Genomic DNA, 57671 nt, shown 5'->3' with positions numbered 1-57671 from the left:
GGCCGCAAGCTGAACGAACGGTTCCGCAGCGAGGACAAGGTCGAACGCGTGCGTCTGGACCAGAAGGACCAGCAGTTCCTGTACGAGACCGACGGCCGGCTGGTTTTCATGGACAGCGAAACCTTCGAGCAGACCGAGCTTGATGCCGATCTGCTGGGTGAGCGCCGGCCCTTCCTTCAGGACGGGATGACCGCAACCATCGAATATTACGGCGACGAGGCGCTGTCGGTGTCGATCCCGCAGAAGGTCACCTGCAAGGTCACCGAGACCGAGCCGGTGGTGAAGGGCCAGACGGCGGCGAACAGCTACAAGCCTGCCATCCTCGACAACGGCGTGCGCATCATGATCCCGCCTTTCGTCGGCGAAGGTGAAGACATCGTCGTTAACACCGAGATGTTCGAATACAGCGAACGGGCCTGAGGCTCTCGGACCGTGTCCGATCCGGACATCGCGGGCGCGGGAGGATCGCCCTGCCCCCGCATTTTCGGAGAAAGCCCATGCGCGATGCGACCAATCTGATCGGACGCACGCTCATCGCGCTGCTGTTTCTGGGCGGCGCGGTGCAGAAACTCGCCGATCCGGACCCCGCCGCACGGATGATCGACGGGATCGGCTTGCCCGGTGCTTTGATCTGGCCGGTGGCGGTCTTTGACGCCATCGCCGCGCTGGCCTTGGTCCTGGGACCGCGCGTCGGGATCTGGGCGATCGTGATGGCGGTCTATTGCATGGCGACCAGCTGGTTTCACTGGCAGCTGCGGGCCGACCCGTGGCAGGTCACCATCTTTGTCAAGAATTGGGCCATCGCGGGCGGTCTGCTGATCCTGGCGGCCCAAGGTCCGGGTCGGTGGGTGATCTGGCGCTAGGACGGACCGTGCGGCTCTTGGCCAGACGCGATCTGGGGCGCGAACAGGTCAAGCTGGGCCGGTTCATCATGCGCGATGTCCAAAAAACCCGATAACGTGACGCCAAGCAGCCGTGCCCCGCGCGGGTCGGGCAGCACCTGCCGGATCAGCGCGCGGGCCTGATCCAGCAACTCGGCCTCAGAGCCGACCGGGCGCGGCAGGCTGCGCGCCCGTGTGATTTGCTGAAAATCCGAGAACTTGACCTTGGCGGTCACCGTCCGCCCCTGCAGGCGGTGGCGGTTGACGTGGTCCCACACCTTGCGTGCCAGGGGCGCGAGCGCGTCATCGGCCGCCTCGAGCGTCATCAGGTCCGTGAAATAGGTGTTCTCGGCGCCGACGGATTTGCGAATCCGTTCAGGCCGGACCTGCCGGTGGTCGATCCCGCGTGAGATATTCCAGTAATATCGCCCCGCCTTGCCAAAGCGACGGGTCAGAAAATCCAGATCCTGCGCGCGCAGGTCGGCGCCCGTTTCGATCCCCATCGCGTTCATCTTTGACGCGGTCGCCGGGCCGATGCCGTGAAACTTGCCGACGGGCAGGTGCAGCACGAAATCGGGGCCGCGTTCAGGCGGAATGACGCAAAGCCCGTCGGGCTTGTTCTGGTCCGAGGCCAGCTTGGCCAGAAACTTGTTATAGCTGACCCCCGCGCTGGCGGTCAGGCTGGTGGCCTGCAGGATTCGCGCGCGGATCTCTTTGGCGACCTGGGTCGCGGTCTGTCCGGGCCACAGATGGTCGGTCACGTCCAGATAGGCCTCGTCCAGCGAAAGCGGCTCGATCAACGGCGTATAGTCGGCGAAGATGTCACGGATCTGGGCGCTGACCTCGCGATAGACATCGAAGCGGTGCTTGACGAAGATCAGGTCCGGGCACAGACGTTTTGCCGTGACAGACGGCATGGCGGATCGCACCCCGAACACCCGCGCCTCATAGCTGGCGGCCGCGACCACGCCGCGCAAGCTGGATCCGCCGACCGCGACGGGCTTGCCGCGCAGTTCGGGGTGATCGCGCTGCTCGACCGAGGCATAGAACGCGTCCATGTCGATATGGATGATCTTGCGCAGCGGTGGCTGCGCGTCGGGGGCCATGTCGGCCCCACGGCTCATGCGGCGAAGACGCGGGCCGGGCCAGCCTCCATGCCGTCATCCAGCCGGTCAAAGCGGACATGGGCAAGGCCCCGCCCGCCCGACTGGGTGAACAAGGTGCCGACCGCACGCCCGTCGCGGGTGATCTGGGTGCCGACCGGTGCCTCGCCCTCGACCCGCAGCGTGGTCAGACCCTTGCGCAGCTCGGCCTTGTGCTTCATCCGCGCGGTGACTTCCTGCCCGACATAGCATCCCTTGCGGAAATCGACGCCGTGAAGACGCTCGAAACCGACCTCCAGGATGAACGTCTCGTTCGGGATCAGTTCGATCAGCGTCTCGGGGATGCAGTGCTCGACCCGAATCGCATCCCAGTCGCTGCCGTCATCGCCCGTCTGGCCATAATGTCGCCAGCCAAGGACATCGTGCCGCGGATCGGCGATGGCGCCGTCAGGGACCGGACCGGTCCCTCGGGCGACGGTCATGTCCGTAGGTTGCAAGTCCACCTTGGATCTCAGTTTGTACATCGACAAACGCCGGATCAGGTCGTCAGCCAGCCCCGCATCGACATCCAGCAGCAGCGCATCGTCGTCCGGGACGATCAGGAAATCCGCCAGATACTTGCCCTGCGGTGTCAGCATCGCGGCCCAGCACGGCGCCCGCGTCACGTCGTTCGTGACCAGCCCCTGCAGGAATTCGACGCGATCCTCACCCGTAACGCGAATGATCTTGCGGTTCATAGCTCGTCTCCGAATTGCAGTGCCACAAGCCGGGCATAGGCCCCGGCCTTTGCCATCAACTGGTCATGGCTGCCCTGCTCGACAACCCGTCCCGCCTCGATCACCACGATCTTGTCCGCATTTCGGATGGTCGACAGCCGGTGCGCGATGACCAGCGTGGTCCGTCCCGCCGACAACCTGTCCAGCGCGTCCTGAACCAGCCGCTCGCTGGCGGTGTCCAGCGCGCTGGTCGCCTCGTCCAGCAGCAGGATCGGCGCATCGCGCAGAACCGCCCGGGCAATCGCGATGCGCTGGCGCTGACCACCCGACAACGATGAACCGCGCGGGCCGGCGGGACTGTCCAGGCCGCGCCCCATGGGATCGACGAAATCGGTGACGTGGGCCGCCTGCAGCGCGGCGGTCAGGGCCTGGTCATCCGCGTCGGGTCGGCCCATCAGGATATTGTCGCGCAGAGATTCGTCGAACAGCGCCGATTCCTGCGCCACGGCCGAAAACTGGTCACGCAACACGCCCAGATCATAGTCCGCCACCGGTATCCCCCCCAGCGACACGCTGCCGCTGTCGGGGTCGACCATCCGGGTCAGAAGGTTGAAGACGGTGGACTTGCCCGCCCCCGACGGCCCCACCAGCGCGGTGGTGCGCCCGGCCTCGGCCGTGAAGTCCAGACCGCGCAGCACCGGCTGCCCGTCATAGGACAGCCATACGTCGCGCAGCGCCACTGACATGTCGGGCGGCGGCTCGCGCCGCGCCCCCGACACGATGGCTGAACGGGTGTCGAACACCTCGTAGATCCGTTCAAGGCTGGCGGCGGCGGTCTGCCACGTGCCGGCCAGTCCGCCAAGCCGGCGCATCGGCTGAAAGGCCAGCGCCAGGGCGGTGAAGAACGACATGAAGTCCCCGACACTGCGTTCGCCTTGCATCACCTCTCGGCCGCCAAGGGCCAGCACGGCGACGAAGCCGATGCCGGTGACGATATCGGTCATTGCCGGGATCACGCTGCTGGTCGCGGCGACCTTGACCTGCGAGTTGCGGAATCGTTCGACGATGCGCTGGAAGCGAAGGGTCTGATCGGCCTCGGCCCGGTTCAGCCGGATCGAGGTGATGCCGTGCATGATCTCATCCAGCCGGGTGGCGCGGGCGCTGGCGGTGGCGCGGTTCTGACGCATCTTGCGCCGGATATAGCGTTGCACAAGCGCAGCCGGGGCGATCAGCAGCGGCGCGCCAACCATCGCCCCCAGCGTCCAGACCGGATCCACCGTCAACGCCACCCCGAACAGCATCACCAGAGAGATCGCGTCCCGCGTGGCCCCGGTCAGCAACGTGGACCAGACACCCTGAACGGCCATCGTGTCGCCCTGGATCCGCTCGATCAAGGCGCCCGGCGCATTGTCGCGAAAGAACCTCCCGTCAAGCGTCAGGATATGGGCCAGCAGATCGGTCTGCATCCTGGTCGAGATATCCAGCGAAATCCGCGTCAGCAGCGACTTGCTGGCGACCAGCGTCACCGCGCGCAGCAGGAAGATGCCGAAGATTGACCCGCCGACCCACCAGATCGCGCCCGGTTCTTTGCCGACGAAGACAAGGTCGAACAGCGGCTTCAGCATCCACGAGATCAGCGCAAGCGTCGATCCTTCCAGCGTCATCAGCAGAAAGGCCAAGGCCATCGGCCAACGATGCGGGCGCAGATAATCCGCCCAAAGCCGGCGAAACAGGGAAGTTGTCGGGACGGACTGGATCACGGGCTGCGCGGACCTTCCTGCACCGGTTGTCGTGTTCCGCCCAGCCATAGCCCGGTCCGCCGGTCACGGGCAAGGCGACAGGTGAGGCGCGGCGTGTTGACAAGTGGTGTGGAGCCGAGGATCGCATATCGGGATGCGCCTGATGATAGGACATCGCCAATCGCAGATCGCTGTTCGATGGCGTTCCCCCGCGTCACGGCTTGTGCCGCGGCGGCACCACCTGCAAGCTCCGAGAAACGCAATCCGGGGAGAGAGTCCATGCTGCCACCGATCCTGCAAGATCTGCGGATTCCCGTTGTCGGCTCGCCGATGTTCATCGTCTCGGGGCCGGAACTGGTCATCGCCCAATGCAAGGCGGGGATCGTGGGAAGCTTTCCGGCGCTGAACGCCCGCGAGAAGGACGGCGAACCACCGCTGCTGGATGCGTGGCTGACCCGGATTTCCGAAGAACTGGACCGGCACAACCAGGCGAACCCGGACCGCCCTGCCGCGCCCTTCGCCGTCAATCAGATCGTGCATCGCAGCAATGCAAGGCTGGAACGCGACATCGAGATCTGTCACCGCCACAAGGTGCCGATCTGGATCACTTCGCTGGGGGCCCGCCCCGAGGTGAACGCGGCGGCGCATGATTGCGGCGGCATCGCGCTTCACGACATCATCAACAACGTCTTCGCCAGAAAAGCCATCGACAAGGGCGCCGACGGCCTGATTGCGGTTGCCGCCGGTGCCGGCGGCCATGCGGGGCCGCAATCGCCCTTCGCGCTGATCCAGGAGATCCGCGAATGGTTCGACGGTCCCTTGCTGCTGTCCGGATCGATCGCGACAGGCCGGGCGGTGCTGGCAGCGCGCGCGATGGGCGCGGATCTGGCCTATATCGGCAGCCCCTTCATCGCCACGGACGAGGCGAACGCGCAGCCAGACTACAAGCAGATGATCTGCGACAGCGGCGCGATGGATATCGTGACCTCGTCGCTGTTCACGGGCGTGTCCGGGAACTACCTCGCGCCGTCGATCCGCAATGCGGGATTGGACCCGGACAACCTGGATCAGGCTGATGCAAGCGCGATGAATTTCGGGCAGGGATCGTCGAAGGCGAAGGCCTGGAGCCAGATCTGGGGTGCTGGCCAGGGCATCGGCGCGATCCACGACATCGTTCCGGCGGCGGATCTGGTCGACCGGCTGGCCCGCGAATACGCCGAAGCCAAGTCGGAAATGGCGCGATTGTGACCTTTGCGAAGCGGGCCCGGCATCCCATATAGGGCTGCGACAGGACCCGATCCGTGGAGGGCGACTTGGCTTATCAGAAGACGAAGGACGCGATCGACCGGCTCTCGCCGGAGCAGTATCGCGTGACGCAGGAAAATGGCACCGAACGTGCCTTCACCGGCGAATACGACCATCATTTTGAACCGGGCATCTATGTCGATGTGGTGTCCGGAGAACCACTGTTCATCAGCGCGGCCAAATACAATTCGGGCTGCGGCTGGCCCGCCTTCACCAAGCCCATCGACGAGAACGTCACCGAACATCGCGACGTCTCGTTCGGGATGGTGCGGACCGAGGTGCGGTCTCGCCACGGCGACAGCCATCTGGGCCATGTGTTCCCGGACGGACCCGCCGAACAGGGCGGTCTGCGCTATTGCATCAACTCGGCCTCGCTGCGCTTCGTTCCGAAGGATCGGATGGCGGCGGAAGGCTATGGCGACTATCTGGATCAGATCGAGGAGGCTTGACATGACCGAACGCGCTGTTCTGGCGGGGGGCTGTTTCTGGGGCATGCAGGATCTGATCCGGCGCATGCCCGGCGTGATCTCGACCCGGGTGGGTTACACCGGCGGCGATGTTCCCAATGCCACCTATCGCAACCACGGCACCCACGCCGAGGGGATCGAGATCGTCTTCGACCCGTCGATCATCAGCTATCGCCAGCTGTTGGAATTGTTCTTCCAAATCCACGACCCGACCACGCCGAACCGGCAGGGGAATGATATCGGGCCCAGCTATCGGTCCGCGATCTATTACCTCGATGACCGGCAGCGGCAGGTGGCACGCGATACGATCGAGGATGTCGAAGCTTCGGGGCTTTGGCCCGGCCGGGTGGTGACCGAACTGGCCCCGGTGGGCGACTTTTGGGAAGCCGAGCCAGAACATCAGGACTATCTGGAACGGTTTCCGAACGGCTATACCTGCCACTTCCCGCGCCCGAACTGGGTGCTGCCCAGACGGAGTGCCGCCGAATAGGCGGCGCGAGCTGCAGGGGGCAACGACCCGCAGGGTCGTTTCATCCGGATCAGAAGGCCAAGGCGCCGCGAAGCAAGCTTCGCGGCGTTTCCTGCGTCCCGCGATGGCGCCGCCGTCAAACGCGGCACCTGCGGCGAATGGCGCACGCGGCGGCGCAGACCCGAACCGCGGCGTTGCAGTCGCGGCATCAAGCGGGTCGGTCGTTCCCTTCATCATCCGGCGGTGAAACACCGAAGACCGCACAATACAGCGCCGGCACGAAGATCAGCGTGATCAGCGTGCCGGCGATGATCCCGCCCATCATCGCGAAGGCCATCGGTCCCCAGAACACCTGCCGCGAAATCGGGATCAGCGCCAGCGAGGCGGCAGCCGCGGTCAGCAGGATCGGTCGTGCGCGGCTGTCCGACGCTTCGAACACGGCCTGCCATCTGGAACGGCCCTTGCCCAGAAGCTCCTGGATTTCGTGCACCAGGATGACCGAGTTGCGGATCAGGATCCCCACCAGCGCCAGGATCCCCAGTATCGCGACGAATCCCATCGGCACCCCGAAGGGAACCAGAACCGCGACAACCCCGATCAGTCCCATGGGCGCCGCAGCAAAGACGATCAGGGACAGGCGCAGGCTTTGCATCTGCGCCATGACCAGCACCGCCATGATCAGCAGCATGACGGGCACCACCGCAGCTATGGGCGCCTGACTGTCGCCCGAGCTTTCGACCGTACCGCCGACCTCGACCCTGACCGACGCGGGTAGTCCCGCCGTGAATTCGTCAACCCTTGGGGCCAGCGCCTGCACCAGCGTCGCGGGCTGGTCCTTGCCGTCGATCGCCGCCTTGACCGTCGCGGTCGGCCGACCGTCGCGTTGCAGGATCAATGGCTGTTCGGTGCCGTATTCCAGCCCGACAAGGGTCGTCAGCGGGATCCGCTGACCGCTGGATGTGGTCAACTGTAGGTTTCTGATCGACCCCAGAGTCTCTCGATCCGAAGCATCGCCGCGCGCCACAACATCAATCAGGTAGATGTCGTCGCGCAGCTGCGTCGCGACAACCCCCGAGAATAGCGCCGACAGGGAATCCGAGATATCCTGACTGGTCACGCCCAACTGGCGGGCCTGATCCTGATCGACCCTCAGCCGCACGACACGCGCGGGCTCGTTCCAGTCAAGCGCGATGTCGCGCAACCGGTCGTCCGTCGCCAGGACGGCTGCAAGGTCGCGCGCCACATCGCGAGCCATGTCGATATCCGGCGCGCTGACGCGGTACTGGACCGGCTTGCCGACAGGCGGGCCGATTTCCAGGTTCTTCACATAGATCTCGACCCCCGGAAAATCCTCTGCGGCCAGTTGATTGATCCGCGCCTTGACGCGATCGCGCGCGGCAAGATCCGGCGTCTGGATCACGATCTGGCCCATATGCGGGCCAGGCGTCGGCACGTCCATCGACAGTACGAACCGGGGCGCGCTGCGGCCGACATAGGATGTCCAGAACAGTACATCCGGATCATCGGCGAATGTCGCCTCGAGCCGATCCATGTCGGCACGGGTCTTGGCGATCGAAGCGTTCTGGCGTTCGGTGATGTCCACCAATACCTCGGTCCGGTCCGAGGTCGGAAAGAACTGCTGCTCCACAAAGCGCATCCCGAACACGGACAGCGCGAAGACCGCCAGCGTCACCGCGATCGTCAGCCATTTCAGCCGCATCGCCACCAGCAGCAGCCCGTGGAAGTTGCGGCGCAGCAGTCCGGGGCGCTGCCCTTCATGACGCGCGACGGCGGTTGTCAGGAAGGTCACCCCCAGAAGCGGCGCGAACAGAACTGCCACGATCCACGAGATCACCAGGGACACCGCGATCACCACGAACAGCGAGAAGGTGAATTCACCCGCCGCAGAATTGTTCAGTCCGATCGGAATGAAGCCTGCGACCGTGACCAGCGTGCCGGTAAGCATCGGAAAGGCGATCGAGGTCCAAGCATAGCTGGCAGCGGCAGTCAGCGATTCGCCGACCTCCAGCCGCGAGATCATCGTTTCGATGGCGATCATGGCGTCATCGACCAGCAGCCCCAACGCGATGATCAAAGCGCCCAGTGAAATGCGTTGCAGCGTGATTCCATAAAGATCGAGGATCACGAAAGTGATCGCCAGGACCAGCGGAATGGTCAGCGTGACCACGAACCCCGCCCGGAACCCAAGGCTGATGAAGCTGACGACCAGCACGATGATGACCGCCTCGGCCAACGCGCGGACAAAATGGCCGACCGCATGATCGACCACATGCGGCTGATCGGCGACCTTTGCCATCTCGATCCCGATGGGCAGATCCGCTGCAACGCGCTGCATCAGATCGTCCAGCTGACTGCCGAACTCGAGGATGTTCTCGCCCTCGCGCATCCCGATCTGCAGGCCGATCGCGGGCTGGCCGCGATAGCGGAACAACGTGTCAGGAGGATCCTTGTAGCCGCGGGTCACGGTCGCCACATCCGCAAGGTTGAAGAACCTTTCCCCAACCCGAAGGTTGACGGCGGCGATCGCGGAAACATCGTTGAATTCACCATCGACCCGAACCAGCACCCGTTCCTGCCCGGCCTGAATCACGCCCGACGGCGCGATGGCGTTCTGTGACGCAAGCGTGGACAGGACTTGCTGTTCGTTCAGCCCCAACGCCGCCAGCCGTTGGGTCGAGAATTCCAGGTGGATTTCTTCATCCTGCTGGCCCAGAAGTTCGGTCTTGCCCGCCGCGGGAAGCGCAGCCACCTGCCGGCGAATATCCTCGACCCGGTCCCGCATCTCGCGTTGGGTGAACCCGTCAGAGGTGAAGGCATAGATATTCCCGAACACGTCGCCAAAGTTGTCGTTGAACTGGAAACCCGCGAATTCCTGCGGAAAGTCGGCGCGAATATCGCCCATCATCTGTCGGACACGGTTCCAGATCTCAGGAACCGCAGGCCCGCGCGTGGTCGGCAGCAATTCGACATAGACCACCGCCTGACCCGGCGTCGTGACGGATCGGGTGAAGTCAAGCTCGTCCAGTTCCTCCAGCTTGGTCTCGATCCGCGTCGTGACCTGCTTCAATGTCTCCTCGATACTGGCCCCGGGCAACGCCGCGCCAATGATCATGGTCTTGATGGTGAAATTCGGATCCTCTTCGCGCCCCAGATTTCCATAGGCCAGCACACCGGCCACCATCGACACGACCAGCAGGAACCACACGAAGCTGCGATGCTGAAGCGCCCAGTCGGACAGGTTGAACCGGGTCATGGCACCACTCTCCGACCTACCGCCTGACCATCCTGCAGGGAATGGACACCGCGTATCACCACCTCGTCACCCTCGACCAATCCCGACATGACCATGATTCTGTCCTGTAGGGCGGGGCTGGTCTCGACCTTCACGGCCTCGACGCGGCCTGCCGCATCTGCGGCTTCGCCCTCGCGGGTCACGCGCCAGACGATGTCCCGGCCGTCCACCACATGGATCGCCGCAGCCGGCAATGTCAGGACAGGTTCTCCTGCCGAACCAAGGCGGGCCCGCACCAGCGCGCCCAGGCGGAACGGCGTCTCGGATGGCAATGTCAGATACAGCCGCCTTGTGCGCGTTGCGGTATCGGCCATCGGGTCGATGCGGTCCAGAACGGCGGTCACCTGCTTGTCCGGGTCGGTGCGCTGCCAGACCGTGAACGTCGCGTCCGACGGCAGTCCGACGATCGCGGATTCGGGCAGATCCACCACGGCTTCGCGACGATCCTCGGCAGACAGCTGCAGGATCGGCGCGCCAGCACTGACCACCGCGCCCGGCGCCTCGAAGACATCGCTGACCACGCCCGAGAACGGTGCGATCATCGTGGCGTTGTTTTGCGAATCCTGCGCCCGGACCAGTTCTGACCGGGCCTGTTCGGCGGCAGCGGCGGCGGCAGCCGCCGCCTGTTGGGCCTGTTCAAGCTGCGCGTCCGAGGCGACATTCCGGGCCGCCAGCGCCTCGGTTCGTTGCAAAGTCGTGCGCGCGGTGCTGAGTTGGACCTCGGCCGCATCGACGGCGGCCTGAGCGGCCCGGGTCGTCGCGGCCATATCCTCGGTCGCAAGTTCGGCCAGAACCTGCCCGGTGCGGACCCTGTCGCCCAATTCGGCATTGCGGACGACCATGCGACCCAATGTCTGAAACGCCATCGTCACCTGCGTGCGGGACTGCACGACGCCCGGAACCCAGCGCGCCGCCTCGCCGCGATCCTCGACGATTTCGGTGACGACCGGGCGCGGCGCCGATTGTTCCTGCGCCTGGCTTCCGAAATTCAGCCAGGCAGGCAGATCAAGTGCGACCGCGGGCATGGTCCACAACAATGCGCCGCCCAGGCACAGGATCCGCGCCATGGAATGCCGGGCAATCACGGCGACACCCCGGCGGGTTGAACCTTGCGATCCGGATAAAGCAACTGAGACCCGGCCCCGACCACGGTCTGACCCGCCGCCACGCCGTCCGCTACATAGACGATTCCGTCTGCGAAACGGTCGATCCGGACCGGCGTCAGATGCACCCGGTCGTCATCATCGACCACCCAGACCGCACTGGTATTCCCATGCCTCATCAGCGCCGTCCATGGCAGCGCAACCCCCGGCTCTGCCGACATCTTCAGATGTCCGCGCACCGCTGCACCCAGCAACGACACATCGCTGCCCACCTCGCCAATCAGGGCGCGAACCGTGACCGTTCCGGTCTGCGGATCGACAAGCGGGGCGATCTCGGTAATGGTGCCGGACATCTGCTGGCGGTTGAAATCGATCGTCGTCAGGTCGACGGTCAATCCCATCGCCTCGCGCAACAGCGGGTGATCGGCGGCCTGAAACACGGCTTCCAGACCGTTCAAAGTAGCCAGGGTAAATGCCGGCTGCGCGGCGCCCACGACCTGGCCCGGGGCAATGTCGCGGCTGGTGACCACAACGGGCTGCGGAGCGCGCAGCACGGTCTCATCCACTGCGCGGCTTGCCTGGTCGACGGCGCTTTCCGCGCGCCTGACCGAACCGTCCGCCTCGGACAGAGCCTGAGCGGCCGCATCGCGCGCGGCGCGGGTGCCCACCCCGCGTTCCAACATGGCCCGCGCGCGCTCGTCGGCCTGCCTTGCCTGCGCCTGCGCTGCCCGGGTTGCGGCAAGATTGGCCTGCGCAACCTTCAGCGCCTGATCCTGCTGGACCGAATCCAGACGCGCCAACGGCTCTCCGGTCTGAAAATGATCGCCTTCCTCGGCCAGGACCTCGACAACGCGCCCGCTTTGGCGAAACCCCAGCGCGATACTGTCCAGCGCCTCGATCGTGCCGGTCAGCTGTATGTCCATCTGCAACGCCTCTTCGCGCGCCACCACGTACTCGACGCGCAGATCGGCGGCCTGCGCCGGCAATCCGCACGCGACCAACCCTGCGATCAGCAATTTCAGGACATCCAGGACGTGCATGGAATGAGCTTTCAAATGCGGGCGTTGTGCAACAGAACAAGCAATTTGGGAAGCCCCCTGCCCCTACGTTACCGCGGCTTGTTTATGAAATTGTTCATTATTCCAGCTTTCGTCACGCAGGATGCGCGACAGCGTGTCCACCGCGCGTTCCACGTCGTCAAGATCGTTATACAGCGGCGCAAATCCGAATCGCAGAACATCTGGGGCACGGAAATCCCCGATCACGCCGTTCGCGATCAGCGCCTGCATCACCGCATAGCCCTGCGGATGGCGAAAGCCGACCTGGGAACCGCGCCGCTCCGGATCGCGCGGCGAATGCAGGGTCAGGTCGGGACACGCGGCCTCGACCCTTGCGATGAACGCTTCGGTCAGTTCGACGGACCTGGCACGCAGGTCCGACAGGTTCACATCGTCCCAGACATCCAGCGCCGCGTCCAGCGCCGTCATCGCGATCACCGGCGGCGTGCCGACGCGCATGCGTTCGATCCCCGGCGCCGGTGCATAGCCCAGATCGAAGGCGAAAGGCGATTTGTGGCCCATCCAGCCCTGAAGGATCGGCTGCGCGGCATCTCCATGCCGGGGATGAACCCAGATGAAGGCCGGCGCGCCCGGCCCGCCGTTCAGGTATTTATAGGTGCAGCCGACGGCAAAATCAGCATCGGCTCCGGTCAGATCGACATCCACGGCGCCCGCCGAATGCGCCAGATCCCACACCGTAAGCGCCCCGGCATCATGCGCCCTGGCGGTCAAAGACCGCATATCGTGACGCCTGCCAGTGCGGTAATCGACCTCGGTGATCATCAGAACGGCCAGATGATCGTCTATCGCTGCCTCGACCTCTTCGGGGGCGACGACTCGCAATTCCGCGCCGACGGCGCGCGCCAGCCCCTCGGCGACATACAGATCCGAGGGGAAATTGCCGTTGTCGGACAGAATCACCCGTCGATCCGGCCGCAACGCGCGCGCGGCGCTGACCGCCTGAAAGACCTTGATCGACAACGTGTCGCCCATCACCACCTGGCCCGGCCCCGCCCCGATCAGCCGCGCTATCCGATCCCCGACCCGGCGCGGCTGGGTGTACCATCCGGCCTTGTTCCAGCCGGTGATCAGCATCTCGGACCATTCGTCCTGCATCATCGCCGCGACCCGAGCCTTGGCGGCGTGGGGCATCGGCCCCAGTGAATTGCCGTCAAGATAAGTGACTCCCTCAGGCAGGTGAAACGCGGCGCGGGTGCTGGCGAAATCGGTCATGGTCTCTCTCCCTACTTGACCGGATGCTAGCAGCCCGATCTGCTAGGCGGAAGGAGGCCAAGATGCTGTATCGGATCATCGACTGGGACGACGCCTATGCCAACGGCGCGCATATCGCGCGGGCCGAGGATTATCCGCCCCTCTGGTCGCTGCGTGCGGCGGAGTTCCGGGCCGCGCACCCGCCCGAATCCCTTGGGCGTGGGCATCTGTTTCGGCCTGCCGGCGCCGCACGCGGCCTGGTGGTGTTCGTGCATGGCGGATACTGGATGAAATTCGACCCCTCGGTCTGGTCGCATCTGGCGGCGGGTCCGCTTGGCGCAGGCTGGGCCGTGGCGATGCCCGCCTACACGCTGGCGCCAGCTGCACGGATCGGCCAGATGACCCGGGAAATCGCCACCGCCATCTGCGAGGCGGCAACCCGTGTCGACGGCCCCATCGCGCTGACCGGACATTCGGCGGGCGGGCACCTTGCCGCGCGGATGGTCTGTGATGACGGCACGCTTCCCGACGACATCGCATCGCGGATCATATGCTGCCTGCCGATATCGGGGCTGTTCGATCTGCGCCCGCTGATGCGCACCGCGCTGAACGACACGCTTGGCATGGATACAGCCGAGGCGGAAACCGAAAGCCCCGCCCTGCTGACGCCGCGTGCGGGCATACCCCTGACCGCCTGGGTCGGCGGGTCAGAGCGGCCGGAATTCATTCGCCAGTCGCGCCTGATCGCCGACATTTGGGCGGGGCTGGGCGCCGCGACAAGCCATGTGATCGAGCCCGGCCGCCAACATTTCGACGTGATCGACTCGCTGTCCCACCCCGACAGCGCCTTGACGCGCGCCCTGATCAGCCGCTGAAGACATCGGGGTCAGGCCCGGTCCGCGCGTCGCTGTCCAGGGCGTCGATCTCGTCCAGCTCGGCGTCGGTCAGACGCAGCTTGAGCGCATCGAAGTTCTGCTGAAGCCGCCCGGAATCCTGTGATTTGGGGATCGCGGACAATCCACGCGCGAGATGCCATGCGATGATGACCTGGGCGGGGCTTGTCCCATGGCGCACGGCGGCCTGCGCGACCGGCGCCGCGTCGAAATCGGCGGTCCGGCCCAAGGGCGCCCAGCTTTGCGTGACGATCCCCAGCCGTCGATTGACCGCCCGCATCGCGGGCTGGTTGAAGCTGGGATGCAACTCGATCTGGTTGACGGCGGGCGCGACGCCGGTTTCGTCGATCAGCCGATGCAGATGCGGTTCCTGAAAATTCGCGACGCCGACCGACTTGATCCTGCCCTGATCGCGCAGTTCGATCAGCGTCTTCCATGTCTCGACATACAGATCCTGCTGCGGAGCGGGCCAATGGATCAGAAACAAATCCAGCCAGTCCAACCCGATCCTCTGCATTGTGGCATCAAAGGCCCGCAACGTCCTGTCGCGCCCGTGCTGATCATTCCACAGCTTCGAGGTCACGAACACCTCGTCGCGGGGCACATCGCCATCGCGCACCGCCTGCCCCATCCCGGCTTCGTTGCCATACATCGCTGCACCGTCGATCAGGCGATATCCGATGCGCAGCGCCGTAGCTATGGCTTCGGCGGTGCCTTCAGCGGGCATCTGCCACACCCCCAGTCCCAGTTGCGGCATCTTTCGTCCGTCGTTCAGCATCAGCATCGGTTGGGTCACGCGGCACCTCTTGTTGGTCAGATCACAACCAACGAACGCATGCGTCAGCGGTCGGTTGCCTCAGCCGGTGAAATCCGCGACCGTCGCGCCGGTGATTGCCAGAAGACGCGATGGCGCGATGGCAAAGATATGCCGCGGCGTTCCTGCCGCAGCCCACACGATGTCAAAATCCGACAGGCGGGGGTCGAAGAACGCCACGACCGGGCGCAGATGCCCGACCGGCGCGACCCCACCGATCGCGAAACCGGTCTCGCGGCGGATCAGATCGGCATCGGCCTTGCCCAGTTCCTGACCGGCGACGGCAGCGGCCTTCAGCGGATCGACGCGATTGCCGCCTGCCGTCAGGAACAGCGTGACATGGCCATCGTCCAACCCGCGAAAGATGATCGACTTGGCGATCTGATCGACATTGCAATCAGCGGCGGCGGCTGCCTCGGCCGCCGTCCGCGTCGATCCGGCCATTTCCATCACCTCGACCGTCTCGCCCGCCTCTTCCAGCGCCGCCCTGACCCGTTTCAGACTTTTGCTCATCACACGCCTCCGGCACTGACCGTGCGAACACTAACCCGCACGCGCCGGATCGCAACCCGTCCCGGCCGACGGATATCGGGTGCACGCATTTCCCCGTTACGGGCTTGCACAGTGGGCCGAGACATGCTGTTGCGGTCGCGGCGGCCCTGTCGTCCGCCCTGCATGATCGCGACGAGGCCCCGCCCGATGGAAGTCTATACGCTGCTGATCCAACTTGGACGCAAGACCGGCGACGGCCTGCCCAAGGGCGCCACCGGCGCCGCCCTGATCTGCTATGCCTCGGGCCATGACGAGGCCGAAGCGGTTCGAGAAACGGTCGCAATCCTGAAACAGGCCGACATGGCCCCGCTGGACGTGACCGGCCACGGAACCCTGGACGAACGGATCTCCGACGGCCACCAGATCGACGCCGACGAACGCGCCCTGATGCAGAGGGCGCTGGACGAAAACGCCGTCATCATCGCCAGTCTGGAACCGTTCTTCGACGATCCGGCCTGAGCAGTAGCCTGCAAACCTGCAGACAGGGAATGTCGAGGCCGATCTATCCAAGCCGAACTGTGACTGCTACATTCGTTCACAACAAGAACAGCAGCAGTCAATAACAGGCGATCCACATGACATTTTCCCGTTTTTTCATGTCCACGGCGCTGATCGGCGCGTTGGCGTCCTGCGCCGGCTCGGTCAACCGCACGCCAGCGTCCTACGGGGCGCCGGTGACGCCGGCCAGCATTCCCGCCGCCTCGCCCGGGGACGCGGCAGGGCTGCAGAACTTCGTGCAGTCATTCCGGCCTCGCGCATTGTCGGCAGGGATCTCGGCGGGCACCTATGACCGCGCCATGCGGATCGCCCGCTATAACCCCGACGTGATCCGTCTGGACCGCAAGCAGGCCGAGTTCTCGCGCCCGGTCTGGCTGTATCTTGACAGCGCGGTATCGGACGCACGGATCAGCACGGGACGCGAAAAGAACGCACAGCTTTCCAGCACGCTGTCGTCGATCGAAGCGCGCTATGGCGTCCCGCGCGAGATCGTGCTGGCCGTCTGGGGGATGGAGTCGAATTTCGGGGCCAATCGCGGCAAGATGCAGATCATCCCGTCGCTGGCCACACTGGCTTATGACGGTCGCCGCGGCGAGATGTTCCAGAACCAGCTGATCGCGGCGCTGCGCATCCTGCAGGCCGGCGACACCGACCCCGAGCACATGCTTGGAAGCTGGGCGGGGGCGATGGGGCACACCCAGTTCATGCCGACATCCTATCTTGATTACGCGGTCGATTTCACCGGCGACGGTCGTCGCGACATCTGGTCCGAAGATCCGACCGATTCACTGGCCTCGACCGCGAATTATCTTGCCCGGAACGGCTGGCAGCGTGGCCAGGCCTGGGGTGCCGAGGTCCAGTTACCGTCGAATTTCAACATGGGCCAGGTCGGCAAGGGAAATCGAAAGTCCAGCAGCGCGTGGGCCGCACAGGGCGTCACGCGGATGGGCGGCGGCGGTCTGCCGGGCGGCACCGGATCGATCATCATGCCCGCCGGCGCGCGTGGCCCGGCCTTCCTGATCCTGGACAATTTCCGGTCGATCCTGCGCTACAACAACTCTGACAACTATGCGCTTGGTGTGGCGTTCCTGGGCGAACGCATCGCCGGACGGTCGGGAATCCAGGGCGCATGGCCGCGCAACGACCGGCCGCTCAGCACCGCCGAACGGAAAGAGATCCAGCAGCGACTGAAGGCCAAGGGCTTCTACGACGACGAGATCGACGGGCTGTTCGGCTCTGGCACGACCGAGGCGGTGGTGGCCTATCAGCGGTCGATCGGCGTGACGCCGGACGGATATCCGACCTCGATCCTGCTGGGTCAGTTGCGGCGCTAGGTGCCGCGACCCAGCCCTCGGATCAAGGAAAAGGCGGCCCTGCGGGGCCGCCTTTTTTATTGATGCGATGCGTGTCGCGCCCGCCTAGCCTGCGGCAAGCGCGGCGATGATGCGATCGCCCATCTGGCTGGTCGATACAGCCGTGCCGCCCTGTGGTCCCATCAGATCGGCGGTGCGCACACCATCCGCCAGCACGCGTTCGACCGCACCTTCCAGTTCGGCAGCGGCGTCACCCTGATCGAAGGAATAGCGCAGCGCCATCGCAAAGCTGAGGATACAGGCAATGGGATTCGCCTTGCCCTGACCGGCAATATCGGGGGCGCTGCCGTGAACGGGTTCATACAGCGCCTTGGGCCGGCCATTCGCCATCTTCGCGCCAAGGCTGGCCGAGGGCAGCATGCCAAGGCTGCCGGTCAGCATCGCCGCCGCGTCCGACAGCACGTCGCCGAACAGGTTGTCGGTCACGATCACGTCGAACTGGCGGGGATTGCGCACCAGCTGCATCGCGCCGTTGTCGGCATACATATGCGACAATTCGACATCGGGATATTCGTTGTCGTGGACCCACTGCACCTCTTCGCGCCACAGGATCCCGGATTCCATCACATTGGCCTTCTCCATCGAGCAGACCTTATTTCCGCGCTGCCGGGCCAAGTCGAAGGCCGACCGGGCGACCCGGCGGATCTCTCCGCTTGTGTATCGCTGAGTATTTATGCCGACCCGACCTCCCTCGTTTTCGGGGTTGTTGTTGTCGTCATGAATGCCGCGTGGTTCACCGAAATAGACGCCCGAGGTCAGTTCCCGCACGATCAGGATGTCCAGCCCGGCCACGACCTCGCGCTTCAGCGACGAAAAATCGGCCAGCGCGTCGAAGCATTGCGCGGGGCGCAGATTGGCGAACAGGTCCATCTCCTTGCGCAGGCGCAGCAGGCCCCGCTCGGGCTTAACGCTGAAATCGAGGCTGTCGTATTTCGGCCCGCCGACCGCGCCCAGAAGAACCGCGTCGACCGATTGCGCGCGAGCCAGGGTCTGGTCGGCGCAAGGCGTGCCATATTCGTCATAGGCCGATCCGCCCACCAGATCATGCGAGACATCGAAGGACATGCCGCGATTGTCCTGGAACCAGTCGATGACCTTGGCGACTTCGGCCATCACCTCGGGGCCGATCCCGTCGCCGGGCAGGATAAGAAGCGAATAGCTGTCGGGCATGCGGGATCTCCTTCTGGCACGCCAGAGGGGTTAGCCCCCGGCCCGCGCAGGGTCAAGATCGCTGCGATCAGCGCCCGCCGAAGGTCAGCCGCCAGCCCGCTTCAATGCCAGCCGTGCGGCGTGCAGAACCGGTTCGGTATAGCCCGACGGTTGCTCGGTTCCCTTGAACACCAGATCGCGCGCCGCATGGAAGGCGATGCCGTCAAAATCCGGCGCCATCGGCCGATAGGACGGATCATCGGCGTTCTGTCGATCGACGATTTCGGCCATGCGCTGCATGATTTCATCGACCTCATCGCCTGAAACGATGTCGTGATGCAGCCAGTTCGCGATATGCTGGGCCGAGATGCGGCAGGTCGCGCGATCTTCCATTAGGCCGACATCGTTGATGTCGGGCACCTTGGAACAGCCAATACCCTGATCGACCCAGCGCACGACATAGCCAAGGATGCCCTGGGCGTTGTTTTCCACCTCGCGCCGGATCTGATCGCGCGTCCACATCCGATAGCTGGCAACCGGGATATCCAGCAGCGCCTCGACATAGGCGCGGCGTCCGCCCTTGGCCAGTTCAGCCTGCACGGCAAAGACATCGATCTTGTGATAGTGCAGCGCATGAAGCGTCGCGGCCGTGGGGCTGGGCACCCAGGCAGTGTTCGCCCCGGCCTTCGGATGTTCGATCTTGGCCTCCAGCATCGCGGCCATCTTGTCGGGAACGGCCCACATGCCCTTGCCGATCTGCGCCTTGCCCGACAGTCCGCATTCCAGCCCGATATCAACGTTCTGGTTTTCGTAGGCGGTGATCCAGCCCTTGCGCTTGATGAAATCCTTGCGGCTGAACGGCCCCGCCTGCATCGAGGTGTGAATTTCGTCGCCGGTCCGGTCGAGGAACCCGGTATTGATGAAGCAGACCCTGTCCCGCGCGGCGCGGATGCATTCCTTCAGGTTGACGCTGGTGCGCCGTTCTTCGTCCATGATGCCAAGCTTGACCGTATTGCGCGGAAGGCCCAGCACGTCCTCGACCAGCGTGAAGGTAGCGTCAGCGAACGCGACCTCTTCGGGGCCGTGCATCTTCGGCTTCACGACATAGATCGACCCCTTGACCGAATTGCGCGGTCCCTGGGTCTTGCGCAGATCATGCATCGCGATCAGCGTCGTGACCATCGCGTCCATCAGGCCTTCCTGGATCTCGTATCCGTCGCGATCCAGAATCGACGGATTGCTCATCAGATGGCCGACATTGCGGACCAGCAGCAGTGCCCGCCCCTTCAAGGACAGCGCATCACCGTCGGGTCCGATATAGTCGCGGTCGCCTGCAAGACGGCGATCAACCTGCTTGCCGTTCTTCACGAAGCTTTCGGACAGATCGCCCTTCATCAGCCCCAGCCAATGCCGATAGGCCAGAACCTTGTCCTCGGCATCCACGCAGGCGACCGAATCCTCGCAATCGATGATCGCCGACATCGCGGATTCGATGATCACGTCCGCAAGCCCCGATGCGGCCGTCTTGCCGATCGGATGGCTGCGATCGAAGACCAGTTCCACATGCAGCCCGTTGTTGCGCAACAGGATGCTGCCTGGCTGCTGAGGGTCGCCGCGATAGCCCGCAAACTTTTCCGGTTGCTTCAACGGCGAGCCGTCAACCAGCAACCGGCCATCCTCGACCCGGTATTCCTCGGCCCGTCCGTGGCTAGTGCCGGCCAGCGGGAACGCCTCGTCCAGAAATACGGCCGAACGCATCACGACACGCGCGCCCCGACCCTTGTCGAAACCGGCCTCGGCTGGGGGCGGCCCCATCGCATCTGTGCCATAAAGACCGTCGTAAAGGCTGCCCCAACGGGCATTCGCCGCATTCAGCACAAATCTGGCATTGGTGATCGGAACCACAAGCTGTGGCCCCGCGACGCTGGCGATCTCGGGATCGACATTTTCCGTGCCGATGCGGAAATCCTCGCCTTCGGGCAGCAGGTAGCCGATCTGGGACAGGAACTTCTTGTACGCGGCGCCATCATGCGCCTTGTCGCGCCGCGCCAGGTGCCAGTCATCGATCAGGCGCTGAAGCTTTTCGCGCGTCGCCAGCAGTTCACGGTTGCGGGGACCGAATTCGTGGACCAGTCGCGACAGCCCGCCCCAGAACCTGTCGGCGTCGATATCCAGCCCGGCAAGCGCCTCGGTCTCGATGAAATCTGCCAATCGATCCGCGACCTGCAGATCGTGGCGAACGACATAGCTGGTTTTCGTCGGTTCGGACATCTTGGCTCTCGCTGTGGTCACTGGCGCGTCACTGTGCTCGCATACCACTGTATACTATCAGCGCGCCCGGTTAAATCCGGGCTGAACGGCGCCATTCCCTTTGACTGGGCAATACTGTTTCGCGGTTTCCTGAAGAATGGCGCGGCGGACGCGCCAAGTCAAAGCCCCATCGGCTGAACGTGCCAGATATCGTTCATATAGCCCCTGATCGTGCGGTCAGAGGAAAAGAACCCGGATCGTGCGATGTTCAACGTCGCCATTCGGTCCCACCCGGCCTGATCGCGATAGGCGGCATCGACCTTGCGTTGCGTCGCGAAATAGTCGTCGAAATCCGAGGCGACAAGGAACGGATCGTCGTTCCATGTGCGATCGAGCAGAGCATAGTAGGGATCCGGACGACCGAACCTGCCTTCGGCGATCAGATGCAACGCGGCTTTCAGATCATCGCTTGCCTCGATCGCGGCGCGCGCATGCCCCGGCTTTGCGCGGGCCTTGTCTGCCTCGTCCGTGGTTAATCCGAACAGGAAGAAATTCTCGGGCCCGACAAGCTCTCGGATCTCGACATTCGCACCGTCCAGCGTTCCGATGGTCAATGCGCCGTTCATGGTGAATTTCATGTTGCCGGTCCCCGACGCCTCCTTGCCGGCGGTCGAGATCTGCTCGGACAGATCGGCGGCCGGGATCAGGTCTTCCGCCATCGAGACGTTGTAGTTCGGCGGATAGGCGATCTGCAGCAGGTCGCGTGTCACCGGATCGGTGTTGATCTTCGCGGCAACGTCGTTGATCAGGTGGATCACCGTCTTTGCCAGCCAATATCCCGGCGCGGCCTTGCCACCGAAGATCTTCACGCGCGGGGTCCAGTCGCCATTCGGATCGTCATGGATGCGACGCCACAATGCGATCGCCTCGAGGATGTTCAGCAACTGGCGCTTGTATTCGTGGATCCGCTTAATCTGGACATCGAAGATAGCGTCGGGATCGACCTTCATGCCCAGCCCGGCAAGCACACCGTCCGACAACCAGACCTTGTTGGCGCGCTTTGCCCCCCGCAGCCTTTCCCGAAAGGCCGGATCGTCCGCATGAGACTCGAGCTGTTTCAACTGATCCAGATCGCCGGTCCAACCCTCGCCGATGGTCTGGTCCAACAGCCCGGCCAGCGCCGGGTTCGACATGCGCAGCCAGCGGCGCGGCGTGACGCCATTGGTCTCGTTCACGATCCGGTCGGGGTGCAGCTTGTGCAGGTCGGCGAAGACCGTCGATTTCACAAGATCGGTATGCAATGCCGACACACCGTTGACCCTGCCTGCCATGATGAAGGCCAGTTCACCCATCTGCACCTGATCGTGCTGGATGATACCGACATGGTCGGGACGTCCGCTTGTCTTGCGGTGATCCTCATCGATCATCTGGATGATCTGCATGTGACGCGGCAGCACACGTCCCATCAGCCAGGTGGACCAGCGTTCCAGCGCCTCGGGCAGAAGCGTATGATTGGTGTAGTTCATGGTACCCTTGGCGATATCACGCGCCTCGGCGAAGCCCATGCCGTGATCATCCATCAGAATGCGCATCAACTCCGGCCCGGCGATGGCCGGATGGGTGTCATTCAGCTGGATCGCTACCTTGTCAGGCAGCATGCGCAGATCGTCATGTTCGGCCAGGAACCGGCGCAGGATGTCTTGCAGCGCAGCAGCGGTCAGGAAATATTCCTGCTTCAGCCGCAGTTCCTTGCCGGATTCGGTGCCGTCATCTGGATACAGCACGCGGCTGATCGTGCGGGCAAGCGCCTCGGGCTCTGCGGCAGCCGCATAGTCACCAGCGTTGAAGCGGTGCAGATCGAACAGAGTCGTCGGATGCGCGCCCCACAGCCGCAGCGTGTTGGCCCATTCGCCCTTCCAGCCGACAACGGGCGTATCATAGGCCCGCGCGATCACGCTTTCGCTGGGATGCCAGACGGCGCGACCATCGACCTGTTCGACATGGCCCTTGAAGCCGATGGTAAAGCTGTAGTCCAGCCGCACGAATTCCCATGGATGTGGCTGGTTCAGCCAGTCCTCGGGGGTCTCGACCTGCTGGCCGGCCTCGAACCGCTGGCGGAACAGCCCATGTTCGTAGCGGATGCCATAGCCGAATGCCGGGCATCTCAGCGAAGACAGCGATTCCATGAAGCAAGCGGCCAATCGGCCCAGACCGCCATTGCCAAGCGCCGCATCCGGTTCGTCATCCAGGATCTCTTGCTTGTCGAGACCCAGCATCTCAAGCGCCTCGTCCATCGCGTCGTCCAGCCGCAGATTGATGATGGCGTCACCAAGGATGCGGCCGATCAGGAACTCCATCGACAGGTAATAGACGCGCTTGGCGCCCTGATCGCGCGACGACCGCAGCGCCGACATCCATGGCGTCACGATCAGGTCGCGAATAGTGTAGCTGACAGCAAGACGCCAATCGAACGTGGTCGCGAACTCTTCTCCCCGCCCTTGGGTGTGGGTCAGGTGATACAGGATCTGGTCACGAAGCGTTTCGGCGGAGGGAAGCTGGATCACGACAGACCTCGCAGACAATGATCTACAATAGAAAACAGGACGCAGAGCGCGCGAACCTGCGGCCAACCGATAGCAGGCCGAACCGGTCCGTCACGTTCTGATAGCGCAATCGGCCATCCAGTTCCTGTTGCCAGCTTTCCCGTGCCTTGAAAAGCATGTGTCTGCCTGCGACGGGGTCAAGGCGCTGAAATCCGTGGCAGGATTGCCGCGCTTGGCTAACCGCACTTGCTGTCCTCGCACAGCACGAAGGCCGCGACGCTGTCCGCATCGATCAGCGCCTCGTCAAGGATTTCCTGATCGGGCGCCGCATCCTGCGCGGTGTCGAACTGTCGCCGCCAGTGCCCGCCGCCGCCATTCGTGTCTGGCAGGCGCACGGTCGTCCGCGCCCCGGCATTGAAGACGACGAAGACGGCGCCCGGCAACGCAGCATAGCCGGGGGTGCCCGAGGCCATGCGCATCTCGGCCGCCAGCAATCGCAGGTCGGGGTCGGTCCAGTCCTCGTTGGTCATGGGCTGGCCGTCCGCGCGACGCCAGAACAGGTCGGGAAGGCCGTCCTGTTCGCGCGGTTGGCTGTGCAGGAACCGCTTTTGCCGCAGGATCGGGTGCGCCTTGCGAAACGCGATGGCACGGCGGCAGAAATCCAGAAAGGCGGGATCTGCTCCATCCCAGTCGACCCAGCCGATCTGGTTGTCCTGACAATAGGCGTTGTTGTTGCCGCCCTGCGAATTGCCCAGTTCATCCCCCGCCAGGATCATCGGGGTGCCTTGGCTCAGCATCAGGGTGGCCATCAGGTTGCGGCGGCGACGCGCGCGGCGTTCCAGAACTTCGGTATCGTCGGTCGGCCCCTCGAGCCCACAATTGTCCGAGACATTGTGATTGTGCCCATCACGATTGTCTTCGCCGTTCGCATCATTGTGCTTGTCGTTGTAGCTGACCGTATCCATCAACGTGAAACCGTCATGCGCCGCGATGAAATTCACCGTCGAGGTCGCGGGGCGCCCGTCATGGTCGAACCGGGCTGCCGATCCCGCGACGCGCTTGGCCAGCTTGCCGATCAGGCCGGCATCGCCGCGCCAGAAACCCCGGATCTGGTCGCGGAAACGGTCGTTCCATTCCGCGAAAGGCGCGGGATAGGACCCAAGCTGATAGCCGCCCTCACCAATATCCCATGGCTCGGCGATCAGCTTGACGCGATTGAGAACAGGATCCTGACGAACCGCCCGGAAGAACGGCCCGTCACGGTCGAAAACCCCGCGGGTCCGCCCCAACACGCTGCACAGATCGAAGCGGAAGCCATCGACATGCATCACCTCGACCCAATAGCGCAGACTGTCCATGACCAGACGCAGGGTGAAGGGACTGTCCAGGTTCAGCACGTTCCCCGTGCCGGCATCGTTGATGTAGTAGCGCGGATCATCGGCCAGCCGGTAATAGGCGGCGTTGTCCAATCCGCGAAAGGACAGGGTCGGTCCCAGCTCGTTGCCCTCGGCGGTGTGGTTATAGACCACGTCCAGAATGACCTCGATGCCCGCCCTGTGGAAACGCGCGACCATCTGCTGGAATTCGGCAATGTCGCCATCACGCATATAGCGCGGCTCTGGCGCGAAGAAGCCATAGGACATGTAGCCCCAGTAATTGGTCAGCCCCTTGTCGGTCAGGAAGCGGTCGTCTGCGAAGGCATGCACCGGCAGCAATTCGATCGCGGTGACGCCAAGATCGTTCAGATGTTCAAGGACCGGGTCCGACGCCATTGCCAGATAGGTGCCGGAATGCGGAATGCCGGACCGTCCGGCGGTCAGGCCCTTCACATGCGCCTCGTAGATGATCGTGTCGGTCATCGGGCGGTGTGGCGGCTGGTCCGGCCCCCACGCAAAGCTTGGATCGGTGACGACGCATTTCGGCATATGCTGGGCACTGTCGCGGCGATCGAAGGACAGGTCGGCATCGCCGTGCCCCGCGCGATAGCCGAACAGCGCGTCATGATTTCGCGGCGTGCCGGTCAGCCGCTTGGCATAGGGGTCGATCAGAAGCTTGTGGGCATTGAAACGATGGCCCTGATGGGGCGCATAGGGCCCGTGAACGCGGTATCCGTATTTCTGTCCCGGCCGCAGTTCGGGGATATAGCCGTGCCAGACATGCCCGTCGCGTTCGGGCAGGTCGATCCGGGTCTCGCGGTTCTTGTCGTCGAACAGGCACAGGGTCACACGTTCGGCGTGCTGCGAAAAGATGGCGAAGTTGACCCCCGCGCCATCGAAGGTTGCCCCCAAAGGGGTCGGGTGCCCGGCGGCAATCACAAGTCTGTCGTTCATTCGGTCGCGGTCATCTCGGCGTAGAGGGCGGCGTACTGCTTGGCCGACTGATCCCAGCCGACCGGTTGCGCCATCGCGTTCTGCTGAAGCCGGGACCATGTTCCGCTGTCCTTGTAAAGGGCGCAAAGCCGAGTCAGCGCATTACGCAACGTCCCCGCATCGACGGGGGAAAACTGGATGCCGGTGGCGACCCCGCGCGTCAGCGCGGCGGGCGAGGCGTTGATGACCGTATCGGCCAGACCGCCGGTCAGCGCGACCAGCGGCACGGTGCCATAGCGCAGCCCGTAAAGCTGTGTCAGCCCGCAGGGTTCGAACCGCGAGGGCACAAGAATGGCGTCGCCACCGGCGATCATGCGGTGCGAGAACGCCTCGTCATAGCCGATGCGGACCGCGACATGAGGACTCTGCGCGGCATTCTGGAAGGCAGTCTGCAGTTCCGGATCGCCCGAACCAAGCAGCGCCAGCTGCCCGCCGCCATCCAGCAGCGCAGGCAGCGCCTGCAACACAAGATCCAGCCCCTTCTGATGCGTCATCCGCGAGACGATCACGCATAGCGGTCCTTCGCTGTCCGGCAGGCCCATCTCGGCCCGCAATGCGGCCTTGTTGGCGGCTTTTCCCGCAGGCTTGTCATAGGCGGCGATGTTCGGATCGGTCGCCGGATTCCACGCGTCGTCATCGATCCCGTTCAGGATACCCAGCAGCGCGTCGCGCCGGTGCCGCATCACCCCGTCCAGACCCATCCCGAACTGCGCGGTCATCAGTTCCTCGGCATAGGTTGGTGAGACGGTCGTCAGCCGGTCCGCGCCGATCAGCCCGGCCTTCAGCGCCGAGATCGCGCCCCAGTATTCGAACCCGTCGGCATGAAACCGCGCCGGGTCCAGCCGCAACGCATGCAGGCGGGCGGGATCGGCCCGGCCGATAAAGGCGATGTTGTGGATGGTCAGGACGGTGCGGATGTCGGTTGCCTGCATCCGCCGCAGATACTCGGTCACGAAACCGGCTTGCCAGTCATGTCCATGCAGGATCTGCGGCCGCCATCCACGAGCGCCCTGCGCGGCGATATGCGCGCCCACCCAGCACAGCGCGGCAAACCGTTCGGGATTGTCGGGCCAGTCTTGCCCGTCAGGCCCCAGATAGGGGTTGCCCTCGCGCGCGAAAAGATGCGGCGCATCGATCACCAGAAGATCAAGTCCGGCAGCCTTGCCGGCCAGCAGCCGGGCCGGTCCGCCGAACAGATCCTCGAATTCATCGACCTGCCTGCCCCCCTTCAGCGCCGCCATCACCGCCGGATAACCCGGCAGCAGCGTCCGCATCTGAACCCCTTGCTGCGCCAGCGCGGCGGGCAGCGCGCCCGCCACGTCGGCCAGCCCGCCGGTCTTGACCAGCGGCGCGCACTCCGAGGCGACGGACAGAACCTGCGTCAAAGTCCTGCCGCCCGCCTGTCCAGCATGTCCTGCGTGATCAGCGTCACGCCGCCTTCGCTGACCCGAAACCACTTTGCGTCCTCCTGTGGATCCTCTCCGACAATCAACCCTTCGGGAATCACCACGCCACGATCGATCACCGCGTTTCTAAGCCGCGCATGTCTCTCGACCGTGACATAGGGCAGCGCGACGACGTGATCCAGCGCCGCATAGGAATTGGTGTGGACCTGGGTGAACAGCAGCGAATTGCGGATCTCGGTGCCGGAAATGATGCAACCGCCCGACACCATCGAGGAAATCGCGATGCCGCGCCGATCCTCTTCGTCGTGAATGAACTTGGCCGGTGGGGCGCTTTCGGAATAGGTCCAGATCGGCCAGTCCTGATCCCACAGGTTCAGTTCCGGGGTAAAATCCGTCAGGTCGATATTGGCCTGCCAGAACGCATCCACAGTGCCCACATCTTTCCAATAGGCCGGCGCGCCCGCTGCCCGCACGCAGGAATCGTCAAACTTGTGCGCCATCGCCTTGCCGTTCCTGACGATGTCGGGGATCAGGTCATGGCCGAAATCATGGCTGGAATTGCTGTCGTCGGCATCCCGCGTCAACAGGTCCCGCAGGAAGGCCCAGTTGAAGACATAGATCCCCATCGACGCAAGCGACTTGTCCGGATCTCCGGGCATGCCGGGCGGATCCTTGGGCTTTTCCAGGAAGCTGGTGATGCGGCCGCCGTCATCTACCGCCATCACACCGAAGGCGCTGGCTTCGCTGCGCGGCACCGTCAGGCAGCCGACAGTCACGTCCGCGCCACTTTCGACATGCTCGCGCAGCATGATCTCGTAGTCCATCTTGTAGATATGGTCACCCGCGAGGATGATGATGTAATCGACGTCATAGCTGTCCACGATGTCGATGTTCTGGGTCACGGCGTCGGCGGTGCCGCGATACCAGTGATCTTCCGACATCCGCTGGCTGGCAGGCAGGATATCCAGAAACTCGTTCCGCTCTGCCCGGAAGAAGTTCCAGCCCCGCTGGCAATGACGGATCAGGCTGTGGGCCTTGTATTGGGTGGCGATCGCGATCTTGCGAATCCCAGAGTTCATCGCATTCGACAGCGCGAAATCGACGATCCGCGTCTTACCGCCGAAATAGACGGCAGGCTTGACGCGCTTGTCGGTCAGTTCTTTCAGTCGGCTGCCACGCCCGCCCGCCAGCACGAAGGCCATTGCCCGGCGGGTCAGTCTTTTCGTCTCGACCATGTCAACTCCTCCTCAGGATGACTGTTGATCGGCAGTGAAGATCACCACCGACAGCGGCGGCAGCGTGACTGCCATGGATGCGGGCTGCCCATCCTGCGGTCCCCCGTCCGCCTGCACGCCGCCAAGATTCCCCTTGCCGCTGCCGCCATAGATCGCGGCATCGGTATTGATCGCCTCGCGCCAGCGTCCGGCCTGCGGAACGCCGATCCTGAATCCCTCGCGCGGGACCGGGGTGAAGTTGCAAACCACCACCGCTGGCGCGTCGTCAGCCTTGCCACGGCGAATCCAGGCATAGGTCGATTGCGCCGGATCGGTGGCGATCCACTCGAAGCCAGCCGGATCGCAGTCCAGAACGTGAAGGGATGGCGTGTCGCGATAAAGCCGGTTCAGATCGCGCACCAGCGATTGCACCCCCTTGTGCAGCGGCTGTTCGGCCGCGTGCCAGTTCAGTTCGCCGTTGTGATTCCATTCCTCGGGCTGGGCGAATTCGCAGCCCATGAACAGCAGCTTCTTGCCCGGATGCCCCCACATGAATCCGTAATAGGCGCGCAGATTTGCGAATTGCTGCCATTCGTCGCCCGGCATCTTGCGCAGCATGCTGCCCTTGCCGTGGACCACCTCGTCATGGCTGATCGGCAGGATGAAGTTTTCCGAAAACGCATACATCAAGCCGAAGGTCATCTGGTCGTGATGGTATTTCCGGTGCACCGGATCCTGCTGGATGTAGCGCAGGGTGTCGTTCATCCAGCCCATGTTCCACTTGAACCCGAAGCCCAGCCCCCCCGCATCAACCGGTGCCGAGACCTTTGGAAAGGACGTGCTTTCCTCGGCCACGGTCATGATGCCCGGGCATTCGCCATAGCTGACCACGTTCATGTTCTGCATGAAGTCGATGGCCTCCAGATTCTCGCGCCCGCCATGCTTGTTGGGCACCCATTCGCCGTCCTTGCGCGAATAGTCGCGATACAGCATCGACGCCACCGCATCGACGCGCAGCCCGTCGATATGGTATTCCTTCAGCCAATACAGGGCGTTGGCGATCAGGTAATTCTGAACCTCGGTCCGGCCGTAATTGTAGATCAGGGTGTTCCAGTCCTGATGAAACCCCTCGCGCGGGTCGGCGTGTTCGTAAAGCGATGTTCCGTCGAACCGCGCAAGCCCGTGCGCGTCGGTCGGGAAATGCCCCGGCACCCAGTCCAGCAACACGCCCAGCCCTGCCTGGTGCGCGGCATCGACCAGATCGCGGAATTCGTGCGGCGGACCAAAGCGGATGGTCGGCGCATACATGCCGACCGGCTGATACCCCCACGAACCGTCGAACGGAAATTCGCTGACCGGCAGCAATTCCAGATGCGTGAACCCCATGTCGGTCGCATAAGCGACCAGGTCGCGGGCCAGTTCCTTGTAGGACAGCGGACGCCCGTGATCGTCCCAACGCCTGCGCCAGCTGCCCAGATGGACCTCATAGACGCTGATCGGCGCGCGGCGATCCTGCGCATCGGCACGCGTCGCCATCCAGTCGCCGTCATGCCAGCCATAACCCGAGATATCGCGCACCACGCTGGCCTTTTCGGGCGGGTGTTGGCTGCCGAAGCCGACCGGGTCAGCCTTCTGCATGACGCTGCCATCGGCGCCGAGAATCTCGTATTTGTAGATTTCGCCTTCACCGACACCCGGCAGGAAAATCTCCCACACGCCGCTGGTGCCTACGCGCCGCATCGCGTGGCGTCGCCCGTCCCACTGGTTGAACTGACCCACGACCGAGACGCGCTGCGCGTTCGGCGCCCAGACCGCGAAATGCGTGCCCGCGACCCCCTCATGGTCGGTCGTATGCGCCCCAAGCGCATGCCAAAGCTGACGATGCGTCCCCTCGCCTATAAGATACCGGTCCATGTCCCCCAGCACCGGACCGAAGCGATAAGGGTCTTCGAATTCCCATTCGACGCCACCACCGGTCCGCGCCTTCAGCCTATAGGGTCCGGCCCCCACCTTGCCCGCGAACAGATCACCCTCGATCCGCTCCAGCGGCACCTCGCCCTTCTTCGTCAGCGCGCTCAGCGCCGATACATCGGGCTGGAAGGCCGTCACCCAGATACTGCGCCCGTGCTTGTGCGGGCCCAGCACTTCGAAAGGCTGGTCGTGGCGACCGTCGCGAAGCCGCGCGCGGTCCTTTTCATCGATCGGGGCAGGATTCGGCATATGTCTCATGACCTCACTCTATCCTGCGCAAAGATTCGGGCAATGCGCCAGTTAACGCTAACATCTCTTGCACCATCCGGCTATAGTATTGCTGAATACGCTTCGAATCCCCCCGATTTGCCGCAAGACAAGGAGGCAGCCCATGGCCGAATGGTGGCGCGACGCAGTGATCTATCAGATCTATCCCCGCAGCTTTCAGGACAGTGACGGAGACGGCATCGGCGATCTGCAGGGCATCACAAGACGCCTAGATCATGTGGCAGAACTGGGGGCCGACGCGATCTGGCTGTCGCCGATTTTCACGTCGCCGATGAAGGACATGGGGTATGACGTGTCGGATTATACCGACATCGACCCCCTGTTCGGCACAATTGCCGATTTCGACGCGCTGATCGCACGCGCCCATGATCTGGGGCTGAAGGTCATCATCGACCAGGTCATCAGCCATACCAGCGACAAGCATCCGTGGTTCGAGGAGTCGCGCCAAGACCGAACCAATCCCAAGGCCGACTGGTATGTCTGGGCCGATCCCAATCCCGATGGCACACCGCCCAGCAACTGGCCTTCGGTCTTCGGCGGCCCCGCCTGGGAGTGGGAGCCGCGCCGGCGGCAGTATTACCTGCACAACTTCCTGATCGAGCAGCCCGACCTGAATTTTCACCACAAGCCGGTGCAGGACGCGCTACTGGAAACCATGCGCTTCTGGCTGGAACGCGGCGTCGATGGTTTCCGGCTGGATACGGTGAACTATTATTTCCATGATCGCGCGCTGCGCGACAACCCGCCGAACCCGGACCATACCGGCCCGGAAACCTACGGGTTCCAGCAGCATATTTATTCCAAGAACCGCCCCGAAAACATCGCCTTCCTCAAGCGGATGCGGGCGCTGACCGACGAATATGACGACCGGATGATGGTCGGAGAGGTCGGCGATGGCGGTGAGACGGCGATCCGCATCATGGCCGAATACACCGCCGGCAATGACCGGCTGCACATGTGCTACAGCTTCGAGATGCTCAGCCCGGAGTTTACCGCCAGGCATTTCCGCCATACGATCGAGGGCGTGCATGACGGCGCACCGGACGGCCATTCCTGCTGGTCCTTCTCGAACCATGACGTACCGCGCCACGTCACCCGCTGGCTGAAACACGCCGAGGATGCGGACACACTGGCCCGTCAGTCCATTGCCATGCTGGCGTCGTTCCCGGGCACGATCTGCCTGTATCAGGGCGAAGAACTGGGCCAGACCGAGACCGAACTGGTCTATGCCGAACTGACCGACCCGCCTGCCCTGCGTTTCTGGCCCGAGGTCAAGGGACGCGACGGCTGTCGAACACCCATGGTGTGGGACGCCGACCAGCCGAATGCCGGCTTCAGCGACGGCACGCCCTGGCTGCCCGTGAAGGCCCCGCAGTCCGCGCGGGCGGTCAGGGCGCAGCAATCTGCGAATGACAGCGTGCTGGGTGCCTATCGCGACACGCTGGCGTTCCGGAAATCGCAGCCTGCCCTGCGCTGGGGCGAGACCGAGTTTCTGGACCTGCCCGAACCTTTCCTCGGGCTGCGCCGGACAAGGGACGGCGAAAGCCTGACCTGCGTCTACAACCTGTCGGCCAAGGCACACCGGCTGACGCTGCGCGACAAGACGGAACTTGCCGGCCCGTCACGCGCAAGCCTTCAGGGCAAGACGCTCAGCCTGCCCGCGAACGGGTTTGCCTGGCTGGAAGGTGCACCGGCCCTGTCGGCCTGATCGCGTCTATTTCTCGGGCTTGCGCCAGATGAACAGCGCAAGCCCGAGATAAATCCCGGCAGCCCCGAACAGGATCGCCCAGAACGCGTTGCCGTGCCACAGTTCCATCCCGGCCCACAGGAACGGCAGCACAACGCACAGCACGCGCACCCAGGCCGCGCGAAAGAACGGAGCGTTCGGGTCAACCAGCATCTTTTTTCCTTTCCTGTCGCCGAACCGCGCCGACGCCGCTTCTTCTTTGAACAAACACCCGGTGCCACCGGCCGGACAAGGCCCTGCCCATCGGAATCGTGACAGACCGGACTGCCCTAGCCGGATGCCGGTCCGAACAGGTTGGCATATTCCGCCCGAAGGGCCGCCTTCTGGACCTTGCCCATGGTGTTGCGCGGCAGTTCATCCACGATCACGACCTTCCTCGGCTGCTTGAACCGCGCCAGCCGGTCGGCCAGCCCGTCGATCAGCGCCTGCGGATCGGGATCGGCGCCCGGCCGGCGCGCAATGATTGCCACCACGGCTTCGCCCAGATCGGGATGCGGCACACCGATCACGGCGCTTTCCAGAACGCCGTCGATCCGGTCGATCTGTTCCTCGACCTCCTTGGGATAGACGTTGAACCCGCCCGAGATCACCAGATCCTTGCCGCGCCCGACGATGGTGACATAGCCGTCGGCGTCCTGCGTGCCCAGATCCCCTGTGGTGAACCATCCATCCGCCGCCAGATCCTCGGCGGTCTTTTCGGGCATCCGCCAATAACCCAGGAACACGTTGCCACCGCGCACTTCGATCATGCCGACCTCGCCTTCGGAGACCGTTCTTCCGTCGCTCCCGACAATACGCAGTTCCACACCCGGCAGGGGCAGCCCGACCGTTCCGGCGCGGCGATCCCCCTCATAGGGATTCGATGTCGACATGTTGGTTTCGGTCATCCCATAGCGTTCAAGGATGCGGTGTCCGGTCCGATCGGTGAAGGCGCGATGCGTCTCGGCCAGCATCGGCGCACTGCCCGAGGTGAACAGCCGCATCCGCGAGACCAGGTCACGATCGAAATCGGCCCGGTCCAGCAGGCGGGTGTAGAATGTCGGAACGCCCATCATCGCGGTCGCGCGCGGCAACATGCGGATGATCGCATCGGCATCGAATTTTGGCAGCCAGATCATCGCGCCGCCCGACAGCAGCGCGACATTGCCGGCGACGAACAGACCGTGGGTGTGAAAGATCGGCAGCGCGTGCAGAAGCACGTCGTTCGAGGTGAACCGCCATGCATCCATCAGCACCCGCGCGTTCGACAGCAGATTGTCATGGCTGAGCATCGCGCCCTTCGATCGCCCCGTCGTGCCCGAGGTATAAAGGATCGCAGCCAGATCGCGCCCCTCGCGCGGGATAGGCCAATGCGCCTCGGAATGGCTGATTGCGGCATCCATCAAACTGCCTTTGCCTTCAGCATCCAGCGTCATCAGCCGCTTGTCACCATCCATGAACCGCGCCCGCTGTTCGGCGCGCGCTGGATCGCAGACCACCAGCGCAGGTTCGGCATCGCCCACGAAATAAGCGATCTCTGCAGAGGTGTAGGCCGGGTTCAACGGCAGGAACACGGCGCCCGCACGCAGCGTGGCCAGATACAGCGCGAACGCCTCGGGCGATTTCTCGACCTGCGCTGCAACGCGGTCGCCGGGTTTGACCCCCTCGGACACCAGCAGGTTTGCCAGTCTTCCAGACAGCAGGTGCAGCGCGTCGTGGCTGATCGTCCGGCCATCAGGCAGGATCAGCGCGGCGCGGTCGTCCCCGCGACAAGACCCCATCAGCGCGTCGAACAAGGTATTGATGGTCATGCGGTTTCCCCGGATTGTACGGCATCCAGCCCGCGTTGCCAGGGCGGATCTTCGGCAAATGCGTTGGCCAGATGGTCGATGAAGGCGCGCGTCTTGCGCGGCATGGGCCGGATCGGCGGCCACACAACGCTGACCGGCATGGCACGCTGCGGCAGGTTCGGCAACAGCCGCTGCAGCCGCCCATCGCGCAGCGCATCGTGAACGATGAACAACGGCAGCAGCGCCAGACCCAGCCCGCCGATGGCCAGATCGCGCATCGCCTCGCCATTATTGGCGGTGATCCTGCCGATGGGTGGCGGCGCGACCTCGTCGCCAAAGGGCCATGTATCGGCAAGTCGCGCGTTCAGATATCCAATGGCATGGTGGCGGCCCAGATCGGCGGCATCGTCAACCGCGCCATGTAACGCAAGATAATCCGGGCTGGCGACAAGGACATGGGGATCCTCGCACAGGCGGCGTGCCACTAGCGTGCTGTCCTTCATCTGCCCGATCCGCAACGCCACATCGAAACCCGCGCGCCCCAGATCTGCCAGCTGATCATCATAGTCCAGCACGATCTCGACCTCGGGATGGGCGCGGGCGAACCCGGCGATCACGGGGCCCAGATGGCGGATGCCGAAGCTCATCGGGGCCGCGACCGCCAACCTGCCGCGCAGGGGCGCGTCCTTGCTCGCGATGTTTTCGGTTGCCGCGATCAGTTCGGCCAATGCCGGGCGCAGGCGATCGGCCAGCGCATGCGCGTTGTCGGTCGGTGCGATCCGGCCGGCATGGCGCGTGAACAGCGGCACCCCCAGATCGGCCTCGAAATCGCTGATCCTCTTGCTGACGACCGATTTCGACAGATCGGCGCGCGCGGCAGCGCCCGAAATGCTGCCTGCATCCAGCACCGCCAGAAAGGTCTGTATGTCAGCGATCCGCCAATTCATGCGCGGAACAATACCGGCCCGCCAGCCGTTCGCAATATCCGAACGCCGCTTTGCCCATGCGCCGGGTGTCACGAACGACCGCCCCCGGCCATATTGACCCCAAGCAACCGCAAAGGAGCCGCATCATGCAGCTGACTGGCATTCATCATCTGACGGCGATTACGGCCGATGCGCCGGGAAACAACCGGTTCTATACCGAAACGCTTGGCCTGCGCCGGGTGAAGAAGACCGTGAACCAGGACGACACGTCGGCCTATCACCTCTTCTTCGCCGATGGCGCCGGAACGCCCGGCACCGACATCACCTTCTTTGACTGGCCGGTGGGCCGCGAATCCCGCGGCACGCATTCGATCAGCCGCACCGGGTTGCGGGTCGCCGAAGACAGCCTTGACTACTGGGCCGGACGCCTGGCCGATCTGGGCTTGTCGACCGGCAATATTGTCACCTTGGATGGTCGCCCCAGCCTTGATGCCGAAGACCCCGAGGGCCAGCGCCTGCGCCTTGTCGCGGCACCACAGCCCGTGGGCGAGTCATGGGCGAAAAGTCCGGTCCCTGCGCAGCACCAGATCCGCGGGCTGGGGCCGATCACGATCTCGGTCCCCGACCTTGCCCCGACCGAGGCAGTGCTGACGCAGGTGATGAACATGCGCAGGATCCGCGACTATGCCAGCCCGGATGGCGAGGGCAGCGTGCATGTCTTCCAGATGGGTGACGGCGGCGCGGCAGCCGAACTGCATGTCGCGGTCCAGCCCGGACTGCCCGTCGCACAGCAGGGCGCAGGCGGCGTCCACCACGTCGCCTTCCGCGTGCCGGGCAAGCCCGAGCTGAGTGAATGGGCGACACGTCTGCAAGAGTTCCGCGTGCCGAACTCGGGCGAGGTCGAACGCTATTATTTCCGGTCGCTTTACTTCCGCGAACCGGCGGGCAATCTGTTCGAGATCGCCACCGACGATCCCGGTTTCGATGTGGACGAGCCGCGCGAAACGATGGGCGAAGGCCTGTCGCTGCCGCCCTTCCTTGAAGGCAAGCGCGCCCGGATCGAGGCCGGGCTGAAGCCGCTGGATTGACACGACCACCGGGCGGCACTGCGCCCGGCCACCCAAAGGAGAAGGGCATGACCACGATTCTCGGACTCAGCGGCAGCCTGCGCCGCGCCTCCTACAATTCCGGCCTGCTGCGTGCCGCGCGTGACGCCGCCCCCGAAGGCGTGCAGATCGTGATCGGCTCGATTGCCGAGGTGCCGCTATACGACGGCGATGCCGAGGCAGCATCGGGCACGCCGCCGGCGGTAAAGCGCCTGACCGATCAACTGGCCGATGCCGACGGCCTGCTGCTGGCGACGCCGGAATACAACAACGGCATTCCGGGCGTCTTCAAGAATGCCATTGACTGGATGTCGCGCGGCGAAGGGCTGAAGCTGTTCAAGGGCAAGCCGGTCGCGGTGATGGGTGCCTCGCCGGGTAATTTCGGCACGACCCTGGCCCAGACCCACTGGCTGCAGGTGCTGAGAACCTTGAACACGCTGCCGTGGCACGAAGGACGGCTGATGGTTTCGCGCGCGGGCGATCTGTTCGATCAGGGCGGCAACCTGACCGACGACAAGACCCGTCAGCGGCTTGCCGATTTCATCGGCGGTTTTGCCGCGACATTGCGGTGACACCACAGGCTGTTGCGGCAATCGGCCGATAGCCGGTTTCCCGGCCGTGCAATCCCTTCACGAGAGGACGAAATGACCCAGACGATGATCGATCATGTAGCCCTGACCGTGCGTGATCTGCGGGGCATGGCGCGGTTCTATGAAACCGCGTTGGGTATGCGTTCGCACGGGGGTGATGGCGAAACCTGCCGTCTTGGCGCGGGCGACCGGGTCCTGTTGGAGTTGCGCCGCGACAGCGCCGCGACGCCGCGTGATCCGCGTCAGCCGGGGCTGTTCCATACCGCCTTCCTGTTGCCGGGTCGCGCCGATCTGGGCCGCTGGCTGCGACATGCCGCGCAATCGGGTGTGCGCCTGACCGGCGCCAGCGATCACGGCGTCAGCGAGGCTGTCTATCTGGACGACCCCGAAGGCAACGGGATCGAAATCTATCGCGACCGGCTGCAGCAGGACTGGTCACGACAAGGCGACCGGATCGAGATGTTCACCATGCGGCTGGATCTGGATGATCTGGCCGCGGCAGCGTCAGGCGACTGGCAGGGAGCGCCGCAAGGCACCTCGGTGGGGCATGTCCATCTGCAGGTCGGCGATCTGGACCGGGCCGACGACTTCTTTCGCAGTGACCTGGGTCTTGCACGGACCTTCGATGCGCCGGGCGGCGCCTGGTATGGCTGGAACGGCTATCATCACCACCTGGCGGGCAATGTCTGGAACAGCCGGGGTGCGGGACCGCGCGATCCCAACATGGCCGGCCTGGCCGAGGTGATCATCAAGGATCACGCCTGCGCCGGAAACCTGCGCCAGGATCCTTGGGGAACGCGCTTCCGCTTCATCTGAAACGAGGGGATTCGAACAGCGGCAGCCCCGAGGTTGTCGCCCCGAAGCCGCCCTCGGTGATCAACCGCGCAGTTTCGGCTTTTCGCCAGGTGCGGTCGTGAACGCATCCGCCCAATCGGGATGCTTGGCGTATTGCGCCTGCACATAGGGGCAGATCGGGATGATCCGAAAACCTTTCTGGCGCGCGTCCTGAACCATGTGCCGCACCAGCGCGCCCGCCGCTCCGCTGCCGCGCAGCGGGTCCGGCGCGCCGGTGTGGTCGGCGCTGATCAGACCTTCGCCGCGAAGCGTGAAGGTCAGTTCGGCTTCGGAGTCGATCCCTGCGACACGGGCGACATATCGCCCGCTGCGGGGTCCGGTTTCTTCCTTGGTGACGGTGATCTCAGTCATTCCGTTCTCCTTCCATCCAGCTTTGCGCGACCGTCAGATCCGCCTCGGACAAGTCGTGCCCTGCCGCGACGGTGCGGGCATCAAGATCGGCACCCGACCCGCTCAGCCAGTCGTTCAGCGCCGGTGCATAGGCCCCATAAGGATCCCTTTCGCCCGACACGCTAAGTACATGCGTCCCGGCCAGATCGACCTGGGGCAGATCCGTCAGCACGGCCATGGGCCTCAGCAGGATCGCGCGTCGAATCAGGCCCGGTGACAGGCCCATCACCGCCGCGGCGAAGTTCGCTCCGTTGGAATAGCCCAGGACGGTGATCTGGTCGCGATCCAGTCCGTAGGCCGCGATTGCCCCGTCCCAGAAGGCCGCAAAGGCCGCCGCCTCGGACCGGATGTCATCCTGATCGAAGCTGGTCATCGAAGTGCGGCGGAAGAACCGCGCAACACCCTCCTCGATCGAACGCCCGCGCACCCCCAGCAGCGCAGCGCGGGGCGCGATGCGATGGGCAAGCGGCATCAGGTCGGCCTCGTTCCCGCCGGTGCCATGCAGCAGAACCAGCGTCGAACCGTCGGCATCGTCGGGCCGATGAATGCGATGTGTGAAGGGAAGCTGTCTCATCACGGTCCTTTCCTCGCCCGGACGGGCGAATTGCGGCAGCGAAACGCGCAGATCTTCCGCGCGGTCCGCAAAATGCGGCGGGATCATCAATATCCGACCAAGACGATCCTCGCTTTCGTCTGCGGTCATCCCCGGCGCATCGGTCGCCAGTTCGACCAGCGTGCCGGCAGGTTCACGCACGTAAAGCGAGGTGAAATACTTCCGGTCATGGACGTGCACCTCGCCCAGATTGCGCGTCTGCAGCGTGGCGCGATGCGCCTCGATCGCAGCGACATCAGGCATCCGCAGCGCAACATGATCGATGATCCCGGTGCCCGGAATGCCCGGAACGAAGCCCGAGACGTCGCGGATATCCAGCACGTCCCTGTCCGAGATCAGGCGCGTCACCCCCGCCTCGACCGGTCCGGTCTCATAGCCGAAGCGGGTAAGGAACGCGGCGGTCTGTTCGGGAAGTTCGGACCAGATCGTGACGGCATGCAGGTGGTGTGGCGCAGCCGGCCAGCCCGTATCGGCGATATCGGTGCCGACCAGCTTGACGATGATACCATCGGGATCCTTCAGTCTCAGAACCGGTTCATCGAACTCGCGGGTCGGGCCCTCGATACGCCGCCCGTGCTGCATGGCGCGGGTCAGCCAGTCGCCGATCCGGCCGCGCGGGATTGCCAGCGCGATCTCGGCCACCTGACCGTGCCCCACACGTCCCGGTGCCCCATCCTGCCAGACGAGGAAACTGACCAGCGTGCCGGGCGCACCCGTGGCGTTGCCATAGAACAGGTGCAGTTGATCCGCGTCCTCGAACCCTGCCGTCTGCTTGACAAGATGAAGGCCAAGAAAACCCATCCAGAAATCGACATTCGCCTGAACGTCGCGCGTGATCGCGGTGACATGATGCATTCCACTGGTCATGGGGCACCTCCTTTCCCGATCAAGATGGGTGACCGGCAGGCGCCCGGCCAGCACCTTGCCCACCAACCCGGCGTTCGTCAAAACAGAACGCATCGCCGCTTGGCTGTTCGACGAATTGGCACCATTCTCGTGTCAGACACAGGAGGAAAGCATGAGTTGGAATCCCGCCCTGACCCCCGGCTGCCCCGATGAGATCGGACCCGACGCCATCGAGACGCTGATCATCCCGCGCGCCCGCGACATCGGCGGATTCGAGGTGCGCCGCGCGCTGCCCGCCCCGAAGCGACAGATGGTCGGCCCGTTCATCTTTTTCGATCAGGCCGGCCCGGCCGAGTTCCTGACCGGCAAGGGGATTGATGTGCGACCGCATCCGCATATCGGGCTGGGCACCGTGACATATCTGTATCGCGGCGATTTCCACCATCGCGACAGTATCGGCAGTGATCAGATCATCAGGCCCGGCGCGCTGAACTGGATGGTGGCAGGCAAGGGTGTCACCCATTCCGAACGCACCTCGGACGCGGCCCGGCAGGGACCGAACGGTCTGTTTGGTATCCAGACCTGGATCGCCCTGCCCGAAAGCCACGAGGACGTCGCGCCCAGCTTCGAACATCACGGCAAGGACAGCTTGCCCGAAATCGCCGATCAGGGTGTCGCGGCGCGGCTGATCCTTGGCCGCGCCTATGGTGAGACCGCGCCCGCGAAGCTGTATTCGGACACGTTCTACCTGGATGTCATATTGCAATCGGGCGCACGCTTTCCGCTGCCGACCGATCACGAGGATCGCGGCATCTATATCACCGAAGGCAGCATCCGCATCGCCGGACAGGAATATCAGGCCGGGCAGATGATGGTGTTCCGGCCCGGCGATGCGATCACCGTCCAGGCTGGCGACGCGGGCGCGCGCATCATGGCGCTTGGCGGCGAGACGCTGAACGGGCCACGCTATATCTGGTGGAATTTCGTTGCCTCGTCGCGAGAGAAGATCGAAGAGGCAAAGCGGGAATGGCGCGAAGCTCGCTGGGGCGAGGGCCAGTTCGACCTGCCCCTGAACGATCGCGACGAATTCATTCCGCTGCCCGAGTAAGGAGAAGACATGTCCGTCAAGACACCGCAGGACGTCCGGGACTTCTGGTTTTCCGACCAGATGCAGCCTTTCTGGTTCAAGAAATCGGACGACATCGACCGCCAGATCATCCAGCTTTTCGGCGAAACCTACGAGTCCGCGCATGCCGGCCGTCTGAAACACTGGCTGGACGGGCCGGAAGACGCGCTGGCACTGGCGATCGTGCTGGACCAGTTTCCCCGTAACATGTTCCGCGGATCGGCCCGAAGCTTTGAAAGCAACGATCTGGCGCTGGCCGTGGCGCGTCAGGCGCTGGCCGATGGCCACGATCAGCAGCTTGATCCTACCCGCCGGCAGTTCCTGTATCTGCCCTTCATGCACAGCGAGGATCTGCAGGATCAGGAGCGATCGGTGCGGCTTTACGAGGCACTGGGGAACGAACATTCGCTGCATTTTGCGCGCGAACATCGCGACATCGTCGCCCGGTTCGGCCGTTTCCCGCATCGCAACGCCGTCCTGGGGCGCGAGAACACACCCGAGGAAGCCGAGTTCCTGAAGACCCATGACGGGTTCTAGCAAGGCCGCGCGAAGGCCCACATTTCCGCAAACCTGACTATAGAGACAGGCGATTCGGTAAACCTTTGCGTGCATTAAAGATTGCGACAAAACCGCCGCGAGGTTAGGTTTTGTCCGCGCGATCCGCGCTTTTGTATGTGTTCCGAGTAAACCGCCCGCCCTTCGCGACGGGCCCGAGAAAGTGACGTGTCGTGCTTTGTCTTTTCGTCCCGACCCGAGGCCGCCCGTGATGACGGCACATCCCGATCAAGCCGAACTTCTGGACGCGGGGGGCAACGCGGGCTTTGCGCCCGATGCCGTGCCGTTGATCGTCGATATGGACGGCACGCTGTGCCGGACGGACACGCTGCATGAAGGCGTTCTGGGCCTGATGGCGCAGAACCCGCTTCAGGCGCTGCGCCTGCCCGTGTGGCTGCGCGACGGAAAAGCGGGTTTCAAGCGTCATGTGGCTGACCGCCACCTGATCGATGCCGCCACATTGCCCTATGACGACGATGTGCTTGACCTGATCCAGATCGCCCGCAACGAAGGCCGCCCCGTCGCGCTGATCTCGGCCGCCGATCACCGGCAGGTCGAGGCGGTAGCGAATCATCTTGGCCTGTTCGACCTTGCCTTGGGAACCGGCAGCCCGATCGTCGAGGGCAATCTGCGAGGCGAGGCCAAGGCACGCTTCCTGGTCGAGAATTTCGGCGAGGCCGGTTTCGACTATGTCGGCGACAGCAAGACCGATCTGCCGGTCTGGGCGCTGGCGCGGCGTGCCTATGGCGTGCGCGCCGGGAACCCCCTGCGCAAGGCCGCCGGAACCCAGGGCACGGCGTTGGAGACGGTCGGCAATGGCGGCGGCTGGCCCGTCCGTGCGCTGATACGGGCCTGCCGGCCGCATCAATGGGCCAAGAACGTGCTGATCCTGCTGCCGGTACTGACCGCGCAGGAACTTGGCCATCTGCCCGCCGCGCTGCTGGCGATGCTGTGCTTTTCGCTTGCGGCATCGGCGATCTACATCATCAACGATCTGGTCGATCTGCCGTCAGACCGCGCGCATCCGCGCAAGCGCCTGCGGCCATTCGCCTCGGGGGCCGCGAACGCGCAGCAGGGTCTGGTCGTCGCCGCCTGCCTGCTGGTCGTGTCGGTGCTGGCGGCGGCGGTCCTGCTGCCTGCCGCCTTCCTTGGCGTTCTTGTGACCTATTTGGTCGCGACGTCGCTCTATTCATTCTGGCTCAAGCGCAAGATGGTCGCGGATGTGCTGGGCCTTGCCGCGCTTTACACGCTGCGGATCGTGGCCGGCGCGGCTGCAACCGGGATCGTGCTGTCGCCATGGCTGCTGGTCTTTTCGATGTTCCTGTTCTTCTCGCTGGCCACGATCAAGCGCCAGGCCGAGCTTGAGGACATGGCCAAACGTGGAACCGAAACCACGGCGGGCCGCAACATGCTGATCGGGGATCTGCCGATCCTTCAGGCCATGTCCATCGGCGCCGCGCAGATGGCCGTTCTGGTCTTCGCCCTGTATTCTCAGGATGCCGAGGTGCAGACCCATTTCGGCACCCCCGACCTGCTGCTGCTTGTCTGTCCGGTGCTGTTCTTCTGGCTGGGTCGCATGCAGTTGCTGACCCGTCGGGGTTTCATGACCGACGATCCGATCGTCTTCACCATCCGCGACAAGGTCAGCCTGGCCAGCGGCGTGGTGATGCTGCTGATCTTCGCCCTTGCAGCACGCGGGGGAACACCATGACGACCGCCCGTGCATTCTGGATCATCCTTGCCATCGGCATGGGCCTTCGGGTGCTGTGGGCCATTGCGGTGCCGGTGATGCCTGTATCCGATAGCTGGGCCTACCACCAGTTTGCCCGCAACATCGTCGATCATGGCGTTTACGGCTGGACCGCGACCGAGCCGACTGCGTACTGGGCGGTCGGCACCTCGGCTGCGATCGCCTTCACCTACTTGTTCACCGACAGCTACTGGGGGGTTGTGGCGCTGAACCTGCTGGCCGGGTTACTGACGATCACGCTGACCCATCAGCTTGCGACACGCTGGTTCGGCACCGCCGTCGGAATCGCGGCCATGGCGATCGTCGCGCTGTGGCCCAACCTGATCGTCTTCACCACCGTCCTGTCCAGCGAGCTGTTCTTCATTGCTCTGACCTTGGCGGGGCTGTTCTTCTGGCAGCGGCCTGCGGGCCATCCGATGGCCAACCTGATCCTTGCCGGGCTGATCTGGGGCGTCGCGGGCTATGTCCGACCGGTGATCCTGCTGGTGCCCGTGGCGCTGGCTCTGGTCGATCTGGCGCAGGGACCGCGCCGCTTTGCGATCACTGCGCTGGAGGCCGGGATCACCGTCCTGCTGATCCTGCTGGTGGCGCTGCCCTGGACGATCCGCAATGACCGTGTGCTTGGCGCACCGGTCATGGTTTCGACCAATTTCGGACCGAACCTGTGGATGGGCAACAATCCGGACAGCCATGGCGGATACATGCCCCTGCCGCCCGAAGTCGAGACCATGTCCGAGATCCAGCGTGCAGACCATCTGAAGGAAAAGGCCAAGGACTTCATCCGTGAAAATCCTGCCGACGCCCTGAAGCTGATGGCGGTCAAGCTGGTCAAGCTGAACAGCCGCGAGACGATCGGCGTGGTCTGGAACGGCGACGCCCTGGAACCCCGGATCGGCGGCAGCGGGATGACCCTGCTGAAGCTGATCGCGACCGGCTATTGGTATCTGGTCTTCCTTGGCGGCTTCGCGGGCATCGCCGTGCTGGTCCGGCAATTCGGCTGGTTGGCCGGGTTCTTCAACCCGCCGGTGGCGTTGTGGGGCTATTTCACCTCGCTGCATGCCGTCGTGGTGGCCGAGGACCGGTATCACATGCCCAGTTCCGCGTTCATCGCGATGATGGCCGCAGTTGCGCTGATCGCGCTGGTCCGCAAACGTGCGCTGCGCACGATATCGACAAAGGCAAGCTTCGCATGATGAACCATTGGCTTCTGATCGTCATCGCCGCGGGGTCGAACGTGGCGCTGAATCTGTGCCTCAAGAAGGGCGGGCAATCGCTGGAGACCGGCAGCCTGTGGCGACTGGTGCTGTCGATCCTGTCGTCGGGCTGGATGTGGCTGGCGGTGATCAGCGCCGTCGCGCTGCTGACCGCCTTCGTCGCGGCGATCCGGATCTATTCGCTGAGCCTGACCTACACCGCGGTCACGGCGCTTGCGATGGTGACGCTGACCGTGGTCGGCGCGCTGTTCCAGCAAGAGGTCATCAACCTGACCCGCGTCGCGGGCCTCAGCCTGATCATCGCGGGTCTGGTTGTCACCGCGATGGCGGGCAATGTAGGCTAGGCCGATCCGCATTCCGGAGACGCCATGCCCGACCTGCCCTGCTTCTACGCACCCGAAACCCAGGCGCATGATCCGCGCTTCTGGATGCTGCGCGGCGTCCCAAGTCCGAACAAGGAACTGCCCGAACGCGCCGCGCGGCTGTTGACGGGGTTGGCGCGGCTGAATCTGACGGTCGCGACGCCGCCGGAATCCGACCGGGCGGCGATGCGGGCCATTCATACCGAACGGTATCTGTCCTTTCTGGAAACCTGCTGGGACGAATGGCAGGAATTTCCCGGCGCCGGCCCCGAAGTGGTGGCGAACCTGCATCCGCAGAAAGCCTCTCAATCCTATCCGGATGGCATCGTGGGTCGCGCCGGCTGGCATCTTGCCGACACCGCCTGCCCGGTCGGCCCGCACAGCTGGACCGCGGCGCTGCGCGGTGTGGACACAGCACTGGCGGCAACGGCATCGGTGCTGGATGGTGCGCCCGCAGCCTATGCGCTGTGCCGGCCCCCCGGCCATCACGCCGACGCGGACGGCGCGGCGGGGCATTGTTTCCTGAACAATTCCGCCATCGCGGCGCAAGCCCTGCGCGACCGCCACGACCGGGTGGCGATGCTGGATATCGATGTGCATCACGGCAATGGCACGCAAGAGATATTCTATGATCGGAATGACGTGCTGACGGTGTCGGTCCACGCTGCGCCCGAAAACTTCTATCCGTTCTTTCTCGGCTATGCCCGCGAAACGGGGCGCGACGCGGGCAAGGGCTACAACCTCAACCTGCCTCTGGCGATGGGATCGGACGATGAGGCATGGTTGTCTGCCATCGAGGCCGCACTTGGCCGCGTCCGGGACTTCGCCCCCGGCGCGCTGGTGCTTGCGCTGGGGCTGGATGCGCACGAAAACGACCCATTGCGGGGATTGGCCGTGACCACCCCTTGCTTTGCCAAGGCAGCACGGATGATCGCGGATCTGGGCCTGCCGACCGTCATGGTTCAGGAAGGCGGCTATCTTTCCGACGACCTGACCCTCAACATCGAATCATTCCTGGGCGGTTGGCTGAACCGCCGACCCTAAAGAAAGCGCCCCGCGGTGATCGCGGGGCGCCTGTTCGCTTTCGGTTTTACCCCTAACCGGGACAGGCCGCGCCAGTGTCGATCCATGCCCGCGTCAGCTGGCCGAAAAGCTGCTGGGATCCGGGGGCGGGCGTCCTGCCCTCGCCAGGATCCCAGCCCCAGCCGACCAGACCATCATTGGCCATGTGATCGTGGATCTCGTCCATCGTCCGGTCGCCGTTGCGTTCGGGATCCTTCAGTTGCGCGCAGATCTCGCCCAGGCTCATGTCGGTCCATGCCATCTCGACCGGGGCCAGGGACCAAGGCTCGTGACCGGGAACGCTTTCGATTCCGCCAACGCCGACGGTTTCATAGTTTTCCGGCCCATGACATGTGTTGCAGGTCATGCCCGGCGCCCCGAAATCCGCAGCCCCCCGCACGACCGGCGGCATATGCGGATGCATATCATCGCCCTGCGTCGGACTGTCGCCCTTTGGGTGGCAATTGAGGCAGCGGGGATGGGTCAGAACCTTGCCCATCTCTTCGAAGATGGCGGCCGACCGTTCGGACGGGTCCGCGATGCTTTCAAATTCGGACGGGGCGCGCAGGTCCTGCGCCGCAGCGGGGAAGGCCAGCACAACCGAAAGCGCGACGGGCATCATCAGGCGTGTCATCATGTGCCTCCTCATGCGACGGGAACGATGGGCAGACGGCGCAGCGCCTTTCCGGTCATGCGACGCCAGGCATTGGCGACCGCAGGGCCGATGGGCGGCGTGCCGGGTTCGCCGACGCCTGTCGGCGGCTCGGCGGACTGCACGATCTCGACCTCGACCGCGGGCATCTGCGGGATCCGCATGATCGGATAGCTGTCCCAGTTCTGCTGGCGGATGGTGCCGCCCTGATCCAGCGTGATCTCGCTGAACAGCACGGCAGAGAGTCCATAGCCGATCCCCCCCTCCATCTGCGCGCGCACGATATTGGGATTGACGGCCAGCCCGCAATCGACCGCGCACCAGACACGGCGGACATGCGGAATGCCGCCACGATCCTCGACTTCGGCAATCTGCGCCACATAGCTGTCGAAGGATTTGACCACTGCGACGCCATATCCGAAATCGCCCGACATGTCGGCCATCTGGGCCACGCGCTGCAGAACCCCCTTCTCGCGCGGATGATCGTCGCCCAGCAAGGCCAGCCGCCCCTCGATCGGGTCGCGTCCGGCCTTCTCCAGCAGTTCATCTACGAAGCATTCGACGGCGAACCCTGTGTGGCTGTGCCCGACCGACCGCCACCACAGCGTCGTTACCGGCGACTCCATCTGTGCCCAACGAAGACGATGATTGGCGGTCGTGTATCGCAGTTCGGATGCGCCCTCGAAAGCGCTGAAATCGGGCCCGCCCTGCAGCATCCCCTCGAACGGGGTGCCGATGAAGATCGGCTGCGCTGCAATCCCGTGATCCCAAGCCGTGATATTGCCATCCGCATCCAGCGCCGCGCGGATGTTGTGCACCGTCAGCGGGCGATAATATCCCCCCTGGATGTCATCCTCGCGCGTCCAGAGCAACTTGACCGCGCCGGGGCCATGCGCCTTGGCAACCTCGCCCAGTTCGGCGGCGAAATGCGCGTCAGGCTGTGCGCGACGGCCGAAACTGCCGCCCGCCAGCATGGTATTCAGCCGAACGTTCTGAATGCCAAGGGTGCTGGCCAGCGTCCCGACATCGCCGGTCTGCATCTGACTACCCATCCAGACGTCAGCCTCACGATCGCCCAGACGGATCACGCCATCCAGCGGCTCCATCGGGGTATGGGCGAGGTAGGGAAAGACATAGGTCGCCTCGACCATCTCGGCGCCACTCAGCGCCTGATCGACATCGCCTGTGGCCTCGACCTCCCAATCGCGCGCCGCATGTCCGGTGGCCCGCGCAGCCGCGGTCCATTGGTCGATCATCTGGTCGGTGCTGCGCGTTTCGGCGGAACTGTCGTCCCAGTCGATCTCCAGCGCCGCACGACCTTTCAGCGCAGCAAAGGTGTTGTCGGCATAGACCGCGACCCCTTGCGGGATCTGGGCAACCTTCTGTACGCCCGCCACCTGCAACGCGGCGGAATCGTCCACCGAGGCGACGGTCGCGCCGAATTTCGGAGGATGGGCAACGACCGCAGTCAGCATCCCGTCCAGATACACATCCAGCGAGAATTCGGCCTGACCGTCGGTCTTGGCCTTTGTGTCCACCTTGGGCAGGTCGGTACCGATCAGCCGGAACTGGTCGGGCGACTTGACCTGCGGATCATCGGGGGCGGTCTGGCTGGCAGCGGCCTCGGCAAGTTCACCGAAGCTGGCAGACTGATCTCCAGCTTTCAGAACACCTTTCTCGATGGTGATCTGATCGGCAGGCACGCCGAATTTCTCGGCGGCCGCCGCGACCAACATCGCGCGGGCGGCGGCACCTGCCTTGCGCATTTGCATGAAGCTGTTCGCCATCGAGCTTGAACCGCCGGTGCCCTGCATCCCGAAAGCCATATTCGCGTATTTCTCGGCATCGGCGGGGGCGGCCGCGGCACGCATCTGGCCCCAGTCCGCGTCCAGCTCTTCGGCCACAAGGGTCGTCAGGCCGGTATATGGGCCTTGGCCAAATTCGATATGCTTGATCAGAACCGTGACGGTGTTGTCAGGCGCGACGCGGATGAAAGCGTTCGGCGCCCAATCTCCGTCAAGCGCAGGCAGTTCGTTGAAATAGCCGGGTCGCGCCTCGGCACGCGCAAGCTGCGGCAACGCGACCGCGACGATCAACCCGGTCAGGAAACCGCGGCGAGAGGTGTGGATATTCATCGCCTAGCCCTCCAGCGTCTTGGCAGCATCATGGATGGCCTGCCGTATACGGACATAGGTCGCGCAGCGGCAGATATTGCCGGCCATCGCGTTGTCGATGTCCTCATCGGTCGGCGCACCGTTCTGCTGCAGCAGCGCAGTCGCCGACATGACCTGCCCTGACTGGCAATAACCGCATTGCGGCACGTCGATGGCGGTCCAGGCGGCCTGCACGGCCTCGGCCTCGGGACCGGACAATCCCTCGATCGTGGTCACATCGGACCCCTCGACCATCGAAATCGGGGTGACGCAGGACCGCCGCGTCATGCCGTTCAGATACACGGTACACGCGCCGCATTGGGCGATCCCGCAACCGAACTTGGTGCCGGTCAGGCGCAACTCGTCCCGAAGCACCCACAGCAAGGGGGTATCAGGATCGACATCCACGCTTCGATCCTGTCCGTTCACGGTAAAGCTGATTGTCATCGCTGGCCTCTCCTTCTGGCTGGCTGAGACGAGCCTAACAGAATTCCCGCAAGACGCGACCTCTAGCCGAAGAAAACTCGCCCGGCGGTCAACACGCTCAGGCGCGATCCGTTCCGCGCGCCCGTTGCTTTACCCGCCCGCCGCGCCAGACTATCACATTTCCACGACAGGAGGGGCTCATGCGGATCTGCATCATCATCGCCGGGGGCACGATCACCTGCGCCGGAAAACCGCTGGCCCCGATGCCTGCGGACCGGTTTGCCGGCGCCGCACGACAGCTGCTGGGACCGACCCTTGCCGCGACATTCCCGCAGCTGGATCTGCACTTTGATGATGGGCTGCGCTTTGACAGCGATTCGGGACTGCTGGACAGCACCGATCTGCGACCGGGCGACTGGTGCCGCATCGCCCGCCGCATCCTGACTGGTTATGCCGATCACGACGCGTTCGTCGTGCTGCATGGTACCGACACGATGGATTACAGCGCCGCCGCGCTGCCCTTTCTGCTGAATGTGTTTGACCCGCTTGGCCTTGGTCGTGCGGTGCTGTCCAAGCCGGTGATCCTGACCGGCGCCCAGTTGCCGCTGTTCCGCGAGACGAGCGACGGTCTGGTCTTGAACGCGGGGGGCGACGGTTTCGCGAATCTTTCCGGTGCGCTGGCCTGCGCCGCACTGCGCATCCCCGAAGTGTCGTTGTTCTTCGACGGCAAGCTGTGGCGCGGATCCAGGGCGATCAAGGTCTCGACCACGCGCTTCGCGGCGTTCGACAGCCCGCATTTTCAGCCACTGGCAGAAGCGGGCATTGGCGTCTGGCTTGGGCACGCAGCGCCGCTGCCGGGCCCTGCCGATCCACGGCTTGCACTGGATGACCCCTCGGCGCGGGCGATGGCAACAGCCCAGCTTGATGCTGTGGAAGCGTCCATCGAACAGCATCCGGTCGTCGAACTTCCGGCCACTCCGGCGGATCATAGCCGCCAGTATCCGCCCTTGGCCGCGATGATCGATGCAGCAGTGGCACAGGGCGCGCGCGGCGTCCTGCTGACCGGCTATGGCGAGGGGAACCTGCCTGCGGGCGGCGGCGGGATCGAGGCCGCACTGAGACGAGCGGACGACGCGGGGGTGACGATCATGGTCGGCAGCCGGGTCATCGGCGGGAAGGTCGGCACCTTCAACTACGCCGCCGGGGCGTGGATCGCCGGAACCGGCGCCGTCGGGGCGGGCGACATGACCCCCGTCGCGGCCTTCGCCAAATTCTCGGTCCTGTCGGCCGCCGCAAACCACAACGGCTGGGACCGCGCTGGCCTGCGCCTGCTGATGCAGAGAAATCTTGCCGGCGAATGCACCGGGCAGGACAGGCTTGTGGATGGCGCGGTCCTGCGGCCGGGAATGGCACTAAAATCGGCCTGCGGCGGTGCGTCGCTGGACAATGGCCCCGACGGGTTGGTCCTGCGGACGGGCGATGGGCGGCCCGTATGGTCACTGGACAGGCCCGGTCGGCTGATCATGCGTGACGCGCCCGCCTTCGTTGCCCCGGACGGCGCGGTGCTGTGGCAATCCGACGCCCGGTTGCCGGGCGGTGTGCTGATCCTTGAAGGCGACACCCACCCTGTCCTGATGCTGCACGATCCGGCGGGCCGCATTGCGCCGCTGAAGGTCGCGCCGATCCGAGATCGAGGCGCAAGACCCGGACCTTGACGGCACCGAGGATGAAAAAGCCGCCGGAACACCTGCCGCAGGGAGGAGGGGGGCGGCGGTGCCCGGCGGCTTTCCCGAAAGGTCCAAGCACACGGACCGGGGAGGAAATGCCCGAGGTTTGTTCGCCTCGGCATTTTCAACTTGCCCGACAATCCCGGCCGGGTCACGCGAATGCGGCATGGAATTGCCGCAACGCAGCAAGATGCTTCATCTTTCGGCACTCGCGCGCCGAAAGATGAAAATTTCAGCCGTTCTGCAACCAAGCCTTGCAGCCGCGCACGATTACGCCGCCGCAAGTGCGTCCAGATAGGTTGCCGACCACCAACCGACATCGTGTTCCACGACATCGCGCAGCAGCGCCGAATGGCGTCTGCGACGTTCATTCGCGGTCATGCGCATGGCGCGGGCGATGGCCTCGGCCAGTTCCCATGGATCATGCGGGTTGATGATCAGTGCGTCCCCCATCGTTTCCGCCGCGCCAGCGAATCGCGACAGGATCAGGACACCGGGATCGGAAACGTCCTGCGCTGCCACATATTCCTTGGCCACCAGGTTCATGCCGTCGGCCAGCGGTGTCACCAGCCCGATCCGCGCCTGCCGATACAGCCCTGCCAGCACGTTGCGGGGGATCGGACGATGGATGAAACGGATCGGCGTCCAGTTGACCGTCGCGAACTGACCGTTGATCCGGCCGGCCAGATGCTCGGTCTCTTCACGGATATCCTGATACGCCTCGACCGCCTCGCGCGTCGGCGGGGCGATCTGCAGGAACGATATTTTCTCGTGAAGATCGGAATTGTTTTCCATCAGCAACTGAAACGCGCGAAATCGGTGCGGGATACCTTTCGAGTAGTCCAGCCGGTCGACCCCGATCATCATCTGCGCGCCGGTCAGCGACCGCATCCGATCCTCGTCCGGCGCGGTGCGCGCCTCTTCGATGAACGCCGCCGTATCGATTCCGATGGGATACACATCCGCCCGCAGGACCCGCCCTTGCAACAGCAGTCGATGATCGTGCAGCGGCTCGATCTCGGCCAGCTGCCGGGCGCTTTCGGTAAAATTCGACAGGTCGCGCCCGGCCTGAAATCCCAGCAGGTCGTAATGGGACAGCCAGTCGAACAATTCGCCCGGATTGGGCAATGCCGCGCAGTCGGCGGGACCGGGGAACGGGATATGCAGGAAATGGCCGATGGGGCATTCGACACCCAGCTTGCGCAGTTCAAATGCAAGCGCGAACAGGTGGTAATCCTGCACCCAGATCCGATCATCGGGGCGCAGATGCGGCACCAGCAGCTTCGCGATGCGTTCGTTCACCCGGCGATAACCTTCGACATGACCGGGCAGGATGCGCATCAGATCGACGCGCCCGTGGCACAGCGGCCAGAGGACCGAATTGGAATAGCCCAGATAATAGGCCTCGTAATCTTCCTGTGTCAGATCGAAACTGGCACGCTGGAACGCGGCGCCGGGATGCCAGGCCAGTTCGTCTTCCGGGGACTCGACCGGTTCGCCGGCAAAGCCGACCCAGAGCCCGCCAGAACTGCGCAGCGCGTCCTGCAAGGCGACGACAAGCCCGCCCGAGGGGTTGTCACCCAGAGGAAGGCGGTTCGAAACGACAACAAGCCTGGACATGATGTTTCCTCTCAGACCGCCAGCGCGCGGTTCAGCCAACGCGACAACGCGACGGGATCGGCAAGCCGATAGCGGGCACAACTGTCGCCCTCGCCGATCTTGATGCCGAAACCGCCCTGCGACTGCGCCTCGGCCATCGCGACCTCGTCAGTCAGGTCGTCACCGGCATAGACCGGCATGCGCCCGGCGAATTGCGGCAGATCCATCAGCCGGGCCAGCGCGCGGTCCTTGCGGGCATTCGCGGGGCGCAGTTCGATCGCCATCTTGGCCTGCTGAATTGCAAGCTGGGGATAATGGGCAACAAGTTCCGTCATCGTGCGATCGACCCATTCGGACAGATCGGGGGCGGCGCGATAGTGCATCACCACCCCGTGCGGCTTCGGCTCGATCATCAGACGGTCGTCATGGGCGGCCAGGTCCCTGGCCCTGACATGCAAGGCATGGACATCCAGATCGGCGGCATCGACCGGGGCGATGTCTTGCCCCGGCAAGGCCATCTCGGCCCCGTGGCTGCCGGCGATCGCGCCGGGAAAGCCCGGCAGATACTGGCGCAGATCATCCACGTTGCGCCCCGACACCAGCGCCACCGCCCCGCCAAGGGCCTTGTGCAGTTCCGCAAGCATGTCGGGCGTGCCGGGCGGCACGATGATCGCATCGGGTCGTTCGGCGATCTCGACAAGGCAGCCGTCGAAATCCAGAAACAGCGCGGCATCGCAGGGCAGATCTGGCGGTGTCATCTGTGGGCTGTCTCCTGTGTCGCGGGCCGTCCGCCGCGCTGTCTGCGAAGACAACCACGAGACCCGTTGAACGGTTCATTTCAAGCGTGTCGAAAAACTGCCCCGCGACGCCTCCGGGGGCAAGCGTCAGAATTCCACCCCCGCCTGTGCCTTGATCCCCGCCCGGAACGGATGCTTGATCATCGCCATCTCGGTCACAAGATCAGCGGCGTCAATCAGCGGCTGCGGCGCCCCGCGTCCGGTCAGAACGACATGACTCATCGGCGGCTTCTCGGCCGCAAGAAAATCAGCGACCTGCGCCGTGTCCAGATAGCCATAGCGCAGCGCAATGTTGATTTCGTCCAGAAGCACCATCCGGATCGCGGGATCGCGGATCAGTTCGCGGGCCTTCTGCCATCCGGCGCGGGCCGCGGCGATGTCGCGCGACTTGTCCTGCGTTTCCCATGTGAACCCTTCGCCCATCGCGTGGAACTGGCACAAATCCCCGAAATGGTCGGTCAGCAGACGCCGTTCGCCGGTCTCCCATGATCCCTTGATGAACTGGACCACCGCGCAGGGCATGTTATGCGCGATGCAGCGCATGATCATGCCGAAACCGCTGCTGCTTTTCCCCTTGCCCGGCCCGGTATGAACGATCACCAGGCCTTTCTCACCGGACTTGTCCATCATCATCCGGTCGCGCGCGGCCTTCTTCTTCGCCATTTTCTGCGCGTGCCGGGCCTGTTCCTCGGGGGTGATGTCGCATGTCTCGCTCATCCGTCTGCTCCCTGCGCTTGACAATGGCAGCGCGCCAGCCTCAGTTGAGGGCGCGCTGGTTCCTGTCACTGTGACAGGCGAAGAGGGAATGCGAAAGGCCCCGCCCGAAAGGGCAGGTCCCGAACGCAGCCGCCCCCGCGACCGTGACCGGAGAGGTCGCCCATGCCACTGGCCCACATGGCCGGGAAGGCGGGCAGACCGTTTGATCCGCAAGCCGGGAGACCTGCCAGCGCCGATTGTTTACGGGCGGACGGGGTGTTCCGCGACCGGCAGGCAGAGGCTGGCCGTGCGCCCGTGTCTGTCCTTCTGGCCCCACCCCTGACGCGAAAAAGGAAGGGGCCGCGATGCGCGCCATTTTGCATGTCTGCACGACCTGCCGCGGGGTTGCGGCAGAGCCGGTCGAACCACGCCCCGGCACGCGCCTGCATCAGGCGCTGGAAACCGGTCCGTTGCCAGATGGCGTGGAACTGCGCGCCGTCGAATGCCTGTCCGCCTGCTCTCAGGGTTGTTCGGTGGCGCTGTCCGCACCGGGCAAGTGGACTTATGTCTATGGCCGCCTGGGCCCCGAAGATGCCGACGACATTCTGACGGGGGCCGCAGCCTATGCCGCCACCGCCGACGGGCTTGTTCCATGGCGGGAACGGCCGACGATCTTTCGCAAACAAAGCCTTGCCCGAGTCCCACCGCAGGAGTGATCCGTGACCGATCTGACCAAGACCCCCGTGACCATCATCACCGGCTTTCTGGGCGCCGGAAAGACCACGCTGGTCCGCCACCTGATGCGCAACCCGCAAGGCAGGCGACTGGCCGTTCTGGTCAATGAATTCGGCACCGTCGGCGTCGATGGCGAGATCCTGAAGGGCTGCGCCGGCGACAACTGCCCGGCCGAGAACATCATGGAACTGTCGAATGGCTGCATCTGCTGCACCGTGGCCGACGACTTCATCCCGACACTGGAGGCGCTGATGGCGCTGCCGCAAAAGCCCGATCACATCCTGATCGAGACATCCGGTCTGGCCTTGCCCAAGCCGCTGCTGAAGGCTTTCGACTGGCCTGCGATCCGGTCGCGGATCACCGTGGACGGGGTGATCGCGCTGGCCGACGCCGAGGCAGTGGCGGATGGCCGCTTTGCCCCCGACGCGGCGGCGGTGCAGGCACAGCGCGAGGCGGATGACAGCCTGGATCACGAAACCCCTCTTTCCGAGTTGTTCGAGGATCAGATCGCCTGCGCCGATCTGGTGCTTCTGACCAAGGCCGATCTGACCGGGGCCAAGGGGATCACGGCGGCCCGCGCCGCCATCGAGGCCGTGGCCGCCCGCAAGCTGCCCATCCTGCCGGTCACCGAGGGGGCGATCGACCCTCAGGTGGTGCTTGGACTTGGCGCTGCGGCGGAAGATGATCTGGCCGCGCGGCCCAGCCATCACGACGGCGCCGACGATCACGAACACGACGATTTCGACACGGTCGTGATCAAGCTGCCGCAGATCGACGATGTGGAAGGGTTGGTGGCGGCCATCGAACGCCTTGCGCGTGAACAGAACATCCTGCGCGTGAAAGGCCATGTCGCCATCACCGGAAAGCCGATGCGGCTGTTGGTGCAGGCCGTCGGCGCGCGGGTCCGGCACCAGTTCGACCGCCCTTGGGGCGACGCGACGCGCATCTCGCAGTTGGTCGTGATTGGCGAACATGACCACGTCAACGAAACCGCGATCCGCGACGTTCTTCTGCAGGCCGTGCCCGTCTGATGCATGTCGTCTTCCGCGAAAGCCACGGTCTGGATGAAACCGACACCCCCTACGATCCCGGTCAGACGCCCGCGGATCTGGTGGTGCTGTCCTATTCCGACAGCGACCTGGGCGCTTTCGCGGCGGGATGGAAACGCGCGAACGGCACGCTGCCGTCTTTGCGGCTGTGCAATCTGGTGGCGCTGCGCCATCCGGTGTCGGTCGATACCTACCTGGAAAACACGCTGGCCGGGGCAAAGGGTATCCTGATTCGCCTGATCGGCGGCGAGGCCTATTGGTCCTATGGCCTTGCCTCGGTGCAGGATCTTGCGCGGCGCAAGGGCATCGCGCTGGCTGTGCTGCCCGCAGACGGGCGGGACGACCCCAGGCTGGATACGGTCTCGACCGTGCCGGGTTCCGTGCTGCGGCAACTCAAGCGGCTTTGCGATCAGGGCGGCGCGGTCGCCGCACAGGCGGCGCTGGCGCAGATGGCGCTGGCCGCAGGCCTCAATGCCGGTCCGGTGCCGGGTCGGACGACGCTGCCGGACTGGGGCTTTTACGATCCCGATGCCGGCGTGATCCCGGCCGCGCCAGAGGGGCCACTGGCCATCGTCAGCTTCTACCGCAGCTATCTTGCCGCAGCCGATACGGGCCCCATCGACGCGCTGATCCATGGCCTGCGACGCGCCGGGTTTGCCAGTTGCGGGGTCTTTGCCCCATCGCTTAAATCGCCCGGCTTCGGGGCATGGTTTCAACAAGCCCTGACAGACAAACCCGCGGTGATCGTCAACGCAACCGGATTCTCGGTCCGGGCCGAGACTGCATCGGGCCCGTTCGACGACTTGGCTTGTCCTGTCTTCCAGGTGGCGCTGTCCACGAATCGTCGGCACGAATGGGCGCGGGCCGAGCGCGGGCTTTCACCAGCGGATCTGGCGATGCATGTGGTCCTGCCGGAAATCGACGGCCGCATCTTCGCCGGCGCAATCAGTTTCAAGGCGCCTGGGCCGCGCGATCCCGACCTGCAATTCAGCCGCTTCGCGCATCGCGCAGATCCAGACCGCGTCGCGCGGGCTGTTGATCGGATCGCGGCATGGCACCGATTGTCGATCACGCCACACGCCGCGCGGCGCGTGGCGATGATCCTGTCCACATATCCCGGTCGCGACTGGCAGATGGCGCATGCGGTGGGGCTGGATGCGCTGGCCTCAGCCGATGGAGTCGCAAGCATGTTGGCGGACGAAGGCTATTGCGTCCCGACCGGGGTGTCGGCGCAAGCCCTGCAAACCGAACGTATCGCGTTTCCGGTCGCGGAGTATCTGGCGGCCCTGAAATCACTTCCCCAACGCCTGCGGGAAGACCTGTCCAGGACATGGGGCGAACCCGCAGAAGACCCGGCCTTCGCGGATGGCGCATTTCATTTCGCAGCCACGCATCGCGGCAACCTGTTGCTTGCACTTCAACCCGAACGCAGCGACCAGCGCCAGCGGGACGATGACTACCATGACCTCAGCCGCGTGCCGCGCCACGCCTATGTCGCCTTCTATCTGTGGCTGCGTGCGCAGGGCCTGCACGCGCTGATCCACATGGGCGCGCATGGCACGCTGGAGTGGTTGCCCGGCAAGGCCGTGGCATTGTCGGAAAAATGCTGGCCCGAGGCATTGGCGGGCGCGCTGCCCATCATCTATCCGTTCATCGTCAACGATCCGGGCGAAGCCGCGCAGGCCAAGAGGCGTCTGGGCGCCGTGACGCTTGGCCATCTGCCGCCGCCGATACAGCAGGCGCGGATACCGTCGGGGCTAGGCGATCTTGAGCGGCTTCTGGACGAATATTCGACCGCCGACGGGCTGGACCCCGGACGCCGCGACCGGCTGATCGCCGATATCCGGGACGAGGCGCGCGGCGCGGGCGTCGAAACGGATCTGGGCATTCCGGCCGGCGCATCGTCCGCCGAGGCGATCACCCGGATCGACCGCTTCGTGTGCGACATCAAGGAAAGCCAGTACGGCGCCGGATTGCATGTCTTTGGCGCAGGTTCCTGTGGCCCCGAGGAACGCGCGGGCTTGCTGGCCGCGCTGAACGGAGACCACGTCCCACCCGGCCCGTCGGGGTCGCCCGCGCGCGGGCGCAGCGACGTTCTGCCCACCGGACGCAATCTCTACAGCATCGATCCACGCGCCGTGCCGACGAAATCGGCCCATGCGCAGGGCGTGAAACTGGCGGAAGAGGTGTTGCGCCGGCACCTTCAGGATCACGGCGACTGGCCGCGCGGGCTGGTCATC

49 protein-coding genes and 1 riboswitch (2 of these 50 cut by a window edge) are annotated in these 57671 nt (G+C 64.4%); of the genes, 22 read left to right on the top strand and 27 right to left on the bottom strand.

Annotated elements, in window-relative coordinates; genetic code table 11:
- Together efp and MU516_RS02905 are read left to right on the top strand one after the other, a co-directional pair.
- On the top strand, positions 1 to 420 hold the 3' portion of the coding sequence (efp, locus tag MU516_RS02910) for an elongation factor P (protein WP_209057564.1). 144 nt of this gene lie to the left of the window's left edge; the window shows 420 of its 564 coding nt (coding positions 145-564); the start codon falls outside the window, past its left edge; the stop codon is at positions 418 to 420.
- Between the two features lie 77 nt (positions 421 to 497).
- Positions 498 to 863, top strand: a complete 366-nt coding sequence (locus MU516_RS02905; RefSeq protein ID WP_260275681.1) for a DoxX family protein — start codon at positions 498 to 500, stop codon at positions 861 to 863.
- On the opposite strand, the gene dinB is transcribed toward MU516_RS02905, so the two are convergent.
- The 3 genes from dinB to MU516_RS02890 are packed head-to-tail and all read right to left on the bottom strand — an operon-like array spanning position 860 to position 4385.
- Positions 860 to 1987: a DNA polymerase IV gene (gene dinB, locus MU516_RS02900; protein ID WP_260275680.1), complete on the bottom strand. Its 1128-nt coding sequence runs from the start codon at positions 1985 to 1987 to the stop codon at positions 860 to 862. The genes MU516_RS02905 and dinB overlap by 4 nt on opposite strands.
- A 14-nt stretch (positions 1988 to 2001) precedes the next feature.
- A complete protein-coding gene (gene ygfZ / locus MU516_RS02895) occupies positions 2002 to 2721 on the bottom strand; it encodes a CAF17-like 4Fe-4S cluster assembly/insertion protein YgfZ (protein WP_260275679.1) in 720 nt (239 codons plus the stop codon).
- Positions 2718 to 4385, bottom strand: coding sequence for an ABC transporter ATP-binding protein (locus MU516_RS02890; protein WP_260275746.1), 1668 nt, complete (start codon positions 4383 to 4385; stop codon positions 2718 to 2720). Before MU516_RS02890 ends, ygfZ begins: the two co-directional genes overlap by 4 nt.
- A gap of 333 nt (positions 4386 to 4718) precedes the next feature.
- Between MU516_RS02890 and MU516_RS02885 the strand changes: the two genes are divergently transcribed.
- The 3 genes from MU516_RS02885 to msrA all read left to right on the top strand — a co-directional run bounded on the left by MU516_RS02885 (position 4719) and on the right by msrA (position 6701).
- On the top strand, positions 4719 to 5687 hold the full coding sequence (locus MU516_RS02885) for an NAD(P)H-dependent flavin oxidoreductase (protein ID WP_260275678.1): 969 nt from the start codon (positions 4719 to 4721) through the stop codon (positions 5685 to 5687).
- Positions 5688 to 5752: 65 nt separating this feature from the next.
- Positions 5753 to 6193, top strand: a complete 441-nt coding sequence (gene msrB / locus MU516_RS02880) for a peptide-methionine (R)-S-oxide reductase MsrB (protein ID WP_260275677.1) — start codon at positions 5753 to 5755, stop codon at positions 6191 to 6193.
- 1 nt (position 6194) lies between these two features.
- Positions 6195 to 6701, top strand: coding sequence for a peptide-methionine (S)-S-oxide reductase MsrA (gene msrA / locus MU516_RS02875; RefSeq protein WP_260275676.1), 507 nt, complete (start codon positions 6195 to 6197; stop codon positions 6699 to 6701).
- Positions 6702 to 6888: 187 nt separating this feature from the next.
- On the opposite strand, the gene MU516_RS02870 is transcribed toward msrA, so the two are convergent.
- From MU516_RS02870 to kynU, 4 genes are all read right to left on the bottom strand, one after another.
- The gene (locus MU516_RS02870; protein WP_260275675.1) at positions 6889 to 9954 is read right to left on the bottom strand and encodes an efflux RND transporter permease subunit; all 3066 of its coding nucleotides are present in this window, start codon (positions 9952 to 9954) and stop codon (positions 6889 to 6891) included.
- On the bottom strand, positions 9951 to 11060 hold the full coding sequence (locus tag MU516_RS02865; protein WP_260275674.1) for an efflux RND transporter periplasmic adaptor subunit: 1110 nt from the start codon (positions 11058 to 11060) through the stop codon (positions 9951 to 9953). The genes MU516_RS02870 and MU516_RS02865 overlap by 4 nt, the downstream gene beginning before the upstream one ends.
- 14 nt (positions 11061 to 11074) lie before the next feature.
- Positions 11075 to 12136, bottom strand: a complete 1062-nt coding sequence (locus MU516_RS02860) for an efflux RND transporter periplasmic adaptor subunit (RefSeq protein ID WP_260275673.1) — start codon at positions 12134 to 12136, stop codon at positions 11075 to 11077.
- Between the two features lie 63 nt (positions 12137 to 12199).
- A complete protein-coding gene (gene kynU, locus MU516_RS02855) occupies positions 12200 to 13387 on the bottom strand; it encodes a kynureninase (protein WP_260275672.1) in 1188 nt (395 codons plus the stop codon).
- A gap of 62 nt (positions 13388 to 13449) precedes the next feature.
- On the opposite strand from kynU, the gene MU516_RS02850 reads away from it, so the two are divergent.
- Positions 13450 to 14241 (top strand): alpha/beta hydrolase, encoded by a 792-nt coding sequence (locus MU516_RS02850; RefSeq protein WP_260275671.1) that lies wholly within the window; start codon positions 13450 to 13452, stop codon positions 14239 to 14241.
- On the opposite strand, the gene MU516_RS02845 is transcribed toward MU516_RS02850, so the two are convergent.
- Both MU516_RS02845 and MU516_RS02840 read right to left on the bottom strand, forming a co-directional pair.
- A complete protein-coding gene (locus MU516_RS02845; RefSeq protein ID WP_260275670.1) occupies positions 14231 to 15055 on the bottom strand; it encodes an aldo/keto reductase in 825 nt (274 codons plus the stop codon). The genes MU516_RS02850 and MU516_RS02845 overlap by 11 nt on opposite strands.
- A 60-nt stretch (positions 15056 to 15115) precedes the next feature.
- Positions 15116 to 15586 (bottom strand): YbaK/EbsC family protein, encoded by a 471-nt coding sequence (locus MU516_RS02840; RefSeq protein ID WP_260275669.1) that lies wholly within the window; start codon positions 15584 to 15586, stop codon positions 15116 to 15118.
- 186 nt (positions 15587 to 15772) lie between these two features.
- Between MU516_RS02840 and MU516_RS02835 the strand changes: the two genes are divergently transcribed.
- Positions 15773 to 16084 carry a hypothetical protein gene (locus MU516_RS02835; RefSeq protein ID WP_260275668.1) on the top strand — a complete coding sequence of 104 codons (312 nt, stop codon included), beginning with the start codon at positions 15773 to 15775 and terminating at the stop codon, positions 16082 to 16084.
- A gap of 116 nt (positions 16085 to 16200) precedes the next feature.
- Positions 16201 to 17457: a lytic murein transglycosylase gene (locus MU516_RS02830; RefSeq protein WP_260275667.1), complete on the top strand. Its 1257-nt coding sequence runs from the start codon at positions 16201 to 16203 to the stop codon at positions 17455 to 17457.
- 84 nt (positions 17458 to 17541) lie between these two features.
- Here MU516_RS02830 and leuB read toward each other — a convergent pair whose 3' ends face one another.
- The 7 genes from leuB to glgB form a co-directional block, all read right to left on the bottom strand.
- Positions 17542 to 18666 (bottom strand): 3-isopropylmalate dehydrogenase, encoded by a 1125-nt coding sequence (gene leuB, locus MU516_RS02825; protein ID WP_260275666.1) that lies wholly within the window; start codon positions 18664 to 18666, stop codon positions 17542 to 17544.
- Between the two features lie 84 nt (positions 18667 to 18750).
- Positions 18751 to 20916 (bottom strand): malate synthase G, encoded by a 2166-nt coding sequence (locus MU516_RS02820; RefSeq protein ID WP_260275665.1) that lies wholly within the window; start codon positions 20914 to 20916, stop codon positions 18751 to 18753.
- A gap of 158 nt (positions 20917 to 21074) precedes the next feature.
- Positions 21075 to 23459, bottom strand: a complete 2385-nt coding sequence (locus MU516_RS02815; protein WP_260275664.1) for a glycogen/starch/alpha-glucan phosphorylase — start codon at positions 23457 to 23459, stop codon at positions 21075 to 21077.
- Between the two features lie 215 nt (positions 23460 to 23674).
- Positions 23675 to 25768, bottom strand: a complete 2094-nt coding sequence (glgX, locus tag MU516_RS02810) for a glycogen debranching protein GlgX (RefSeq protein ID WP_260275663.1) — start codon at positions 25766 to 25768, stop codon at positions 23675 to 23677.
- A complete protein-coding gene (gene glgA, locus MU516_RS02805) occupies positions 25765 to 27192 on the bottom strand; it encodes a glycogen synthase GlgA (RefSeq protein WP_260275662.1) in 1428 nt (475 codons plus the stop codon). Before glgA ends, glgX begins: the two co-directional genes overlap by 4 nt.
- Positions 27189 to 28448: a glucose-1-phosphate adenylyltransferase gene (gene glgC, locus MU516_RS02800; RefSeq protein ID WP_260275661.1), complete on the bottom strand. Its 1260-nt coding sequence runs from the start codon at positions 28446 to 28448 to the stop codon at positions 27189 to 27191. The genes glgA and glgC overlap by 4 nt, the downstream gene beginning before the upstream one ends.
- Before the next feature lie 12 nt (positions 28449 to 28460).
- On the bottom strand, positions 28461 to 30656 hold the full coding sequence (gene glgB / locus MU516_RS02795) for a 1,4-alpha-glucan branching protein GlgB (protein ID WP_425606795.1): 2196 nt from the start codon (positions 30654 to 30656) through the stop codon (positions 28461 to 28463).
- 133 nt (positions 30657 to 30789) lie between these two features.
- On the opposite strand from glgB, the gene MU516_RS02790 reads away from it, so the two are divergent.
- The gene (locus tag MU516_RS02790; protein ID WP_260275660.1) at positions 30790 to 32394 is read left to right on the top strand and encodes an alpha-glucosidase; all 1605 of its coding nucleotides are present in this window, start codon (positions 30790 to 30792) and stop codon (positions 32392 to 32394) included.
- 6 nt (positions 32395 to 32400) lie between these two features.
- Here MU516_RS02790 and MU516_RS02785 read toward each other — a convergent pair whose 3' ends face one another.
- The 3 genes from MU516_RS02785 to MU516_RS02775 all read right to left on the bottom strand — a co-directional run bounded on the left by MU516_RS02785 (position 32401) and on the right by MU516_RS02775 (position 35149).
- Entirely contained in the window at positions 32401 to 32586 is a 186-nt protein-coding gene (locus MU516_RS02785; RefSeq protein ID WP_260275659.1) for a hypothetical protein, read from the bottom strand.
- Between the two features lie 116 nt (positions 32587 to 32702).
- Complete coding sequence (locus tag MU516_RS02780; RefSeq protein ID WP_260275658.1) at positions 32703 to 34223, bottom strand: malonate--CoA ligase; 1521 nt, start codon at positions 34221 to 34223, stop codon at positions 32703 to 32705.
- Complete coding sequence (locus MU516_RS02775) at positions 34220 to 35149, bottom strand: LysR family transcriptional regulator (protein WP_260275657.1); 930 nt, start codon at positions 35147 to 35149, stop codon at positions 34220 to 34222. The genes MU516_RS02780 and MU516_RS02775 overlap by 4 nt, the downstream gene beginning before the upstream one ends.
- A gap of 125 nt (positions 35150 to 35274) precedes the next feature.
- Between MU516_RS02775 and MU516_RS02770 the strand changes: the two genes are divergently transcribed.
- From MU516_RS02770 to MU516_RS02760, 3 genes are all read left to right on the top strand, one after another.
- Positions 35275 to 36216, top strand: a complete 942-nt coding sequence (locus MU516_RS02770; RefSeq protein WP_260275656.1) for a ring-cleaving dioxygenase — start codon at positions 35275 to 35277, stop codon at positions 36214 to 36216.
- A 47-nt stretch (positions 36217 to 36263) separates the two neighbouring features.
- Positions 36264 to 36806: an NADPH-dependent FMN reductase gene (locus tag MU516_RS02765; RefSeq protein ID WP_260275655.1), complete on the top strand. Its 543-nt coding sequence runs from the start codon at positions 36264 to 36266 to the stop codon at positions 36804 to 36806.
- Positions 36807 to 36878: 72 nt separating this feature from the next.
- The gene (locus tag MU516_RS02760) at positions 36879 to 37640 is read left to right on the top strand and encodes a VOC family protein (RefSeq protein ID WP_260275654.1); all 762 of its coding nucleotides are present in this window, start codon (positions 36879 to 36881) and stop codon (positions 37638 to 37640) included.
- 60 nt (positions 37641 to 37700) lie between these two features.
- Here the strand turns inward: MU516_RS02760 and MU516_RS02755 are convergent, their stop codons facing one another.
- Together MU516_RS02755 and MU516_RS02750 are read right to left on the bottom strand one after the other, a co-directional pair.
- Positions 37701 to 38030: a GNAT family N-acetyltransferase gene (locus MU516_RS02755; protein WP_260275653.1), complete on the bottom strand. Its 330-nt coding sequence runs from the start codon at positions 38028 to 38030 to the stop codon at positions 37701 to 37703.
- Positions 38023 to 39549, bottom strand: a complete 1527-nt coding sequence (locus MU516_RS02750; RefSeq protein WP_260275652.1) for a VOC family protein — start codon at positions 39547 to 39549, stop codon at positions 38023 to 38025. Before MU516_RS02750 ends, MU516_RS02755 begins: the two co-directional genes overlap by 8 nt.
- A 151-nt stretch (positions 39550 to 39700) precedes the next feature.
- On the opposite strand from MU516_RS02750, the gene MU516_RS02745 reads away from it, so the two are divergent.
- From MU516_RS02745 to MU516_RS02720, 6 genes are all read left to right on the top strand, one after another.
- Positions 39701 to 40636 carry a pirin family protein gene (locus tag MU516_RS02745; RefSeq protein ID WP_260275651.1) on the top strand — a complete coding sequence of 312 codons (936 nt, stop codon included), beginning with the start codon at positions 39701 to 39703 and terminating at the stop codon, positions 40634 to 40636.
- A 9-nt stretch (positions 40637 to 40645) separates the two neighbouring features.
- Positions 40646 to 41191 carry a DUF924 family protein gene (locus tag MU516_RS02740; RefSeq protein ID WP_260275650.1) on the top strand — a complete coding sequence of 182 codons (546 nt, stop codon included), beginning with the start codon at positions 40646 to 40648 and terminating at the stop codon, positions 41189 to 41191.
- Positions 41192 to 41420: 229 nt separating this feature from the next.
- Complete coding sequence (locus tag MU516_RS02735) at positions 41421 to 42920, top strand: UbiA family prenyltransferase (RefSeq protein ID WP_260275649.1); 1500 nt, start codon at positions 41421 to 41423, stop codon at positions 42918 to 42920.
- A complete protein-coding gene (locus MU516_RS02730) occupies positions 42917 to 44152 on the top strand; it encodes an ArnT family glycosyltransferase (protein WP_260275648.1) in 1236 nt (411 codons plus the stop codon). Before MU516_RS02735 ends, MU516_RS02730 begins: the two co-directional genes overlap by 4 nt.
- The gene (locus MU516_RS02725; RefSeq protein ID WP_260275647.1) at positions 44149 to 44517 is read left to right on the top strand and encodes a hypothetical protein; all 369 of its coding nucleotides are present in this window, start codon (positions 44149 to 44151) and stop codon (positions 44515 to 44517) included. The genes MU516_RS02730 and MU516_RS02725 overlap by 4 nt, the downstream gene beginning before the upstream one ends.
- 24 nt (positions 44518 to 44541) lie before the next feature.
- Positions 44542 to 45579 (top strand): histone deacetylase family protein, encoded by a 1038-nt coding sequence (locus MU516_RS02720; protein ID WP_311319089.1) that lies wholly within the window; start codon positions 44542 to 44544, stop codon positions 45577 to 45579.
- Positions 45580 to 45631: 52 nt separating this feature from the next.
- Here the strand turns inward: MU516_RS02720 and MU516_RS02715 are convergent, their stop codons facing one another.
- The 3 genes from MU516_RS02715 to MU516_RS02705 are packed head-to-tail and all read right to left on the bottom strand — an operon-like array spanning position 45632 to position 48849.
- Positions 45632 to 46231, bottom strand: coding sequence for an Isoquinoline 1-oxidoreductase subunit (locus MU516_RS02715; protein WP_260275646.1), 600 nt, complete (start codon positions 46229 to 46231; stop codon positions 45632 to 45634).
- Between the two features lie 11 nt (positions 46232 to 46242).
- The gene (locus tag MU516_RS02710; protein WP_260275645.1) at positions 46243 to 48384 is read right to left on the bottom strand and encodes a xanthine dehydrogenase family protein molybdopterin-binding subunit; all 2142 of its coding nucleotides are present in this window, start codon (positions 48382 to 48384) and stop codon (positions 46243 to 46245) included.
- Positions 48385 to 48387: 3 nt separating this feature from the next.
- The gene (locus MU516_RS02705) at positions 48388 to 48849 is read right to left on the bottom strand and encodes a (2Fe-2S)-binding protein (protein ID WP_260275644.1); all 462 of its coding nucleotides are present in this window, start codon (positions 48847 to 48849) and stop codon (positions 48388 to 48390) included.
- 179 nt (positions 48850 to 49028) lie between these two features.
- On the opposite strand from MU516_RS02705, the gene MU516_RS02700 reads away from it, so the two are divergent.
- Positions 49029 to 50543 carry an asparaginase domain-containing protein gene (locus MU516_RS02700; protein WP_260275643.1) on the top strand — a complete coding sequence of 505 codons (1515 nt, stop codon included), beginning with the start codon at positions 49029 to 49031 and terminating at the stop codon, positions 50541 to 50543.
- A 282-nt stretch (positions 50544 to 50825) separates the two neighbouring features.
- Here MU516_RS02700 and MU516_RS02695 read toward each other — a convergent pair whose 3' ends face one another.
- From MU516_RS02695 to cobO, 3 genes are all read right to left on the bottom strand, one after another.
- A complete protein-coding gene (locus tag MU516_RS02695; RefSeq protein WP_260275642.1) occupies positions 50826 to 52175 on the bottom strand; it encodes an alpha,alpha-trehalose-phosphate synthase (UDP-forming) in 1350 nt (449 codons plus the stop codon).
- An 11-nt stretch (positions 52176 to 52186) separates the two neighbouring features.
- Positions 52187 to 52912: a trehalose-phosphatase gene (gene otsB / locus MU516_RS02690; RefSeq protein ID WP_260275641.1), complete on the bottom strand. Its 726-nt coding sequence runs from the start codon at positions 52910 to 52912 to the stop codon at positions 52187 to 52189.
- A gap of 126 nt (positions 52913 to 53038) precedes the next feature.
- Positions 53039 to 53668, bottom strand: coding sequence for a cob(I)yrinic acid a,c-diamide adenosyltransferase (gene cobO / locus MU516_RS02685; protein WP_260275640.1), 630 nt, complete (start codon positions 53666 to 53668; stop codon positions 53039 to 53041).
- 39 nt (positions 53669 to 53707) lie between these two features.
- Positions 53708 to 53913: riboswitch (cobalamin riboswitch) on the top strand.
- A gap of 99 nt (positions 53914 to 54012) precedes the next feature.
- Here cobO and MU516_RS02680 point away from each other — a divergent pair.
- The 3 genes in view from MU516_RS02680 to cobN are tightly spaced (at most 3 nt apart) and all read left to right on the top strand, a layout consistent with a single transcriptional unit that may run on beyond the window.
- On the top strand, positions 54013 to 54363 hold the full coding sequence (locus tag MU516_RS02680; protein WP_260275639.1) for a DUF1636 domain-containing protein: 351 nt from the start codon (positions 54013 to 54015) through the stop codon (positions 54361 to 54363).
- 3 nt (positions 54364 to 54366) lie between these two features.
- A complete protein-coding gene (gene cobW / locus MU516_RS02675) occupies positions 54367 to 55413 on the top strand; it encodes a cobalamin biosynthesis protein CobW (protein WP_260275638.1) in 1047 nt (348 codons plus the stop codon).
- A protein-coding gene (gene cobN / locus MU516_RS02670; RefSeq protein WP_260275637.1) for a cobaltochelatase subunit CobN crosses the window boundary here: on the top strand, positions 55413 to 57671 show its 5' portion. 975 nt of this gene lie beyond the right edge of the window; the window shows 2259 of its 3234 coding nt (coding positions 1-2259); the start codon lies at positions 55413 to 55415; the stop codon falls past the right edge of the window. Before cobW ends, cobN begins: the two co-directional genes overlap by 1 nt.

It is taken from the genome of Paracoccus maritimus (genome assembly GCF_025195095.1).
Classification (GTDB): Bacteria; Pseudomonadota; Alphaproteobacteria; order Rhodobacterales; family Rhodobacteraceae; genus Paracoccus; species Paracoccus maritimus.
This window is presented reverse-complemented; position numbering and strand designations above follow the sequence as displayed.

Bases quoted from the DNA above. Each gene is read 5' to 3' on its own strand.
- glgX (WP_260275663.1), bottom strand. From the start codon at position 25,768: ATGAACGACAGACTTGTGATTGCCGCCGGGCACCCGACCCCTTTGGGG.
- MU516_RS02735 (WP_260275649.1), top strand. From the start codon at position 41,421: ATGACGGCACATCCCGATCAAGCCGAACTTCTGGACGCGGGGGGCAAC.
- MU516_RS02680 (WP_260275639.1), top strand. From the start codon at position 54,013: ATGCGCGCCATTTTGCATGTCTGCACGACCTGCCGCGGGGTTGCGGCA.
- MU516_RS02695 (WP_260275642.1), bottom strand. From the start codon at position 52,175: ATGTCCAGGCTTGTTGTCGTTTCGAACCGCCTTCCTCTGGGTGACAAC.
- MU516_RS02710 (WP_260275645.1), bottom strand. From the start codon at position 48,384: ATGAATATCCACACCTCTCGCCGCGGTTTCCTGACCGGGTTGATCGTC.
- MU516_RS02830 (WP_260275667.1), top strand. From the start codon at position 16,201: ATGACATTTTCCCGTTTTTTCATGTCCACGGCGCTGATCGGCGCGTTG.
- MU516_RS02715 (WP_260275646.1), bottom strand. From the start codon at position 46,231: ATGACACGCCTGATGATGCCCGTCGCGCTTTCGGTTGTGCTGGCCTTC.
- cobO (WP_260275640.1), bottom strand. From the start codon at position 53,668: ATGAGCGAGACATGCGACATCACCCCCGAGGAACAGGCCCGGCACGCG.
- MU516_RS02905 (WP_260275681.1), top strand. From the start codon at position 498: ATGCGCGATGCGACCAATCTGATCGGACGCACGCTCATCGCGCTGCTG.
- MU516_RS02885 (WP_260275678.1), top strand. From the start codon at position 4,719: ATGCTGCCACCGATCCTGCAAGATCTGCGGATTCCCGTTGTCGGCTCG.
- MU516_RS02820 (WP_260275665.1), bottom strand. From the start codon at position 20,916: ATGTCCGAACCGACGAAAACCAGCTATGTCGTTCGCCACGATCTGCAG.
- MU516_RS02770 (WP_260275656.1), top strand. From the start codon at position 35,275: ATGCAGCTGACTGGCATTCATCATCTGACGGCGATTACGGCCGATGCG.
- glgB (WP_425606795.1), bottom strand. From the start codon at position 30,656: ATGAGACATATGCCGAATCCTGCCCCGATCGATGAAAAGGACCGCGCG.
- MU516_RS02785 (WP_260275659.1), bottom strand. From the start codon at position 32,586: ATGCTGGTTGACCCGAACGCTCCGTTCTTTCGCGCGGCCTGGGTGCGC.
- MU516_RS02760 (WP_260275654.1), top strand. From the start codon at position 36,879: ATGACCCAGACGATGATCGATCATGTAGCCCTGACCGTGCGTGATCTG.
- MU516_RS02740 (WP_260275650.1), top strand. From the start codon at position 40,646: ATGTCCGTCAAGACACCGCAGGACGTCCGGGACTTCTGGTTTTCCGAC.
- glgC (WP_260275661.1), bottom strand. From the start codon at position 28,448: ATGGTCGAGACGAAAAGACTGACCCGCCGGGCAATGGCCTTCGTGCTG.
- MU516_RS02765 (WP_260275655.1), top strand. From the start codon at position 36,264: ATGACCACGATTCTCGGACTCAGCGGCAGCCTGCGCCGCGCCTCCTAC.
- leuB (WP_260275666.1), bottom strand. From the start codon at position 18,666: ATGCCCGACAGCTATTCGCTTCTTATCCTGCCCGGCGACGGGATCGGC.
- kynU (WP_260275672.1), bottom strand. From the start codon at position 13,387: ATGACCGATTTCGCCAGCACCCGCGCCGCGTTTCACCTGCCTGAGGGA.
- otsB (WP_260275641.1), bottom strand. From the start codon at position 52,912: ATGACACCGCCAGATCTGCCCTGCGATGCCGCGCTGTTTCTGGATTTC.
- MU516_RS02720 (WP_311319089.1), top strand. From the start codon at position 44,542: ATGCCCGACCTGCCCTGCTTCTACGCACCCGAAACCCAGGCGCATGAT.
- msrA (WP_260275676.1), top strand. From the start codon at position 6,195: ATGACCGAACGCGCTGTTCTGGCGGGGGGCTGTTTCTGGGGCATGCAG.
- MU516_RS02840 (WP_260275669.1), bottom strand. From the start codon at position 15,586: ATGAGCAAAAGTCTGAAACGGGTCAGGGCGGCGCTGGAAGAGGCGGGC.
- MU516_RS02725 (WP_260275647.1), top strand. From the start codon at position 44,149: ATGATGAACCATTGGCTTCTGATCGTCATCGCCGCGGGGTCGAACGTG.
- MU516_RS02870 (WP_260275675.1), bottom strand. From the start codon at position 9,954: ATGACCCGGTTCAACCTGTCCGACTGGGCGCTTCAGCATCGCAGCTTC.
- MU516_RS02860 (WP_260275673.1), bottom strand. From the start codon at position 12,136: ATGCACGTCCTGGATGTCCTGAAATTGCTGATCGCAGGGTTGGTCGCG.
- MU516_RS02835 (WP_260275668.1), top strand. From the start codon at position 15,773: ATGGAAGTCTATACGCTGCTGATCCAACTTGGACGCAAGACCGGCGAC.
- MU516_RS02730 (WP_260275648.1), top strand. From the start codon at position 42,917: ATGACGACCGCCCGTGCATTCTGGATCATCCTTGCCATCGGCATGGGC.
- MU516_RS02750 (WP_260275652.1), bottom strand. From the start codon at position 39,549: ATGACCAGTGGAATGCATCATGTCACCGCGATCACGCGCGACGTTCAG.
- MU516_RS02890 (WP_260275746.1), bottom strand. From the start codon at position 4,385: ATGGCCTTGGCCTTTCTGCTGATGACGCTGGAAGGATCGACGCTTGCG.
- MU516_RS02790 (WP_260275660.1), top strand. From the start codon at position 30,790: ATGGCCGAATGGTGGCGCGACGCAGTGATCTATCAGATCTATCCCCGC.
- dinB (WP_260275680.1), bottom strand. From the start codon at position 1,987: ATGGCCCCCGACGCGCAGCCACCGCTGCGCAAGATCATCCATATCGAC.
- MU516_RS02780 (WP_260275658.1), bottom strand. From the start codon at position 34,223: ATGACCATCAATACCTTGTTCGACGCGCTGATGGGGTCTTGTCGCGGG.
- ygfZ (WP_260275679.1), bottom strand. From the start codon at position 2,721: ATGAACCGCAAGATCATTCGCGTTACGGGTGAGGATCGCGTCGAATTC.
- MU516_RS02775 (WP_260275657.1), bottom strand. From the start codon at position 35,149: ATGAATTGGCGGATCGCTGACATACAGACCTTTCTGGCGGTGCTGGAT.
- MU516_RS02705 (WP_260275644.1), bottom strand. From the start codon at position 48,849: ATGACAATCAGCTTTACCGTGAACGGACAGGATCGAAGCGTGGATGTC.
- MU516_RS02865 (WP_260275674.1), bottom strand. From the start codon at position 11,060: ATGGCGCGGATCCTGTGCCTGGGCGGCGCATTGTTGTGGACCATGCCC.
- MU516_RS02755 (WP_260275653.1), bottom strand. From the start codon at position 38,030: ATGACTGAGATCACCGTCACCAAGGAAGAAACCGGACCCCGCAGCGGG.
- MU516_RS02850 (WP_260275671.1), top strand. From the start codon at position 13,450: ATGCTGTATCGGATCATCGACTGGGACGACGCCTATGCCAACGGCGCG.
- MU516_RS02745 (WP_260275651.1), top strand. From the start codon at position 39,701: ATGAGTTGGAATCCCGCCCTGACCCCCGGCTGCCCCGATGAGATCGGA.
- MU516_RS02700 (WP_260275643.1), top strand. From the start codon at position 49,029: ATGCGGATCTGCATCATCATCGCCGGGGGCACGATCACCTGCGCCGGA.